This window comes from Streptomyces sp. NPDC005805, from assembly GCF_040630445.1.
GTDB lineage: Bacteria > Actinomycetota > Actinomycetes > Streptomycetales > Streptomycetaceae > Streptomyces.
The window spans coordinates 1-54,386 of the sequence record NZ_JBEXXN010000050.1; the positions used below are offsets into that span (position 1 = coordinate 1).

42 protein-coding genes and 2 pseudogenes are annotated in these 54,386 nt (G+C 75.9%); 14 read left to right on the plus strand and 30 right to left on the minus strand.

Annotated features, from left to right (window positions below; translation table 11 throughout):
- Nucleotides 1-229 precede the first annotated feature (229 nt).
- From ABZ457_RS23560 to ABZ457_RS23570, 3 genes are all read left to right on the plus strand, one after another.
- Entirely contained in the window at nucleotides 230-1,087 is an 858-nt protein-coding gene (locus ABZ457_RS23560; protein ID WP_359160440.1) for a helix-turn-helix transcriptional regulator, read from the plus strand.
- Nucleotides 1,088-1,098: 11 nt separating this feature from the next.
- Nucleotides 1,099-1,647, plus strand: a complete 549-nt coding sequence (locus ABZ457_RS23565) for a GNAT family N-acetyltransferase (RefSeq protein ID WP_359160443.1) — start codon at nucleotides 1,099-1,101, stop codon at nucleotides 1,645-1,647.
- A 123-nt stretch (nucleotides 1,648-1,770) separates the two neighbouring features.
- Entirely contained in the window at nucleotides 1,771-2,325 is a 555-nt protein-coding gene (locus ABZ457_RS23570) for a Uma2 family endonuclease (RefSeq protein ID WP_359160446.1), read from the plus strand.
- A gap of 25 nt (nucleotides 2,326-2,350) precedes the next feature.
- Here ABZ457_RS23570 and ABZ457_RS23575 read toward each other — a convergent pair whose 3' ends face one another.
- The 9 genes from ABZ457_RS23575 to ABZ457_RS23615 form a co-directional block, all read right to left on the minus strand.
- Nucleotides 2,351-3,163 (minus strand): hypothetical protein, encoded by an 813-nt coding sequence (locus tag ABZ457_RS23575; RefSeq protein ID WP_359160449.1) that lies wholly within the window; start codon nucleotides 3,161-3,163, stop codon nucleotides 2,351-2,353.
- Nucleotides 3,164-3,199: 36 nt separating this feature from the next.
- The gene (locus ABZ457_RS23580; protein ID WP_359160452.1) at nucleotides 3,200-4,318 is read right to left on the minus strand and encodes a winged helix DNA-binding domain-containing protein; all 1,119 of its coding nucleotides are present in this window, start codon (nucleotides 4,316-4,318) and stop codon (nucleotides 3,200-3,202) included.
- A 78-nt stretch (nucleotides 4,319-4,396) separates the two neighbouring features.
- The gene (locus tag ABZ457_RS23585) at nucleotides 4,397-5,878 is read right to left on the minus strand and encodes a histidinol-phosphate transaminase (RefSeq protein WP_359160455.1); all 1,482 of its coding nucleotides are present in this window, start codon (nucleotides 5,876-5,878) and stop codon (nucleotides 4,397-4,399) included.
- A 130-nt stretch (nucleotides 5,879-6,008) separates the two neighbouring features.
- Nucleotides 6,009-6,680 (minus strand): TOPRIM nucleotidyl transferase/hydrolase domain-containing protein, encoded by a 672-nt coding sequence (locus ABZ457_RS23590; RefSeq protein WP_359160459.1) that lies wholly within the window; start codon nucleotides 6,678-6,680, stop codon nucleotides 6,009-6,011.
- A 69-nt stretch (nucleotides 6,681-6,749) separates the two neighbouring features.
- Nucleotides 6,750-7,901 carry an XdhC/CoxI family protein gene (locus ABZ457_RS23595; protein WP_359160462.1) on the minus strand — a complete coding sequence of 384 codons (1,152 nt, stop codon included), beginning with the start codon at nucleotides 7,899-7,901 and terminating at the stop codon, nucleotides 6,750-6,752.
- Nucleotides 7,902-7,955: 54 nt separating this feature from the next.
- Nucleotides 7,956-9,437: an NCS2 family permease gene (locus ABZ457_RS23600; protein WP_359160465.1), complete on the minus strand. Its 1,482-nt coding sequence runs from the start codon at nucleotides 9,435-9,437 to the stop codon at nucleotides 7,956-7,958.
- A gap of 261 nt (nucleotides 9,438-9,698) precedes the next feature.
- Nucleotides 9,699-12,104 carry a molybdopterin cofactor-binding domain-containing protein gene (locus tag ABZ457_RS23605; protein WP_359160468.1) on the minus strand — a complete coding sequence of 802 codons (2,406 nt, stop codon included), beginning with the start codon at nucleotides 12,102-12,104 and terminating at the stop codon, nucleotides 9,699-9,701.
- A gap of 5 nt (nucleotides 12,105-12,109) precedes the next feature.
- Nucleotides 12,110-12,736 carry a (2Fe-2S)-binding protein gene (locus tag ABZ457_RS23610; protein ID WP_359160471.1) on the minus strand — a complete coding sequence of 209 codons (627 nt, stop codon included), beginning with the start codon at nucleotides 12,734-12,736 and terminating at the stop codon, nucleotides 12,110-12,112.
- A 2-nt stretch (nucleotides 12,737-12,738) separates the two neighbouring features.
- On the minus strand, nucleotides 12,739-13,629 hold the full coding sequence (locus ABZ457_RS23615) for a xanthine dehydrogenase family protein subunit M (protein ID WP_359160474.1): 891 nt from the start codon (nucleotides 13,627-13,629) through the stop codon (nucleotides 12,739-12,741).
- A 384-nt stretch (nucleotides 13,630-14,013) separates the two neighbouring features.
- Here ABZ457_RS23615 and ABZ457_RS23620 point away from each other — a divergent pair, with 384 nt between their 5' ends.
- A complete protein-coding gene (locus ABZ457_RS23620; RefSeq protein ID WP_359160477.1) occupies nucleotides 14,014-15,750 on the plus strand; it encodes a PucR family transcriptional regulator ligand-binding domain-containing protein in 1,737 nt (578 codons plus the stop codon).
- A 152-nt stretch (nucleotides 15,751-15,902) separates the two neighbouring features.
- Here ABZ457_RS23620 and ABZ457_RS23625 read toward each other — a convergent pair whose 3' ends face one another.
- Entirely contained in the window at nucleotides 15,903-16,214 is a 312-nt protein-coding gene (locus ABZ457_RS23625; RefSeq protein ID WP_359160479.1) for a hypothetical protein, read from the minus strand.
- Between the two features lie 365 nt (nucleotides 16,215-16,579).
- Between ABZ457_RS23625 and ABZ457_RS23630 the strand changes: the two are divergent.
- Nucleotides 16,580-17,472 (plus strand): annotated as a pseudogene (locus tag ABZ457_RS23630) (ATP-binding protein); the annotation flags it as partial.
- Here ABZ457_RS23630 and ABZ457_RS23635 read toward each other — a convergent pair.
- Both ABZ457_RS23635 and ABZ457_RS23640 read right to left on the minus strand, forming a co-directional pair.
- A complete protein-coding gene (locus ABZ457_RS23635) occupies nucleotides 17,432-17,863 on the minus strand; it encodes a response regulator (protein ID WP_359160482.1) in 432 nt (143 codons plus the stop codon). The pseudogene ABZ457_RS23630 and the gene ABZ457_RS23635 sit on opposite strands and share 41 nt — an antisense overlap.
- Nucleotides 17,860-19,779 (minus strand): GAF domain-containing SpoIIE family protein phosphatase, encoded by a 1,920-nt coding sequence (locus ABZ457_RS23640; RefSeq protein WP_359160485.1) that lies wholly within the window; start codon nucleotides 19,777-19,779, stop codon nucleotides 17,860-17,862. Before ABZ457_RS23640 ends, ABZ457_RS23635 begins: the two co-directional genes overlap by 4 nt.
- A gap of 186 nt (nucleotides 19,780-19,965) precedes the next feature.
- Between ABZ457_RS23640 and ABZ457_RS23645 the strand changes: the two genes are divergently transcribed.
- Both ABZ457_RS23645 and ABZ457_RS23650 read left to right on the plus strand, forming a co-directional pair.
- On the plus strand, nucleotides 19,966-20,691 hold the full coding sequence (locus tag ABZ457_RS23645; RefSeq protein ID WP_359160488.1) for a zinc-binding dehydrogenase: 726 nt from the start codon (nucleotides 19,966-19,968) through the stop codon (nucleotides 20,689-20,691).
- A 67-nt stretch (nucleotides 20,692-20,758) separates the two neighbouring features.
- On the plus strand, nucleotides 20,759-21,160 hold the full coding sequence (locus ABZ457_RS23650; protein ID WP_359160491.1) for a zinc-binding dehydrogenase: 402 nt from the start codon (nucleotides 20,759-20,761) through the stop codon (nucleotides 21,158-21,160).
- A 33-nt stretch (nucleotides 21,161-21,193) separates the two neighbouring features.
- Here ABZ457_RS23650 and ABZ457_RS23655 read toward each other — a convergent pair whose 3' ends face one another.
- The 11 genes and pseudogenes from ABZ457_RS23655 to ABZ457_RS23705 all read right to left on the minus strand — a co-directional run bounded on the left by ABZ457_RS23655 (nucleotide 21,194) and on the right by ABZ457_RS23705 (nucleotide 35,262).
- On the minus strand, nucleotides 21,194-22,855 hold the full coding sequence (locus ABZ457_RS23655) for an ABC transporter ATP-binding protein (protein ID WP_359160551.1): 1,662 nt from the start codon (nucleotides 22,853-22,855) through the stop codon (nucleotides 21,194-21,196).
- A gap of 389 nt (nucleotides 22,856-23,244) precedes the next feature.
- Entirely contained in the window at nucleotides 23,245-24,981 is a 1,737-nt protein-coding gene (locus ABZ457_RS23660) for an ATP-binding cassette domain-containing protein (protein ID WP_359160494.1), read from the minus strand.
- Entirely contained in the window at nucleotides 24,978-26,555 is a 1,578-nt protein-coding gene (locus tag ABZ457_RS23665; RefSeq protein WP_359160496.1) for a nitroreductase, read from the minus strand. Before ABZ457_RS23665 ends, ABZ457_RS23660 begins: the two co-directional genes overlap by 4 nt.
- A 17-nt stretch (nucleotides 26,556-26,572) precedes the next feature.
- Nucleotides 26,573-27,967 (minus strand): YcaO-like family protein, encoded by a 1,395-nt coding sequence (locus tag ABZ457_RS23670; protein WP_359160499.1) that lies wholly within the window; start codon nucleotides 27,965-27,967, stop codon nucleotides 26,573-26,575.
- Complete coding sequence (locus ABZ457_RS23675) at nucleotides 27,964-29,589, minus strand: CocE/NonD family hydrolase (protein ID WP_359160502.1); 1,626 nt, start codon at nucleotides 29,587-29,589, stop codon at nucleotides 27,964-27,966. The genes ABZ457_RS23670 and ABZ457_RS23675 overlap by 4 nt, the downstream gene beginning before the upstream one ends.
- A complete protein-coding gene (locus ABZ457_RS23680; RefSeq protein WP_359160505.1) occupies nucleotides 29,586-30,425 on the minus strand; it encodes a hypothetical protein in 840 nt (279 codons plus the stop codon). The genes ABZ457_RS23675 and ABZ457_RS23680 overlap by 4 nt, the downstream gene beginning before the upstream one ends.
- A gap of 114 nt (nucleotides 30,426-30,539) precedes the next feature.
- Nucleotides 30,540-30,674, minus strand: a complete 135-nt coding sequence (gene amiA, locus ABZ457_RS23685; RefSeq protein ID WP_018847811.1) for a streptamidine family RiPP — start codon at nucleotides 30,672-30,674, stop codon at nucleotides 30,540-30,542.
- A 70-nt stretch (nucleotides 30,675-30,744) separates the two neighbouring features.
- A pseudogene (locus ABZ457_RS23690) lies at nucleotides 30,745-31,558 on the minus strand (ABC transporter ATP-binding protein).
- A 221-nt stretch (nucleotides 31,559-31,779) separates the two neighbouring features.
- Nucleotides 31,780-32,778: an iron ABC transporter permease gene (locus tag ABZ457_RS23695; RefSeq protein ID WP_359160554.1), complete on the minus strand. Its 999-nt coding sequence runs from the start codon at nucleotides 32,776-32,778 to the stop codon at nucleotides 31,780-31,782.
- Between the two features lie 346 nt (nucleotides 32,779-33,124).
- Nucleotides 33,125-34,066: an iron ABC transporter permease gene (locus ABZ457_RS23700; RefSeq protein WP_359160557.1), complete on the minus strand. Its 942-nt coding sequence runs from the start codon at nucleotides 34,064-34,066 to the stop codon at nucleotides 33,125-33,127.
- Between the two features lie 206 nt (nucleotides 34,067-34,272).
- Nucleotides 34,273-35,262: an ABC transporter substrate-binding protein gene (locus ABZ457_RS23705; RefSeq protein WP_359160509.1), complete on the minus strand. Its 990-nt coding sequence runs from the start codon at nucleotides 35,260-35,262 to the stop codon at nucleotides 34,273-34,275.
- A 150-nt stretch (nucleotides 35,263-35,412) separates the two neighbouring features.
- Here ABZ457_RS23705 and ABZ457_RS23710 point away from each other — a divergent pair, with 150 nt between their 5' ends.
- The 3 genes from ABZ457_RS23710 (at nucleotide 35,413) to ABZ457_RS23720 (ending at nucleotide 38,317) form a co-directional block, all read left to right on the plus strand.
- Complete coding sequence (locus ABZ457_RS23710) at nucleotides 35,413-36,789, plus strand: hypothetical protein (RefSeq protein ID WP_359160512.1); 1,377 nt, start codon at nucleotides 35,413-35,415, stop codon at nucleotides 36,787-36,789.
- 128 nt (nucleotides 36,790-36,917) lie between these two features.
- Nucleotides 36,918-37,805, plus strand: coding sequence for a hypothetical protein (locus ABZ457_RS23715; protein ID WP_359160515.1), 888 nt, complete (start codon nucleotides 36,918-36,920; stop codon nucleotides 37,803-37,805).
- Entirely contained in the window at nucleotides 37,802-38,317 is a 516-nt protein-coding gene (locus tag ABZ457_RS23720; protein WP_359160518.1) for a protein phosphatase, read from the plus strand. The genes ABZ457_RS23715 and ABZ457_RS23720 overlap by 4 nt, the downstream gene beginning before the upstream one ends.
- A 66-nt stretch (nucleotides 38,318-38,383) precedes the next feature.
- Here ABZ457_RS23720 and ABZ457_RS23725 read toward each other — a convergent pair whose 3' ends face one another.
- The 3 genes from ABZ457_RS23725 to ABZ457_RS23735 all read right to left on the minus strand — a co-directional run bounded on the left by ABZ457_RS23725 (nucleotide 38,384) and on the right by ABZ457_RS23735 (nucleotide 40,939).
- Nucleotides 38,384-38,803: a hypothetical protein gene (locus ABZ457_RS23725; RefSeq protein ID WP_359160521.1), complete on the minus strand. Its 420-nt coding sequence runs from the start codon at nucleotides 38,801-38,803 to the stop codon at nucleotides 38,384-38,386.
- An 81-nt stretch (nucleotides 38,804-38,884) separates the two neighbouring features.
- The gene (locus tag ABZ457_RS23730) at nucleotides 38,885-40,123 is read right to left on the minus strand and encodes a hypothetical protein (protein WP_359160524.1); all 1,239 of its coding nucleotides are present in this window, start codon (nucleotides 40,121-40,123) and stop codon (nucleotides 38,885-38,887) included.
- A 3-nt stretch (nucleotides 40,124-40,126) separates the two neighbouring features.
- A complete protein-coding gene (locus tag ABZ457_RS23735; protein WP_359160560.1) occupies nucleotides 40,127-40,939 on the minus strand; it encodes a GntR family transcriptional regulator in 813 nt (270 codons plus the stop codon).
- Nucleotides 40,940-41,482: 543 nt separating this feature from the next.
- On the opposite strand from ABZ457_RS23735, the gene ABZ457_RS23740 reads away from it, so the two are divergent.
- Together ABZ457_RS23740 and ABZ457_RS23745 are read left to right on the plus strand one after the other, a co-directional pair.
- A complete protein-coding gene (locus ABZ457_RS23740; RefSeq protein ID WP_359160527.1) occupies nucleotides 41,483-42,328 on the plus strand; it encodes a (2Fe-2S)-binding protein in 846 nt (281 codons plus the stop codon).
- A gap of 314 nt (nucleotides 42,329-42,642) precedes the next feature.
- Nucleotides 42,643-43,734 (plus strand): DUF2637 domain-containing protein, encoded by a 1,092-nt coding sequence (locus ABZ457_RS23745; protein ID WP_359160530.1) that lies wholly within the window; start codon nucleotides 42,643-42,645, stop codon nucleotides 43,732-43,734.
- Between the two features lie 43 nt (nucleotides 43,735-43,777).
- Here the strand turns inward: ABZ457_RS23745 and ABZ457_RS23750 are convergent, their stop codons facing one another.
- The 4 genes from ABZ457_RS23750 to ABZ457_RS23765 all read right to left on the minus strand — a co-directional run bounded on the left by ABZ457_RS23750 (nucleotide 43,778) and on the right by ABZ457_RS23765 (nucleotide 52,536).
- Complete coding sequence (locus tag ABZ457_RS23750) at nucleotides 43,778-44,290, minus strand: ATP-binding protein (RefSeq protein WP_359160533.1); 513 nt, start codon at nucleotides 44,288-44,290, stop codon at nucleotides 43,778-43,780.
- A 112-nt stretch (nucleotides 44,291-44,402) separates the two neighbouring features.
- Entirely contained in the window at nucleotides 44,403-46,145 is a 1,743-nt protein-coding gene (locus ABZ457_RS23755; protein ID WP_359160536.1) for a pyruvate dehydrogenase, read from the minus strand.
- Between the two features lie 67 nt (nucleotides 46,146-46,212).
- Nucleotides 46,213-47,568, minus strand: coding sequence for a protein phosphatase 2C domain-containing protein (locus ABZ457_RS23760; protein WP_359160539.1), 1,356 nt, complete (start codon nucleotides 47,566-47,568; stop codon nucleotides 46,213-46,215).
- Between the two features lie 1,224 nt (nucleotides 47,569-48,792).
- Nucleotides 48,793-52,536, minus strand: coding sequence for a S8 family peptidase (locus ABZ457_RS23765; RefSeq protein WP_359160542.1), 3,744 nt, complete (start codon nucleotides 52,534-52,536; stop codon nucleotides 48,793-48,795).
- A gap of 200 nt (nucleotides 52,537-52,736) precedes the next feature.
- Here ABZ457_RS23765 and ABZ457_RS23770 point away from each other — a divergent pair, with 200 nt between their 5' ends.
- Together ABZ457_RS23770 and ABZ457_RS23775 are read left to right on the plus strand one after the other, a co-directional pair.
- On the plus strand, nucleotides 52,737-53,738 hold the full coding sequence (locus ABZ457_RS23770; protein WP_359160545.1) for a helix-turn-helix domain-containing protein: 1,002 nt from the start codon (nucleotides 52,737-52,739) through the stop codon (nucleotides 53,736-53,738).
- Nucleotides 53,739-53,859: 121 nt separating this feature from the next.
- Nucleotides 53,860-54,342, plus strand: a complete 483-nt coding sequence (locus ABZ457_RS23775; RefSeq protein ID WP_359160548.1) for a DUF456 domain-containing protein — start codon at nucleotides 53,860-53,862, stop codon at nucleotides 54,340-54,342.
- The last annotated feature ends 44 nt before the right edge of the window (nucleotides 54,343-54,386 follow it).

The following is a 54,386-nucleotide window of genomic DNA, read 5'->3' on the forward strand; positions in this document are numbered from 1 at the left end:
CTGTGGCTGAGCACGGGGGGGCCCCCCCAAACAACCCGGGCCCGGGGGGGGGGGGGGGGGGGGGGGGGGGGGGGGGGGGGGGGGGGGGCGGGGCGCCCCCCCCCCCCCCACGCTCGTTGCGGAACCGGACGCCGCCATCGTGTAATCGGTGACGCGGGTCTCACCACCCCCGGACGGGGGTGTCGTCCGGAAGGCGGCGGCCGACCCCGGCCGGCAGGAGGTACAACGCGTGAGCGGACCCGGCGAAGCGGTCGCACTGCGGGCGGCGCTGCTGCGGCTGCGGCGGGCGACCGGTCTGCCCGTCGCCTTCGGCGGCCTGCTGCCCGCCGGGGGCATGCCGGCCGGTCCGGTGCGGCTGTCCGCGCTGGCGGGTGCGGAGACGGGCGCGCTGCGCGGGCTGGCGATCCGGGGCGGCAACGGGCTCGGCGGGCGGGCGATGGCGCTGGCCCGGCCGTGCGCGGTGACCGACTACCCCGAGGCGCGCACCATCACCCACGACTACGACGAGCCGGTGGCGGCGGAGGGGCTGCGCTCGGTGGTGGCCGTGCCGGTGGTGGTCCGGCGCACGGTCCGGGGCGTGTTGTACGGGGCTCTGCGCAGCCCGCACGTCCTGGGCGACCGGGTGCTGGACGCGGCGGTGGCGGCGGCGCGGGACGTGGAGCAGGCGCTCGCGGTCGGGGACGAGGCGCGCGCCCTGCTGTCGGCGGCTGCCCCTGCCGAGGGCGTCCCGCCGGGCGCGTGGGAGACCGTCCGCGAGGCCCACGGCGCCCTCCGCGCCCTCGCCCCGCGGATCACGGACCCGGCCCTGCGGGAGGAACTCCTCGCGGTCTGCGGGCGCCTGGCCACGGCCTCCGCGCCGCCCCGCCGCCCCTTGGAACCGGGCCTCGGCGGGGTGGCGCTGACACCGCGTGAGCTGGACGTCCTCGCCTGCGTCGCCACCGGCGCGACCAACGCGAGGGCGGCGGCCCGGCTGGGCCTGCGCCCTGAGACCGTCAAGAGCTACCTCCGCTCCGCGATGCGCAAACTCGGCGCCCGCACCCGCCTGGAGGCGGTGACGGCCGCCCGGCGGGCGGGGGCCCTGCCGTAGGGTTGCCTGCCATGACCGGACTCGGACCCGTCGCCTGGCCACCCGCCCCGATCACGACCGAGCGGCTCCTCCTCCGCGAGTCCGAGGCCCGGGACCGCGCGCGGTTCATCGAGCTGTTCGCCTCCCCGGAGGTACGCGCCTACCTCGGCGGCCCCCGCCCCCGTGCCGAACTCGAACGCGCGGTGCCCACGACACCCGGGCGGCGCCCCGGCGTCTTCGTGGTCGACCTCGACGGCACGATGATCGGCACGGTCACCCTCGACCGCCGCACCCCGGACCGCCCGGGCCACCTCGGCCCGTCCGCCGGGGAGGCCGAACTCGGCTATCTCTTCCTGCCGGAGGCATGGGGCCACGGCTACGCCGCCGAGGCGTGCGCGGCGGCCCTCCACTGGTTCGCGAGCGCCCTACCCGGCGAACCGGTCGTCCTCCGCACCCAGACCGCCAACACCCGCGCGCTGCGCCTCGCGCTGAAGCTGGGCTTCACCGAGCGGGATCGCTTCGAGGAGTTCGGCGCGGAACAGTGGTTCGGCGTGCGTCCGCCGACGCCGCCGGCCGGCTGAGCCCGCCTCGTCGCGGGTCCGGCTAGGCTGGACTCCGCTTCCGGCACGAGGACGATCCGACGGCGAGCCGCCCGCCCCGTTGGCACGGACGGGCGGGACCGGCCCGGGACATCAGGACTGACGATGAGCGCAGCGGCCGACTACGGCAATGTGGACCCCGAACGGGCGCTCAAGTACGCCGTCCAGCACATCAGGGACGACCGCGCCCAGGTCATCGAGGGGATCATCGAGCCCGTCACGCCTACCTGGGACAACGAAGCGGCGGCGGAGTCGATCCGGGACCAGATCCGCCCGCGTGCCCGGGAGCTGGGGTGCGTGACCGGGTCGGGGAATCTCGATCTCCCCGGGTCGTCCAACTGGTACGTGCCCGACATCGCGGTCGTCCCCGCGGCTCGGGCGAAGGGCGCGACCGCCCTGCTTCCCGAGGACACCCTGCTCGTGGTGGAGGTGACCTCGGAGTCCAATCGGGACACCGATTTCGTCGTCAAGCGACGGCGCTACGCCGAGTACCACGCCCCGCTCTACCTTCTGGTCGACCGCCAGGAGCAGAGCGTCACCCTGTTCGCGGAGCCCGGGCGGCTCGGCTACACCAGGGTCGACGGTCCACACCCGTTCGGAGCGGTGATCCGGCTGCCCGAGCCGTTCGGCATCGACCTGGACACGGCGGAGCTGCGCTGACGCGGACAACGGACCGCCACCGGTATCACCTTGCCGACCGATGGCCTGCCCACGCGCGCCCCGCGTCGACGGCACGGGCCCGATACGCCCGCAGATCAGGGGGACCCTGTGCCGCGCGGGCGACCCAGTATTCGGTCAGGGCAGTCGCGAAGGCACTGACCGCGGTGTCGTCGGCCTGTCGGTAGGCGGGAACCCTGCCGGCCCACTCCTCCGCTTCGGCGGCTGTGTGTCCGGCGAGGACGAGTTGCGGCACGAGGAAGGCGGTGTCGATCCAGGCAGGTCCTCGGTGGGGCCAGGCCCAGTCGATAACCCGGATCCCACCGTCCTCGGTGATCAGGAGGTTGTCCGCGCGGAGGTCGCAGTGGAGCAGTGTGTCACCGCTGAAGTGCCGGTGGTCCGCTTCGGCGAGGACCGGGTTCGTGGTGAGGTCCGGGACGCCGGGGAGCCGGCACGGGGTGAGCGGTGCGTGAAGGCGGCTGACGGCGTCGAGGACGGGCTCCAGGTCCGGGGAACCGGGGGTCAGGTCGGGGTGGCGGCCGGTGAGGAAGTCGAAGACCAGCACCACCCACCCGGCGGCCTCGAACGAGCTGAGCAACCGCGGGCCGACCCCCGTCGGCAGTGCTCCGTTGGCGGCGGCTTCCGCCCGGTACATCTCCGCGGCCCCGGACTCGGCCGGAACGGCCTTGATGAACACGGCACCGCCGCCGGTCGGCAGTCGGACCCGTACGCCGGGGGTGAAGCCACCGGGGACGGGCGTGGTGGACCCGGTGGGGTCAAGGTCGGTCTCCAGCCGGGCGAGCACCGCGGCGGGCAGGTCGTCCCAGGTCGGGTTGGTCACGGCGGTCTCCAGGTGATCTCGACTGAGCTCCGCACGTCAGTCGCGCACCACACCCTCCCTCACGTCCCCCGGCAGGTCCGGGTGGAGGAGGGTCAGGGTGCGGTGGGCCTCCTTGGTCAGGGCCGTGCGCTGGGGGCGGGTGAGGGGGGTGAAGGGCTCCAGGGTGAGGAACGCCGCGGACGTGGTGGCCTCGGTGCGCCAAAGGCCCGCGACGAAGCCGTCCAGCAGGAAGGTGCGGAAGGCCTGGTTTCCCTTCCAGGTGCGGGGCTTGTGGTCGGCGGAGACGACGCGGGCGCGGTCCGCGTGGGACAGGAGGAGGTTGTCGAACTCGGGCAGCAGGCGCGGCGGGGCCGGGGTGTCCGGGTCGGGACGCGGGGCGTCGGGGAGGTCGAAGAGTTCGGTGCCCCGGGCGTCGTGGAAGACGAGGAGGTCGGGGCGGAGGCGTTCGAAGACCTCGCGCGTCCGGGTCAGGCCGGCCCAGGTCTGGAAGTCCTTGACCGAGGCGGGGCCGAAGGCGGCGAGGTAGCGCAGGACGGTGCCGTCCGGGTCGGGGGTCTCCTCGGCGGGGCGGCCGAACCAGTGCTCGGCGGTGGTCAGCGCGACCTGGCCGCTCCTCCCCCACAGGCCGCGCGGGGTGACCTGGACCAGCGGGAGGAGGCAGCGCGCGGCGACGGAGAGGGCGGGCGGGTCGGCGTCGGGCCAGTGGACGGTGAGGGCGTCCCGCAACTGGGCCATGGTGTGCGGGTGTTCCTCGACGAGTTCGCGGGTCAGCCGGGCCAGGCGCGGCAGGTCGACCCCGGGGAGCCGCCCCAGGAACTGGTGCAGTTCGCGGTCGCGGGCGGGCTGGACGAGGGGACGCAGGCCCAGGCAGTCGTCGGCGGTGTGGGTGTGGATGGTGGATCGCAGGGTGACCATCCGGGCCACGGTCCGGTCGGCCATGGCCGTGGACAGCGTCTCGGGGTCGAAGCCGTCGAGGCGGGCGGCGAGGGCGAGATAGGGCGGCTTGACGTTCTGCGCCTGGAGCCCGACGAGGTGCGTCACGGCCGCGACCGGGTCCATGTCCGCGCGCTCCAGGAGGAGTTGGCGGGCCAGCGTGGCCCGGTTGAGCGCGCGGGTGCCGAGCACGGGGTGCGGGTGCGGGGTCTTCGTCGCCATGGCCGTACGCTACCGAGGCTCAGGCTCACGGACAGGTGCCGGCCGCGACGGGGTCCGGCCCGCCCCGGCCGGTCCGGCTCAGGTGCCGGTGATCAGGCGGTCGACGGCCGCCGTGCCGGAGGACTTGTAGCCCGCGGTCATGGCCCGGGCCAGGCCGGGCCGGGAGACTCCGGGCTCGGGGGACGGCGGCGGCCCGAGCCGCGCCGGGGCGGCCTGGGGTTCCGCGTCCGGAGTGGGCAGCGGCAGGGGGAGGGGTGGGGGCAGGGGGACGAGGGCGGCGGGGGCAGGGGCCACGGACTCGGGGACGACCGCTCGCGGCACGGGAACGGGCCCGGTCGCGGGGGCGACGGCAGCCACCGGCTCGGCGAGGCCCCCCGCCGGCACCCCCGCCAGCATCGGCCGCGCCGCCTCCGGCACCGGCGGCGTCGGGGCCGTCACCCGCTGCCCGTAGAGGACCTGTTCCATCGCCCCGACGAGCCTCCGCACATCCGGCTCCGGCCGCACCACCAGGCGGACGAAGCGGCTGGAGCTGCCGATCTTGTTGCCGCACTCGCGGATCAGGACGCCGTGCTCGGCGAGCAGCCGGTCGCGCAGGACCGTTCCGTCGACGCCCTCGGGCAGGCGGACGTAGACGAAGTTGCCCTGGGAGGGGTAGACGGTGAGGCCCGGCAGCTGGGCCAGCGTCCGGGTCATGTCGTGGCGGTCCCGGCACACCTGCCGCAGGCTCTGCGCATACTCCCGGCCGTGCTCGCCGAGCATGAACACCACGGCCTCCGCGAAGGAGTTGAGGTTCCACTTGGGCAGCGCGGCCCGCACCCGGCCGGCGAGGGCCGGGTTGGCGACGAGGTAGCCGAAGCGGACGCCGTGCAGGCCGAAGTTCTTGCCCAGGCTCCGCAGCACGATCACATTGGGCCGGAGGACCGCCTCGGCGACCACGCTCACCTCGGGCCCCTCGTCGGCGAACTCCAGGAAGGACTCGTCCACGACCACCAGATCGAGGTCGTGGAGCTGGTCGAGGAGGGAGAGGACCTGGGGTCTGGTGAGCAGCCCGCCGTCGGGGTTGTTCGGGTTGCAGACGACGGCGGCGCGCGAGCCCCGGCTGCGGATGAAGCGGACGAACGCGTCCACGTCGAGGGCGAAGCCGCGCGCCTCGGGCAGCAGGAGCATGTCGACGCGCTTGCCGGTCTCCATGGGCTGGTCGGTCCAGCGGCCGAAGGTCGGCACCGGCACGGCCAGGGACTCGCGGACGAGGAGGTGGTCGATCCAGGTGATCAGCTCGGTGGAACCGTTGCCCATCGCGACGGTCTGCGGGTTGAGCCCGAGGACCCGGCACAGCTCGGCGGTGACGGTGTCGGCGCTGCTCGGGTAGTACGTGAGGATGTCCCGCAGCCGGGCGCCGAGTTCGTCGAACATGGCGGGCGTGGGGAAGTACGGATTGCAGGGGATGCAGAAGTCGGTGATCTCCCCGCCGGCCGCGCCGCCCGCCCGGCTGAGGGTGAAGTACGACGGGCTGTGCGCGGTGCTCGCGCGGAACAGTGCGGTGACGTTGCTGCCGGCCACGACATGCCTCCCGGGGACTGCCTGCTGCTGCCCACTCCTCGCACCGGCGGCGGACCCGCCCCGGCCGACGGGTGATACGGGCGGGGGCGGCCGGGCGTTCAGCGGCAGGCGGAGGCGTTCAGGAGTCTGCTCAGGGGTGTGTGCGGGCGTCCGGCGTCCGGAGGTCCGCGAAGAGGGCGTCGAGCGGGGCCGGGACGCGGTCCGGGGCCAGCGCCTCGACGAGGACCCGGCCGTAGTGGATCTTGCGGCCCTTCTTGGTGCCGAGGAAGCGCCGGAGCTGCTGCTCCGGGGCGCGGCCCTGCTGGGCGGGCTGGCGCAGGAAGGTCTCCAGGGCGCGGACTTCGCCCTCGTTCCGGATCAGTTCGGTCACCCGGGCGGGGCCGAGGACGCGGATGAGTTCGTCCTCCAGGTCCGCCGCGCAGACGTGGAACGAGGCGCCGGTCCCGTCCAGGGCGCGGGCGTAGTAGGGGCGTTCGCGTTCGTCGCAGAGCCCGGTGAGGCGCAGGCCGAGACCGGCCGGGCCGAGCAGGCGGGCGAAGCGGCCGACGCTCATCGCGCCGCCCATCGGCAGGACGCAGACGCCCTCGGCGGCCAGGTCCCGGCCGCGGGCCCCGGCCAGGGCGTCGACCGCGGCGGCGTCGCTCGGGCCTTCGAGGAGGACGACGGTCCGGACGGGCAGCCGGGCGGCCAGCTCGCGGGCGCGCTCGTCGTGTCCGCCGGGGCCGCCGGCCGCCCAGGTGGTGGCCGCGTCCCGGAACGCGTCCATGTCCGTGTCCGTGCCGGTGCTCACGATGTGCGTCATACGACGAGTCTGGTCCGCGTACGCCCGTCGCGGTAGCGGATTACGCGGGGGCGGGACCGGGCGGGGGCCTCAGGCCACCGACCCGATCCGCCCCGCCACCGCGTCCGGCCCGTCGTGGTGGATCGGCGTGTGCGCCCCGGTCAGGGAGACGCCCGACCCCCCGCGCCGGGTCGCGACGATCTCCGCCGCGATGGAGACCGCGGTCTCCTCCGGGGTGCGCGCCCCCAGGTCGAGCCCGATCGGGGAGCGCAGGCGGGTGAGTTCGAGTTCGGTGACGCCGACCTCGCGCAGCCGCCGGTTGCGGTCCTCGTGGGTGCGGCGGGAGCCCATCGCGCCGACGTAGGCGACGGGCAGCCGCAGCGCGCGTTCCAGCAGCGGGACGTCGAACTTGGCGTCGTGGGTGAGGACGCACAGCACGGTGCGTCCGTCGACGGCGGTGGCGTCCAGGTAGCGGTGGGGCCAGTCGACGACGATCTCGTCCGCGTCGGGGAAGCGGGTCCGGGTCGCGAAGACCGGGCGGGCGTCGCAGACGGTGACGTGGTAGCCGAGGAACTTGCCCGCGCGCACCAGCGCGGAGGCGAAGTCGATGGCCCCGAAGACGATCATGCGGGGCGGCGGGACGCTGGACTCGACCAGCAGGGTCAGGGGCTGCCCGCAGCGGGAGCCGTCCGCGCCGATGACGACGGTGCCGGTGCGGCCGGCGTCCAGCAGGGCCGCGGCCTCCCCGGCGGCGGTCCGGTCCAGCTCGGGGTGGCCGCCGAGGGTGCCCTCGTACCCGCCGCCGGGCCGGACGAGCAGGGCCCGGCCGGCCAGGTCGGCGGGGCCGTCGGTGATCCGGGCGACCGCCGCCGCCTCCCCTCGGGCGGCCGCGGCCAGCGCGGCCGCGAACACCTCCCGGGCGGGGGCGTCGGCGGGGACCGGGGTGACCAGGACGTCGATCACGCCGCCGCAGGTCAGGCCCACGGCGAAGGCGTCCTCGTCGCTGTAGCCGAAGCGTTCCAGGACGGTCCGGCCGTCCTGGAGCGCCTGGGTGCACAGCTCGTACACCGCGCCTTCCACGCATCCGCCGGAGACCGAGCCGATCGCGGTGCCCTCGCTGTCGACGGCGAGCGCGGCCCCGGGCTGGCGGGGTGCGCTGCCGCCGACCGCGACGACCGTGGCGACGGCGAAGGCGCGTCCCTGCTCGACCCACCGGTGGAGTTCTTCGGCGATGTCCAGCATCTGGGTTTCTCCTCGGAGTGTCGGAGTGGGGCGGGCAAGGGGGCGCGGGGCCGGCTACCCGACGCCGAGCCAGCCCTCGATCGGGCTGAGCGCGAAGTAGGCGAGGAAGACGGCCGTGAGCACCCACATCAGCCAGCCGATCTCGCGGACCTTGCCCTGGGCCGCCTTGATGACGACATGGGCGATGACACCGGCCGCGATACCGGCGGTGATCGAGTAGGTGAACGGCATCAGCACGGTCGTCAGGAAGACCGGGACGGAGGTCGCCGAGTCGGTCCAGTCGATGTGCCGGGCGTTGGTCAGCATCATCGAGCCGATGACGACCAGCGCGGCCGCCGCGACCTGCGAGGGGATGAGCTGCGCCAGTGGGGTGAAGAACAGGCAGAGGGTGAAGCCGAGGCCGGTGACCACGCTGGCGAGGCCGGTGCGCGCGCCGTCGCCGACGCCCGCGGTGGACTCGATGAACACCGTCTGTCCGGACGCGCCGGCGAAGCCGCCGATCGCGCCGCCCGCGCCGTCCACCGCGAGGGCGCGGTTCAGGCCGGGCATCTTGCCCTTCTCGTCGGCGAGGTTGGCCTGCTGGCCGATGCCGATGATGGTGCCCATGGCGTCGAAGAAGCCGGCGAGGACCAGGGTGAAGACGATGACGCCGACGGTGATGCCGCCGATGTCGCCGATGCCGCTGAAGGAGACGTTGCCGAACAGCCCGAAGTCGGGGGCGCTGACGATGGAGCCGCTCAGCTCGGGGGCGTTGAGCCCGCCCCAGGCGTCCCGGTCCAGCCCGGCGAACTGGTGGACGAGGGCGGCGAAGACGGTGCCGCCGACGATGCCGATGAGGATGGCGCCGGGGACCTTGCGGACCTGGAGGACGAAGATCAGCAGCACGGTCACCGAGAAGCAGAGGACCGGCCAGCCGGTGAGCATGTCATGGGTGCCGAGCTGGATGGGCTTGGCCCCGGCGACACCGCCCGGTCCGGGCATGGAGGTGACGAACCCGGCGGAGACCAGGCCGATGAGGCAGACGAAGAGGCCGATGCCCATCGTGATGGCGTGCTTCAGGGCGAGCGGTATCGCGTTCATGATCAGTTCGCGCAGGCCGGTGACGACCAGGAGCACGATGACCAGACCGTAGATCACGCACATGCCCATCGCGTTCGCCCAGGTCATCTCGGGTGCGACCTGGAAGGCGATGACGGCGGAGACGCTGAGTCCCGCGGCGAGGGCGAGCGGCACATTGCCGACGAGGCCCATGACGATCGTGGTGGCGGCCGCGGCGAACGCGGTCGCGGTGGTGAGCTGGTCGCCGTCGAGGCGCCCGCCGTTGACGTCCGGGACCGAGAGGATCACCGGGTTGAGCAGGATGATGTACGCCATCGCCATGAAGGTGGTGATGCCGCCGCGGACTTCGCGCCCGACGGTGGAACCGCGCCGGGTGATGTGGAAGTACCGGTCGAGCCAGGATCTTCCGGCGGGCTGGCGCGTGCCGGCGCCGGCGTCTTCCGCCGTGGTCCGCGGCTCGGTGGACTGCTGGGTCATGGTGCCTACTCCCAAGGTTCACAGGGGCACCCGCCGTGGAGATTGTGGATGGCGGGATTTGGGAAGGTGCTTCGGCTGCACGACCCGGGGGACGGCCCGAGATGAACGTGCTCTGCGGGGTCTTGCGGTTACTGCGGTCCTGCGGTTACTGCGGGGTCCTGCGGTGGTGCGTTCGTACGGGTTCTGCGGTGCTGCGGTGGTGCGGTCCGGTTCCGTCGCGGGCCCGGGAGCGGCCCGGGGGTCCGCGACGGAACCGGGCGATCAGGTGCCGGTGAGGTGCTCGGGGCGTACCGGCGTCCGGTTGAGTTCCAGCCCGGTCGCGTTCCGGATCGCCGCGAGGACGGCCGGGGTGGACGACAGGGTGGGGGCCTCGCCGATGCCGCGCAGCCCGTAGGGGGCGTGCTCGTCGGCGAGTTCGAGCACGTCGACCGGGATGGTCGGCGTGTCGAGGATGGTGGGGATCAGGTAGTCGGTGAACGACGGGTTCCTGACCTTGGCCGTCTTGGGGTCGACGATGATCTCCTCCATGACCGCCACGCCCAGGCCCTGGGTGGTGCCGCCCTGGATCTGGCCGACGACGGACAGCGGGTTGAGCGCCTTGCCGACGTCCTGGGCGCAGGCCAGTTCGATCACCTTGACCAGGCCGAGTTCGGTGTCGACCTCGACGACGGCCCGGTGCGCGGCGAAGGAGTACTGGACGTGGCCGTTGCCCTGGCCGGTGCGCAGGTCGAACGCCTCGGTGGGGCGGTGGCGCCACTCGGCCTCGATCTCGACGGCCTCGTTCTCCAGCACGTCCGCGAGGTCGGCCAGGACCTCGCCGCCGTCGGTGACGACCTTGCCGCCCTCCAGGAGGAGTTCGGCGGTGGCCCAGGCCGGGTGGTAGGAGCCGAACCTGCGGCGCCCGATCTCCAGGACCTTCTCGCGGACCAGCTCGCAGGAGTTCTTGACCGCGCCGCCGGTGACATAGGTCTGGCGGGAGGCCGAGGTGGAGCCGGCGGAGCCGACCTGGGTGTCGGCGGGGTGGATGGTCACCTGGGTGACGCCGAGTTCGGTGCGGGCGATCTGCGCGTGGACGGTGATGCCGCCCTGGCCGACCTCGGCCATCGCGGTGTGGACGACGGCGACGGGCTCGCCGCCGATGACCTCGATGCGCACCTTGGCGGTGGAGTAGTCGTCGAAGCCCTCGGAGAAGCCGACGTTCTTGATGCCGACCGCGTAGCCGACACCGCGGACGACGCCCTCGCCGTGGGTGGTGTTGGAGAGGCCGCCGGGCAGCGCGCGGACGTCGGCGCCCTCGGTGGTCTCCCACTGGCGCTCGGGCGGCAGCGGGCGGGCCTTGATACGGCGCAGCAGCTCGGCGACGGGCGCGGGTGAGTCCACGGGCTGGCCGGTGGGCAGCAGGGTGCCCTGCTCCATGGCGTTGAGCTGCCGAAGGGCGACCGGGTCCATGCCGAGGGCCTTGGCGAGCTTGTCCATCTGGGCCTCGTAGGCGAAGCACGCCTGGACCGCGCCGAAGCCGCGCATCGCGCCGCAGGGCGGGTTGTTGGTGTAGAGGGCGATCGCCTCGATGTCCACGTCCTCGACCACGTAGGGGCCGACGGAGAGGGAGGAGGCGTTGCCGACGACGGCCGGGGAGGCGGAGGCGTAGGCGCCGCCGTCCAGCACGATCCGGCAGCGCATATGGGTGAGCTTGCCGTCCTTGGTCGCGCCGTGCTCGTACCAGAGCTTCGCCGGGTGGCGGTGGACATGGCCGAAGAAGGACTCGAAGCGGTTGTAGACGATCTTGACGGGCTTGCCGGTGCGCAGCGCCAGCAGGCAGGCGTGGATCTGCATGGACAGGTCCTCGCGGCCGCCGAAGGCGCCGCCGACGCCGGAGAGCGTCATCCGGACCTTCTCCTCGGGCAGGCCGAGGACGGGGGCGATCTGCTTCAGGTCGGAGTGCAGCCACTGGGTGGCCACGTACAGGTCGACGCCGCCGTCCTCGCCGGGCACCGCGAGGCCGGACTCGGGGCCGAGGAAGGCCTGGTCCTGCATGCCGAAGGTGTACTCGCCGGAGACGATCACATCGGCGCGCTTCGCGGCCTCGTCGGCGTCCCCGCGGACGATGGGCTGGCGGTGGACGATGTTGGGGTGCGGGACGTGGCCCGCGTGGTGGTCGTCCCGGCCGGGGTGCAGCAGCGGCGCGCCGGGGGCGGTGGCGGACGCCTCGTCGGTGACGACGGGCAGCTCCCGGTACTCCACCTTGATCTTGGCGGCGGCGCGGCGGGCGGTCTCGGGGTGGTCGGCGGCCACCAGGGCGACCGGCTCACCATGGTGGCGGACCACACCGTTGGCGAGGACGGGGGTGTCCTGGATCTCCAGGCCGTAGTTCTTCACCTCGGTCGGCAGGTCCTCGTAGGTGAGGACCGCGTAGACACCGGCCTGGGCCAGGGCCTCGGAGGTGTCGATGGAGACGATCTCGGCGTGCGCGACGGTGGAGCGCAGGATCTGGCCCCACAGCATGTCCTCGTGCCACATGTCGGAGGAGTACGCGAACTCTCCGGTGACCTTGAGGGTGCCGTCGGGGCGGAGGGTGGACTCGCCGATGCCGCCCCGGGTCTGCGAGCCCTGGGTGACCTCGGTCGGGGTGCCGGCGGGGGCCGCGGCGGCCCGTGGATTCAGCGCCATGGTGGTCAGACCGCCTCTCCCTGGCGTTCCTGGCGGGCGGCCGCGAGGCGGACGGCGTCCAGGATCTTCTCGTAGCCCGTGCAGCGGCAGAGGTTGCCGGACAGGGCCTCGCGGATGTCCTCGTCGGTGGGCGAGGGGTTGTGCTCCAGCATCTCGTCGGCGGCGACCAGCAGGCCGGGGGTGCAGAAGCCGCACTGGACGGCGCCGGCGTCGATGAACGCCTGCTGGATCGGGGAGAGTTCGGTGCCCTCGCCGGTCTGTGAGTCGGTGCCCTTGGCCTGCCACTGCTGGGCGTCCTGGAGGCTGGTGCCCCCGGCCGCGGGCGCTCCGGAGCCGCAGGCGCCGGTGGCGCAGCCGCCGTGCTCCGCGCGCTGCTCGCGCTGCCTGGCGAAGTCGGCGAGGCCCTCGACGGTCACGACCTCGCGGCCCTCGACCTGGCCCGCGGCGACGAGACAGGAGCAGACCGGGACGCCGTCCAGGCGGACGGTGCAGGAGCCGCACTCGCCCTGCTCGCAGGCGTTCTTGGAGCCGGGCAGGCCGAGGCGCTCGCGCAGCACGTAGAGGAGGCTCTCGCCCTCCCAGACGTCGTCCGCCTCCTGGCGGCGTCCGTTGACGGTGAAGTTGACGCGCATGCCTATGCCGCTCCTTCCAGCGTGCGGGCGGTGCCGCGGTACTGCTCCCAGGTCCAGCCGAGGGTGCGGCGGGCCATGATGCCCACCGCGTGGCGGCGGTACTTCGCCGTGCCCCGCACGTCGTCGATCGGGTTGCAGGCGCCGGAGGCCAGCTCCGCGAACTGCTTGGCGATCGAGGGGGTGATGATGGCGCCGCTGTCCCAGAAGCCGCCCTCGTCCAGCGCGGCGTTGAGGAAGTCCTCCGCCTCGCGGGCGCGGACCGGGGTGGGCGCGGCGGAGCCGATGCCGGTGCGCACGGTCCGGGTATCGGGGTGCAGGGCCAGGCCGAACGCGCAGACCGCGATGACCATGGCGTTGCGGGTGCCGACCTTGGAGTACTGCTGCGGGCCGTCCGCCTTCCGGATGTGCACGGCGCGGATCAGCTCGTCCGGGGCGAGGGCGTTGCGCTTCACCCCGGTGTAGAACTCGTCGATCGGGATGAGCCGGGAGCCGCGCACGGACTCGGCCTCGACCTCGGCGCCCGCGGCGAGCAGCGCCGGGTGCGCGTCACCGGCCGGGGAGGCGGTGCCGAGGTTGCCGCCCACGCCGCCGCGGTTGCGGATCTGCGGGGAGGCGACGGTGTGCGAGGCGAGCGCCAGGCCGGGCAGCTCGGCGCGCAGATGCTCCATGATCTTCGTGTACGGGACGGAGGCACCCAGCCGGACGCTCTCGCCGCCGACCTCCCACTCGGTGAGCTCACCGATGCGGTTGAGGTCCAGGAGGTACTCGGGCCGGCGGTGGTCGAAGTTGATCTCGACCATCACATCGGTGCCGCCCGCGATGGGCACTGCTGTGGGGTGCTCCGCCTTCGCGGCGAGCGCCTCCTCCCAGCTTGCGGGACGAAGGAAGTCCATGAATGGCTCTCTTCTGCTTGAGCTGCTGCTTGAGCGCTTCTGCTGAGCGTTCTGATCGGGGTCCGTCGCAACGGGCCCGGGACGGCCGGCCCTCGACTGGATGTTCATGTGCTGTTCACGCGATGTGGTCCAGTACACAAGCGCCGAGGGGCGGGGTGCAGTCACCGAAACCATGAAGGAGTTGGCTGGTCGCCTCCCTCGTCTTGTAGATTCGAACGAAAGACGGAGATCGGCAACCTCGCCGTTTCTTCCCGGAAACCGTGGCCATGCCTTCCGTCCGGTATCAGCCATGGGGCGACCCTTGCCCGTCCGGCCCGGGCGAGCCCCACGGCCACCACGACGACGACCACCACGACTACGACGAGACAGATCGGCGGCGACGACATGCGGCTGCGCGCACTCCTGGACACCGAGGCCCTGGGGCTGCGGCTGCTCGGCGGCGAGGACGAGCTCGACCGCGGGGTGCGCGGGGTGATGACCACCGACCTCAAGGACCCGAGCCGCTATCTCTCCGGCGGCGAGCTGGTGCTCACGGGCCTGGCCTGGCGGCGCGGCCCGGAGGACTCGGAGCCCTTCGTGCGCATCCTGGCGGGCGCGCAGGTGGCCGGGCTCGCGGCGGGCGAGGCGGAGCTGGGCGACATCCCGGACGATCTCGTCGAGGCGTGTTCGCGCCACCGGCTGCCGCTCTTCGCGGTGAACGAATCCGTTGCGTTCGCAACCATCACGGAGTACGTGGTCCGGCAGGTGTCGGGCGAGCGGGCCGGGGACCTGGCCGCCGTCGTCGACAGGCACAGGAGGCTGATGACCTCCGGTCCGGCGGGCGGCGGCCCGGACGCGGTCCTGGACCTCCTCGGCTCCGACCTGGACCTGCGGGCCTGGGTCCTCTCCCCCACCGGCCGGCAGATCGCCGGGGCCGGCGCGGACCTGCCGCCCGCCGCCGGGGCGGCCCTCGCGGGCGAGCACCTGGCCGCGGTCCGCGCCGGCCGCCGCGCCCCGCACCGGGTCTCCCTCGACGGCACCGCGTACTCCCTGTTCCCGGTCCGCAACACCGCGCGGGGCGCGGCGCCCGCCGTCCGGGACGTACGGGAGAGCGTCCTCGCGGACTGGCTGCTCGCCGTGGAGGCGGACGCGGGCGACTGGCCGGCCGCGCGGCTGGACCTGCTCCAGGGCGTCACCCAGCTGATCGCGGTGGAACGCGACCGCCGGGAGGCCGCGCGCACGGTACGGCGGCGGCTGGCGCAGGAGGTGCTGGAGCTGGTCCAGGCGGCCGCCCCGCCGGCCGAGATCGCGGCCCGGCTGCGGGTGGCCGCGCCGGTGCTGCTGCCGGGTCTGGGCGCGGCCCCGCACTGGCAGGTGGTGGTCGCCCGGGTGGACTGGGCGGCCGAGCCGGAGGGCGGGTCCGGGGCCATGGCCCAGGCCCTGCTGGAGGAGGTCCTGGTAGACCCCGCCACGGTTGGGCCCGACCCGGCGGACCGGATCGCCGTCGCGCACACCGGCGAGGAGGCGATCGCGCTGGTGCCGCTGCCGGCCCTGAGCCCGGCGGATGCGGGCGCGGAGGCGGCGGGCGGCGCCGGCGCCGAGGGCAGGGACGGCGCGGAGACCGGCGGGGCGCCGCCGGTGCACGCGGGGCTGCACGCGGACGCGCTGCTGGAGTCGGTGCGCGCCCCGCTGTCCGCGGGTCTCGCGGACGACGGGCGCCTCACCCTGGGCGTCAGCGCGGCCGTGCACTCGGCGGAGGGGCTGCGCGGCGCGCTGGAGGAGGCCCGGCACGCCCGCCGGGTGGCGGCCGCCCGGCCCGGCCGGGTCTGCGCGGCGGGCCACCACGAGCTGGCCTCGCACGTCCTGCTGCTGCCGTTCGTCCCGGACGATGTACGGCGCGCGTTCACGGCCCGGCTGCTGGACCCGCTGCGCGACTACGACCGGCGCCACCGGGCGGAGCTGATCCCCACCCTGGAGGCCTTCCTCGACTGCGACGGCTCCTGGACGCGCTGCGCGGCCCGGCTGCATCTGCACGTCAACACCCTGCGCTACCGGGTGGGCCGGATCGAGCAGCTGACCGGCCGCGATCTGTCCCGGCTGGAGGACAAGCTGGACTTCTTCCTGGCCCTGCGGATGTCCTGACGGGCCCGGGCCCGGGCCGCGCGGCGGCGGGGGTGCGGTGGGGACGGCCCGTGGCGGGCCCTGCTCACCGGGCCGTGGCCGTACGGGCCGTCCCGCCGGTGCCGCGGGCTCAGCGGGGGTGCCGGTCCGGGGCGCGGGCCGTCAGCGGCGCGTCACAACCGCGTCCGGCGGCGGACGGCGGCGACCCGGAGGACGACGGCGACGGCCAGCAGCAGACAGGCCACGGCGGAGTACGCCCAGGCCGAGGTACCGCGCACCGCCGCGACCGCGCTCCACACGGCCCAGAGGGCGAGAAGCAGACACAGCGCCGTCCAGGCGATCGTCTGCCAGCGCGCCTGCAACTGCGCGAGCTGCCGCGTCCCGGGCAGCAGCGGATCGCGCCGCGGGTCCTGCCCGGGGTCCATCTCCGCGCTGCGGGTGGGCCCGGGGGCGGTCCGGTGGTCCGGGCCACGCCCGGCGGGCATGGCGGGGCCGGGGCCAGTGCCTGGCCGATGCTCCGGACCAGGCCCGGTGTCCGGGGCGGATTCGCCGCCCTGGGCGGGGCCGGGGCGGCTCGTGCCGAGCCCGTGGTCCGGCGAGGGGCCGCGCCCGCGATCCGGGCCGCCCCCGGCGGGGCCGGGGTCCGCGCGGAGCCCGGGGGGCCGGGGCCCGGTGGGTGCCGGGCCGCCGCCGTCGTCCGTCGCCCCGGCGGGGCGGGGCGTCGTCCGCCGGTGCGTACCGTGTCGTTCCATCTCGTCGCCTCTCGCCGTTCCTCCGCCGCGTCGGCGCGGCGGAGGAGTCCACCGGGCCGGGCGGCCGGTGCGGCCCGTGTACCCCGGGCCACCGGAGGTACGCGGCCACCCCGGCCCGGCCGGCCCCGAGGTCCGCGCGGCCTGCGAACTCTTCGGCGCGGCCTTCTCGTTGCAGCTCACGGTCATCGAGGAGAAGGAGCACGCCGAGGCCCTGCACACGGCGGTGGAGCGCACCGCGGAGGTCGCCGCCCTGCTGGACGGCGGGCCGTCCGAGTCGCTGGCCGCGCACACGGACGCCGTGCGCGAACTGGCGGGCGCCGACGGCTTGGTGCTGTGGCGGCTGCTCACGGGCCTGGTCCTGCGGCACGCGGAGACCCTGACGCGGCTCAACGAGGAGCTGCGGATGACCAATGCGGACCTGGACTCCTTCGCGCACGCCGCCGCCCACGACCTGAAGGAGCCGCTGCGCGGGATCTCCAACGCGGCCGTCCTCCTGCGCGAAGTGCCGCTGGCGAAGGTGCTGGACGCGGCCCTGGAGGTCGCCGGGCCGCGGCTGGCCGAGGAGCGGGGGACGGTGCTGCGCGGGGAGCTGCCGGTGGTCCGCGCGGACGGCGACCGGCTCTACGAGATCCTGGTCAACCTGCTGGTGAACGCGGCCAAGTACGCGGGCGACCACGACCGGCGCACGGTCGAGGTGGGCACCGGGACGGTGGTGCCGCCCGGCGGGAACGCGGCGGAGACGGCGGTCGTCGTACGGGACAACGGCAACGGCATCGGCATCCCGGCCGACCAGCACGAGGCGGTGTCCGCCCTGTTCCACCGGCTGCACGGACCGGCCGAGCGGGGCGGCGGCACGGGCGTGGGGCCGGCGGTCGTCAAGCGGATCGTGGAACGCCACCGCGGGCGGCTGTGGCTGGAGAGCACACCGGGCGAGGGCACGGCGTTCTGGTTCACTCTCGGGACTGGCGCCAGTAGTCGACCGCGCCCTTGAGGACGGTGCGGAAGAGGGTGAAGTTGACGGGCTTGTAGATGTAGCTGTCGGCCCCCTCCTCGTAGCAGCGCTCGACCTCGGCCGGGGCCGTGGAGGAGGTGAAGACCACCACCCGGATCCCGGCGAGCCTCGGCTCCGCGCGCAGGGCGCGCAGCAGCTTGTGGCCGCCGGTGCCGGGCATGTTGAGGTCCAGCAGGATCAGTCCGGGCAGGGTCGGCGAGGCCAGCAGTGTGCCGACCACCTTCTCGCCCCGGCGCACGAAGTCGAGCCGCAGGTCGGGGTGGGTGTACGCGAGGGCGCGTTCGATGGCCTCCGCGTCCTCGTCGGAGTCCTCGACCACCAGGACGCGGTCGTGGTCGGTCACGGTCTCGCCACCGAACACCGGGCTCACGGTCTCTCCTCCACATGTGCCACCAGCACGGCGGTGTCGTCGTCGCCGCGTGCCCTGAAGTCCGCCGCCATGTCGATCAGCCGCTCGGCGGCCGTCTTCGGTTCCCGGCCGCAGCGGCGGACCGCGTCCGCCAGCCGGTCCTCGAACATGCTCCCGTCGGCTCCCCGGGCCTCGGTCAGGCCGTCGGTGAAGAGCACGAGGGTGTCCCCGCGGGCCAGGCGCGCCACGGTGTGCGGGTGTTCGGCGTCCGGCACGACCCCGAGGAGCATCCCGGGCACCCGGACCGTCTCCACCGTGCCGTCGGCACGCAGCACCAGGGGGTGCGGATGCCCGCCGCCCGCGCTGGTGACGCGGTAGCCGCCGCCGTCCTCCGGTTCGAGGACGCAGACCAGCGCGGTGACGAAGCGGGAGGCCCCGTCGCGCACCAGGGCGGTGTTCAGGCGCTCCATGGCGCGGCCGGGCGGTACGCCGTCCTCCAGGAGGGTGCGCAGGGTGTGCCGGGCGAGGCCGGTCATGGCGGCGGCCTCCGCCCCGCGCCCGCACACGTCGCCGATGAACAGGGCCACCCGGTCCTCGTGGAGGACGGCGTCGTAGAAGTCGCCGCCGACGTCGAGGGAGGCGTCACCGACCGCGTACCCGGAGCTGAGCAGGACCCCGGGGTGGGTGGGGAGGGCGGGTGGCAGCAGATGGCGCTGGAGCTGTTCGACGTGCCGGCGCCGCTGGTCGTGGACGATGCTCGTGTGGATCGCGAGGGCCGCCCGGTGGGCGAGGTCGTCCAGCATCTGCGGGTCGGTCAGGCCGTCGTCGACGCGTTCGTAGAGGAAGGTCAGGGTGCCGAGGGTGCGGCCGCGGGCGCGCAGGGGTCTGACGCTGACGGCGCGGACCGAGGCGCCGGGCCCGTCCCCGCCGGGCCCGAAGGGGCTCTCGGCCAGGGCGTCGCCCCGCAGCAGCAGCCCCTCGCGCCGGGCGGTGACGCGCCGGAGCAGCCCGCCGAGCCAGAGGTCGTCCCGGGCGACACCGGCGAGCCAGTCCTGACCGGTCGCCGCGACATGCGCCCAGGCGACCGGTTCCAGTCCGGCGCCGGGCTCGGCGAGGTGGACCACGCAGCCCTCCGCGACGGCGGGGACGGCGAGCCGGGCGACCCGGCTGAGGGTGTCGGCGACGTCCAGGCTCTCGTCCATCTGGAGCGAGGCCTCGGCGAGGAGGGCGTCCTGGACCTGGCGGCGCTCGTGGGCGCGGGTGGCGAGGATGCGGCTGTTGATCGCCACCAGCACGTCGGCGACCTGGGTCAGCCGCTCGCGCAGCTCGGGCGTGAGGTCGGCGGGGTCGGCGACGCCGACGGAGAGGGCCGCCCAGTCGTCGCCGCCGAGGACGAACCGGGACTCCAGCACCACGCGGGCGCCGGCCTCGGCGCAGAGCCGCGCCTCGGGCTCGAAGGGGCCGGTGGGCTCTGTCCCGCCGGCGGGCGGGGCGAGGTCCGGGCCGGTGCCGGGTCGGGTGCCTGGCCCGGCCGCCGGGCTCGGGGCGTGGTCGGAGAGGACCGGGCCCGTGCGGCCGGCGACCGGGCCCGTGCGGCCGGCGTCCGCGTACAGCTCCCGGGCGCGGGCCGTGCCGTCGGCCGGGCCGGCGGTGGCGGGCGTACCCGTGACCGGGATGCCGTCCGCGGCGCCCTCGGTCAGTCTTCGGTAGTACGTCAGGGACGCGCCGCGCCAGCGGGTGCCGACCACGGCGACGACGCCCGGCTCGTCGATCAGGAGCCCGTAGACGTGGTCGGCCATGGCCGTCACGTCGTCGATGCGTTCCGTGACCATCCACAGGGCGTGCAGGCGCGCACCCCAGGAGCCCGCGGAGGACCGCTCCGCGGCTCCCTCGGCCCGGGCGTCCCCGCGCCCCGGCTCGGAGTGACGACCTGCCACGTGACCTCCCCTTTTTCCGTTCCGGACTCACAGCATGCTGCCCGCACGGTGGGCTGTGTCAATCGTGTGAGGAATCCCCCGGGATTCCGTCCCTGTTCCGACCCTTGATCTCAAGTGCGCTTGAGGTTCTACGTTTCCTTTGACGGGCCCGGCGAGACCGGCCGGCGAGAAGGGGATGTGGTGGCGATGCGGGCGATCCAGGTACGCGAGTTCGGCGGTCCGGAGGTGCTGGTCCTCGGTGAGGTCCCGGCCCCGGTGGCCGGTCCGGGCCAGGCCGTGGTGGGCCTGGAGGCGGCCGACGTGATCTACCTCGACACCCTGCTGCGCGGCGGCTGGGGCGGCGACTGGTTCCCCGTCCGGCCGCCGTACGTCCCCGGCGGGGGCGGCGCGGGGCGGGTGCTGTCCGTGGGCGAGGGGGTGGACCCGGCGTGGGTCGGCCGCCGGGTCGTGGCCCGGGGCGAGGGCGGCTACGCCGAGCGGATGGCCGTCGCCGCGGACGGGATGGTCGCGGTCCCCGAGGGGGTGGGGCCCGCCGAGGCGGCGGCCCTGGTCCACGACGGGGTGACGGCCCTGACGCTGGCCGGGGACGCGGAGATCCGCCCGGGCGAACGGGTCCTGGTGGCGGCGGCCGCGGGCGGGGCGGGTTCGCTGCTGGTGCAGTTGGCGCGGGACGCGGGGGCCCGGGTGGTCGCGGCGGCACGCGGCGAGCGCAAGCTCGCGCTCGCCCGCGAACTGGGCGCGGAGACCGTGGTCGACTACACGCGCGAGGACTGGCCCCGGCTGGTCCGCGAGGAGACTGGGAGGTGTCCGGCGGATCAGGGGCGGACAGGACGCGGCGTCTGGTGCATGGGGCCTCCCCGGGCCCGCAAGGGCCCAGGGGACGCATCGCAAGGCGCCGGGATGCCTTCATAGCGGAGCTATTCAGGCATTGCGGCAACGCGGCGTGGGGGTACCTCCCGGCGAAGCCAGGGGGAGTGCCGTGCCAGGCGTCGTGGCCCCGGCCAAGATCCGCCGGACACCTCCTTGCGACACGGGCTTGGACCTGGCCTTCGACGGCGCGGGCGGGGACCTCGGCCGGGCGGTCTTCGAGACGGTGGCGCCCGGGGGCCGCTTCGTCACCTACGACACCTCGGACGGCGGCTTCACCGAGATCCCCGCCGCGACGGCCGGGGAGCGCGGGGTCCGCGTGACCAACGCGCTGAAGTCCGGTCCGCCGGCCCCGGCCGCCGTCCACGACCTCCTCACCCGGGCTCTGGCCCTGACCGCGCGGGGCCGCCTGCGCCCGGCCATCGGCGCGACGTACCCGCTGGCGCGCGCCGCCGAGGCGCACGGGGCGCTGGCGCGGCGGGCGACGGTGGGGAAGTCGCTGCTCCTGCCGTGACGGGGGCCGCCCCTGACCCCGCCCGGGCCCGGGTCAGGGGGCGCGGCGGGTCACGCGGGTGAACTCGCCGCCCTCCCGCGTCAGTTCGTCCCAGGTGCCCGTCTGCGCCACCCGCCCCGACGCCAGGACGGCGATCCGGTCGGCGCGGCGGATCGTGGCGGGGCGGTGGGCGATGAGGATCGTCGTCCGGGTGCCCGCCCCCGCCCGCAGGGCGGCCGCGACGGCCGCGTCCGCCTCCGCGTCGAGGTTGGCCGTCGTCTCGTCCAGGACCAGCACCCGCGGGTCGGCCAGGAGCGCCCGGGCGAGGGCGACGCGGGCCCGCTGGCCGCCGGACAGAGTGGTGCCGCGTTCCCCGACGGGGGTGGCCCAGCCGTCCGGCAGCTCCGCCGCCAGGCGGTCGACGCCCGCGACCCGGGCCGCCTCCGCGAGCCGTTCGGCCGGTGCGTCGGGTGCGGCGAGGCGCAGGTTCTCCTCCAGCGAGCCGTGGAACAGCGGCGCCTCCTGCCCGACGACGGCGACCAGCCGGCGCAGCTCCGGGTCCGCCAGCTCGCGCAGGTCCACGGCCTCGCCCGCGTCCGGCCCGAGCAGCACGTCCCCCTGGTGCGGGTCCCAGAAGCGGGCGAGCAGATGCGCGCAGGTGGACTTGCCCGCGCCGGACGCCCCGATCAGCGCCAGGGTCTCGCCGGCCCGGACGGCCAGGTCGAGGCCGTCCAGCACGGGCGCGCCGCCGTAGTCGAAGCGGACGCCCCGCATCCGCACTCCGAGGGGCCCCTCGGGCGGCGCGACGGGGGCCGCGGGGGCGGGCGCGACGGCCGGGGCGCGCACCGCCGCCCCGACCCGGGACGCGGCCGCCCGCAGCCCGCCCGCCTGCGCGAGGGCGGCGGCGGAGTCGGCGACGGGCGCGAGGACGCCGAGGGCGAGCGCCATCGCCGCGGGGGCCCACGCCCCGGCGAGGGTGTGCGCGGCGGCCGCGACGACTCCGACGACGGCCACGACGACGAGCAGGTCCCGCACGGCCGCCGCGTCCGCCTCGCGGGACGCCTCGGCGCGCTGGGCCTCGCCGAGACGCGCGCCCAGCGCGCGGAGCCGGGCCCGGCGGCCGTCGACGGCGCCGAAGGCGAGCAGCTCGCGGAGCCCGTCGACGGTCTCGACGGTCTCCGCCGACAGCTCCGCCGCCGCGGCCCTGGTCCTGGCCCCGCGCCGGGCCCGGCCGGGCGCCTCCAGCACCGGGGCGAGCAGCAGCAGCGCGGCGACCGGCAGCACGGCGGCGAGCAGCCACGGGTCGAGGACGGCGAGCACGACGCTCCCCGCGCCGAACGCGGCTCCGGTGGCGAGGAGTTGGGCCACCGCGTGCGCGTAGAAGAACTCCAGCGCCTCGACGTCCCCGAGCGCGGCCGACGCCAGGTCACCGCTCCGGCGGCCGCCGACCCGCGCGGGGGCGCTGCGGGCGAGACCGTCGAAGACGCGCACGCGGAGTTCGGCGAGGACCCGGTAGGCGAGGTCGTGGGAGAGGTCCATCTCCCGCCAGGTCGTCCACGCGCGCAGCAGCACCAGCCCGATGAGCGCGACCACCGTGCCGGGCGCGGGCGGGTCGCCTTCCACGACGGCCGTGCCGACCGTGTGCGCGGCGAGCGTGACGAGCACGACCAGCGCGAGCTGCCCGGCGAACGTGGCGCCGAAGGTCCGCACGGTCATCCCCCGATGCGCCCCGAGCACGGGCAACAGGGCGCGCAGCGCCCCGCGTTCGGGCGCGTCGGCGCGTGAGGGCTCGCCTCCGGGCGGGACGGCGTCCGGACCGCCGGGGGACGGGGGTGGGGGTGCGGCGCAGGCGGTGTCAGGGGCTCCCTCGGTCACGTCAGCACCGGAAGGCGCCGGGGCGATCTCGGGGCCGCGCCCGGGCAGGCCGGTGCCGGGGCGCGCGGGCCCTGCGGACGGCCCGGGCGCGGGGACGGCCGGTCCCGGCGGGGCCACATCGCCCCGGGCACGGCCGGGTGTGTCCGGTACGGCGGGGGCGGGCCCTTCGAAAGACCCGTGCCCGAGGCGCGCCCGGTCCGCGGCGGGGCGACGCGGGGCAGGGGTCGCGTTCATGCCGCCCTCCCCCGCTCCGGCGCGCCCGCGCCGATCAGGCGGGCGTAGACGCCGTCCGCCGCGGCCAGGCGGGTGTGGTCGCCGACCGCGTCCACCCGGCCGTCGTCGAGGACGACGATCCGGTCCGCGTGGCGGACCGAGTCCAGGCGGTGGGCGACCACCAGACAGGTCCGCCCCCGCGCCGCGCGCATCAGTTCGCGGACGATCTCCGCCTCGCGGCGCTCGTCGACCGCGCTCGTCGCCTCGTCGAGGACGAGGACCGGCGCATCCGAGAGCAACGCCCGTGCCAGGGCGAGCCGTTGGCGCTGGCCGCCGGAGAGGTTGGCACCGCGCTCGCCGACGAGCGTCGCATACCCCTCGGGCAGCCGCAGGATCTCGTCGTGCACGCCCGCCGCGCGCGCCGCCGCGTGCAGCGCGGCGTCCTCGGCATCCGGCGCGCCGAGGCGCAGGTTGTCGGCGACGCTGCCGTGGAAGAGGTAGGTCTGCTGGGAGACGACGGCCGTCGAACGGCGCAGCGAGGCGAGGGTGTAGGAGGCCGCGTCGTGGCCACCGACCACCACCCGGCCGGCGTCCGGGTCCGCGTTCCGCAGCAGCAGCCCCAGCAGCGTGGACTTGCCCGCGCCGGACGGCCCGACGACCGCCGTGACGCACCCGGCCGGGGCCGTGAAGTCCACGCCCCGCAGGGCGGGCCGGGCGGCGCCGGGGTGGGTGAACCGGACGTCCTCGAACCGGATCTCGGGCGGGGTGCGCCACTCGGCGGGGCGGGTCCCGTCGTCCGGCACACCGCCGGGCGCCGTGCGCAGCTCCGCGATGCCGTCGGCGGCGGAGACGCCCAGATAGCCCGCGTGCCACTCGCGCGACAGGTCCCGCACGGGCCGGAAGCACTCGGAGGCGAGCATCAGCACCAGGTACGTGCCCGTGGGCGCGGCGCTCCCGGACACGGCGGACCCGCAGGCCACCAGGACCGCGGCGACCGTGCCGCCCTGCACCGCGAGATCGGTGATGCCCGTGTCGACCAGGGAGACGCGCAGTTTGGCGACGGTCGCCCGGTGCAGCGCGGCCGAACGCTCCTCCAGCCGTTCGCGCACCCGGCCCACCGCGCCGGCGGCGCGCAGGGCGGGCATCCCCTGGAGGGCCTCCAGATAGTCGGCGGACAGGGCCTCGTACGCGCCCCAGTGCTGCTGCCCCCGGCGCTCCAGGAGCTTGTCCCACCAGCGCGGGGCGAACAGCGCGAGCAGCAGGGCGGGGCCGAGGGCGAGGGCGGCGAGGGGTTCGACGAGGGCGACGGCGGCGAGCAGCAGCGGCGGCAGGGCGCAGGTGACCAGCAGTTGGGGCAGATAGCGCGAGACGTACGCGTCCACGCCCTCGACGCCGTCGACCAGCGTCGCCCGGACCGCGCCGGCGCGGGTGTGCGCGTCCCGCGGGGGCCCGGTGCGGGCGAGCCGGGCGAGGAGGTCGTCGCGCAGCCGGGTCCGCACGGCCGAACCGGCGCGGACGGCGGTACGCCGCTGGGCGCGGGCGAGGAGCACCCGCACCAGGACGGCGGCGAGCACCCCGCCGAGCAGGGGCGGCAGCGCGGCGGTGTCGCCGCACGCGATCCGGGCCAGGGCCAGGGCGAGCAGTACGGCCTGGGCGAGGTGGGTGAGCGCGACGGCGGCGAGCAGAGCGCTCGCCCCGAGCAGCGGCGCACGGGCCGTGCGCGCGGCGCGCAGCAGTTCGGGGTGCAGCATCATGAGGCGTCGTCTCCAGGGCGCGGTACGGGTGTTGTATGCGGGGCGGACATGGGTGGTGGACAGTTGTGCGGCCCCGATGTGGGTGGTGGGGACATCTGGCGCCCCGACATGTGCGACGGGGACGTGTGCGACACGGCCACGTGTGGCGCGGACGTGTGCGTCGCAGACATGTGTGCCGCCAACATGTGTGGGGCCGACATGTGTGGGGCGGACATGTGCGGCGCGAACGTCCGGCCGAGGGCGAGCCCGTGGAGGACCCGGTTCCGGCCGGGCGCGTCGCCCAACGCCGCCCCCAGGTCCGCGTCCTGCCAGGAGCCGACCGGCCGGGACGGCAACCCCCGCGCCGTGGCCAGGGCCTGGGCGACGCCGACCCCGTACCCGGCGGCCAGGTGCTCGCGTCGCACCCGCTCGGGCGGAGCGTCGTCGGGGCAGCCGTGGGCGAGCAGCACCGCCCCCGCCGCCGCGATCCACCCCTGCCGCGCGCCCCAAAGGGCCAGCGTGGGCAGCACCTCCCCGTGCGCGACCCGGACCAGCCCGCCATCCGGGCCGCCATCCGGCCCGCCATCCGTGCCGCCCGGTGCCAGCGCCAGCAGACCGGGTTCCGGTCCCCCCACGGCAAGGCACCACCCCGGACCCCGCCCCGGGCCCGAACCCGCCGCCGCCAGGAGGCAGGCCAGGGCATCGGCGTCCGGCACCCCCGTGAAGCCCGGCTCGGCACTGCGCCGCCCAAGCAGCACATGCCCCGGCAACGGCGCCGGGGCCGCGCACCACGTCGGCCGCCCGGACCCGCCCGCCGCCGCCAGCACGCCCAGCACGGCCCGCGCGCTCGCCAGGTCACTCCGCTCCCCGGCAGAGGCAACGCCCCCGCCCGGACCCGGGTCCGTCCCGCCCGCGGCCCACTCCAGCAGCGCGCCCGCGTCCGTCCCCGGGGTCAACCGGGCGGCGGCGAGGGCCGGTTCGGCCACCCGGCCACCCAGCGCGGCCGACAGCAGCGCCCCCGGCGCGTCCAGGGACACGGCCGGTGCGCCCGCCAGGGCGAGTGCGGCGGCCGCGTGGCCGAGGTCCAGGAGGACCAGCGGCCAGGCCCGGTGCCCGTAGTGGGAGACGGTCCTGCGCGCCACGGCCGTCAGCACGGCCACCGCTCCGTCCGGCGCGCCCCCGACCGGCACCGCACCACCGCCACGCCGGTGCAGCCGGTGCAGGCGGTGCCGGGCCGGGTCGTACGCGTAGCGCCCCGGCGGCAGACCGCACCCCGACCCCAGCAGCAGATGGGTGTCGACGGGGTGCAGCCCGCCCGCCGAGGCCGCCGGGCGGAACCGGGTCCCGGCCAGCGCGTGCCGCAGCACGCGGTCGACGCGTGCGGGCACTGGCAGCGGCGGGCCCGGCAGTTCGGGGCGCGCGCGTCCGGCCGGGGTGTCCGGGCCGGGGGCGTCACCCGAACGGGCCCGCGCCAGCGCCTCCCGGACCAGCCGCCGCGCGCCGTCCGCGCCCTCCGCCCCGGCGCCCTCCGCCCCGGCGGCGTCGGCCCCGGTCACCGGCCCGGTCGTCCCCGTCATCGCGCTCGTCCCCGTCATGCCCGTCGCCCCCGCCCTCACATGTGCGGCGGCGGCACGAGCGTGAAGTCGCCCGCCGTGGACGGCGTTTCGGTGCGCCAGCCCCGGGCGAGCGCCGCCCGGCCGAAGCGCGGGCACCCCAGGTACGCGAAGGCCGCGGGCGCGTTCGGCACCAGTCCGGAGACGAGGACCCGGGCCACCCGCAGCGGGGTCTCGGCGACGTCCTCCGTCGTCAGGTCGGCCGTCAGGACGCGGTGCCCGCCCTCCGCCAGGCGCCGGTGCAGCAGGTCCCGGCCGCCGTGCGCCACCGCCGTGACCGGCACGGTGCCCAGCGCGGGGCGGGTGAACCGTTCCGCCAGCGGCGCCGTCCGGGGGTCGAGCCACACCTGCACATGCGCGCCCAGATCCCGGACGGCGGCGAAGTCGGGCCCGCAGTCGTCGAGATAGCGGCGGTCGGCCCGGTGGTCGAGGTAGAGGCCCCGGGCCAGCATGCCCGCCTCGATCGCGCGGAAGACCCAGCCGTCGGCGTCCACCGCGCCCTGGGTGAACACCCAGGTGTGCACGGCCTCCAGGACCGCCTTGCGGACCGCGTCCGCCGGGTCGTACCGGCAGGCGAAGCCGGCCGCGTGGATGCCGCGTTCCCGGTCGTGGACGAGCGCGGCCATGCAGGGCGCGAACTCCGAGGGCATCTCGACGACCGAGACCTCCAGGGCGCAGCCGTCCAGGTCGTGGGCGAGGCCGGGGACGGAGTCGACGTCGATGCCCCGGGTGGGGCCGTCGAGATGCCACCACAGTTCCAGGGCGTCCCGCTCGACGATCTCCAGCAGCCCGCGCTCGGTGGCGTCGTCCAGTCCCTGACCGGTGGCGATGCCCGCGTAGTTGAGGTGGTGGGTGCGGGGCAGTTCGCGCAACTCGCCCTGCCGCCAGTTGAGATGGGTGAGTGCGACCGGCGCCCACACCTCCCGGCCCTCCCCCGCCACCCGGACACGGACACCGACCTCCCGGACGGGCGTCCAGAGGGCCGGGGTGTCGGGGGTGAGCGGGCGGTAGGGGAAGCCGGGGCGGGCGTACTGCCAGTCGGCGTAGGCGGGGAGTTCGCCCGGCCCGTACACCTCGTGGCCCTCGGCGGTGAGTTCGGCGGCCGTGGCGCGGCGGGGCGCGCCGGGGGTGCCGGGCGGGGCCAGCCGGTTGCCGCAGTACCGTTCCACCGCCTCGGCGACGGCGGCGACGCGGGCGCCGTCCGGGTCGCCGAAGGTCGTGCCCAGGGACACCCGGTCGGCGGGCCACGCCCCGAACCGGCGGGCGTCCGCCACATCGGCGGTCATCGCCGTGTAGCGCGGCGGCGCGCCGGACGGGTGCGGGACGGGGGCGACGGCGCGGATCAGCCCGCAGACGGGGTCGACGAGCGCGTCGAGTGGGAGCGGGCCGGTCATGTGCAGGTCTCCTGTACGGGGTCGGCCGGGCTGCGCCGGGCGGCGACCGGCAGCACCAGGGCGCTGCCGGTCTCGCGCACGGCGCGCCGGGACGGGTCGAGCCGGGTGGCGCGCACCGGGTCCGCGCCGGTGTGCGGGTTGCGGGCGTGGGCGGGGAAGTGGTGTCCGGCGACCTCGACGCGCAGCCGGGTGCCGGCGGGCAGCCGGCGGGCGGTGAGGCCGAGCGGGACGCGGAACCGGGCCTCGGCGGACGGCGGGTCGTGGCGGCGGACGATCCCGGTGGCGAGGTGGCCGGCGCGGCCGTCCGGGTCGAGGGCGACCAGGCGCACGGCCCAGTCGGCACTCGGCGTGGACGCGGTGGCGCGCAGCCGGACGTACGGGGTGCCGACGACATCGAGCGGGCGGTCCAGCGGGGGCGTGACCAGCACGGTCCGGTCGGGCGCCGGGGCGGGCGGCCCGCCGTCCGTACCGCCGGTGGGCACGTCGAGGGTGTCGCTGCGCACGGGTGCGGCCGGGTCGGCGGTGAACTCCGCGCCGTGCAGCGTCCGGAGACCGGCGGGGCGGCCGGATTCCCAGACACGGTCATGGACGCGCACCTCCGCCGGGCACCAGTGCCCGGCGCCGCCCAGGGCGACGGCACCGCGCCGGCCGGGGCCGAGGGTGCCGCGGAGCGCGGCCCGGGCCCAACGCACGTACAGCTCACCGAGGTTGAGCCGGTGTCCGGCCGTCGCGCCGGGCGCGGGGTCGGCGGTCAGGCCGTGTCCCCAGGGGCCGACGAGCAGCCGCGCCGGGCCGTGCCAGTCCCGCCAGAGGCGCAGGGCGTCGTCGGCGAAGGGGTCGTGGGTGCCGCCGACGACGAGGAGGGGCGGGGCGCTCGCACCCGTCACCGCGGCGGGGCGGGGCGTGTCCCACAGCCGGGGCCAGGAGGGGAGGTCGCGTCCGAGGCGACGGGGGAGGTCGATCAGCGGCAGGTGTTCCAGCAGCCGGGGGTCGGCGGCCAGGGCGCGGGCGAGGGCGTGCTCGTCCGCGTCGGGCCGGTCGCCGTGCGCGGCCCACCAGCCGGCGCGGGCGTAGAGGCGTTCGGGGCCGGTGGGTTCGCGTCCGGTCTCGGCGAGGCCCAGCGCGGGCACGGCGGCGATCACGGCGTCGGGACGGTCGGAGGCCGGAGTCCCGGCTCCGGGCCCGGTCGTCGCGGTGGCGAGGGCGCAGTGGGCGGCGTAGGAGGCGCCGACGGCGACCACGCGGCCGTCCGACCAGGGCTGTTCGCGCACCCGGCGCAGGGTGGCTGCGCTGTCGGCGGCCTCGTCGCGGTAGGGGTGCCAGTCGCCGCCCGAGCCGTACCGGCCGCGGACGTCCTGCACGACGGCCGCGAAGCCGCGCGCGGCCCAGGCGGCCGCCTCGGCACGGTGGTTGCGGCGGTCGTACGGGGTGCGCAGGACGACGGCGGGGAACGGCCCGGGCCCGGCGGGCAGCCGCACCTCGGTGGCGAGCGGCACACCGTCCGCGGTGACGACGCGCAGCGCCTCGGGCGCGGTGACGACGCGCAGCGCCTCGGGCGCGGGGTGCGGCCCCGGGAGCGCGGTGGCCGGGGCCGCCGGCGGCGCCGTCCCGTTCGGGCTCATCGGCGTATGGGCGCGACCTCGGGCACGGGCAGCACGGTGTGCTCCGTGACCGTGAGGTCGCGCAGGTCGATCCGTCGCAGGATGCGTGCGCCGCCACCGGTACCGTCGCCCGCCGCCCACTCCAGGAGCGCGGCGGTCAGCAGCGCGGCGGTGAGGGCGGCGGAGGCGGCCCCGTGGCGCGGCCCGGTGTCCTCGGTGCGCGATCCGGCCCAGTAGGCGTCGAGTTCACGGTGTGCGGGCGTCGCGGCGAGGCGGCGCAGGCGGACATGGTGGGCGGTGACGTCGCCGGGGCGGACGGCCAGGGGCTCGATCCAGGCGGTGGCGCCCTCCCGGTGGCAGCGGAGCCAGGCGACGCCGTGGTCGGGCAGCCGGTCGGCCGCGTCCCACGCGCCGGGCGGGACGGGGGCGTCGAGGCACCACACGACGGCGGTGCCGGGCCCGGCCGCGGCCGCCGCGCCCGCCACATCCGCCTCCCGGGCGAAGCGCGCGTCGCCGCCCTCGTCGCGGAGGAGGTGGAGCAGCGGGGCCGTGAGAACGGGGTCGCCGACGACCAGGACCGTTCGCCCGGCGAGACGGGGCGGACCGGCCACGGGCCCGGGCGCTGACACGGAACCGGACGCGGCACCGGGCTCCGCGAGGTAGCCGGCGTCGGCGAACGCCTCGGTGAGCGCGCCGAGTCCGGGGGCTTCGGCGGTGTCCCAGGTGAGGCCGAGCGCGTCCGCGGGGACGTCCCCGGTGTCGACGCGCAGGAACTCCCCGTCGGGGGTGCGGACGGCGAGGCCCCGGCCGGGGACGGTGACGAGGGCGACGCCGGGGGCGAGCCGGGCGATGGGCACGGTGGTCTCTCCTGGGATTCCGGTGGGACTCCGGCACGGCTGCCGAAGGGACGCGGGATGACGCGGGAACGGGACGGGCCCGCCCGGACGGCTGTCCGGGCGGGCCCTCGGGACTTACTTGTCGCCGTCGGCGGCGGTGTCCGCGGCGTCCTCGAAGGGGTTCTCGACGAGGGCGTTGGAGTGGGTGGCCGACAGGTGGGCGAGCTGGCCCTGCTCGGCGATCGGGCTGAACACCTTGTGCTGCTCCATGAGTTGGACCTCCGTCAGTTCGGATGGATGGTTGCGTCCCGCCGGCGGACCGGCGGCACACACCCAGACTCTAATGAATATGATTTTCATTTCGCAAGTGGCTGAGTGTCCGGCATCGGGTGATCCGGGTAACACACCGGCCAGCCGCCCTCCGGATCCCGGCCCACCCGGCCCGCGACACCGAGGACTTCGGCGAGCAGACGGGGCGTCACCACCTCCTCGGGCGGACCGTCGGCGGCCACGACGCCGTCCCGCAGCGCCACGATCCGGTCGGCGTAGCGGGCCGCGTGCCCGAGGTCGTGCAGCACCATCACGACGGTCAGCCCGCGTTCCTCGCGCAGCCGGGCGACGGTGGCCATGACCTCCAGCTGGTGCCGGAGGTCGAGGTAGGTCGTGGGCTCGTCGAGGAGCAGCAGCCGGGTGTCCTGCGCGAGAGCCATGGCCAGGCGCACCCGCTGCCGTTCACCCCCGGAGAGCGAGTCGACGGGCCGCGACGCCCACTCCGCCACCCCGACGTCCGCCATGGCGCGGGCGCACACGGTGTCGTCGCCGTCGCGCAGCATCCCCAGCGGGCCCCGGGCGGCGTAGCGGCCCTGGCGGACGAGCTGGCGCACCGTCATGCCCGGTACGGGCGGGGCGGACTGGTGGAGCAGCGCGACCCGGCGGGCGGCGGCCCGCCGGGAAAGACGGGCGAGGTCGTCCCCTTCCAGGACCACCCGGCCGGCGGCGGGGCGCAGGAGCCCGGCGCAGAGCCGCAGCAGGGTGCTCTTGCCGCAGCCGTTGAGCCCGACGAGGGCGACGGACTCGCCCGCGTCGATCCCCAGGTCGACGCCGCGCAGCACCTCCCGTCCCGGGTAGCCGAACCGCAGCCCCTGAACGCGCAGGGTGCCGGCGCCGGGGCCGGGACGGGCGTCAGCGCCGGGGCGGGCGTCGGCGCCGGGGCGGGCGTTGACGCACGGGCGGGCACCCGTGCCCGGGCCGGGTGTTTCGGGGTGCTCCGGGGGTGCGGGCGAGGCCGGTGAGGGGGGTGGTGCGGGTACGGCGGTCACGGGTCGTCTCCAGGTCTCGGGGAGCGTGTGGTCGGGGGACGGGTCGGCGCGGCCGGTCATGACAGGGTCCGCCCGCGCCGCGCGACGACGAGCAGCAGCGCCGCGCCGACCAGCGTCGTGAGCGCGCCCGTCGGGACGCTGAGCCGGTCCATCGCGAGGGCGTCCGCCAGCGCGCGGGAGACCCACTGGGCCCCGGCGTCCGCCCCGCAGACCACCAAGGCCCCGATCAGGGCGGCCCCGGGGAGCGCGCGGCGCAGGTCGGCGCCGAACACGGCGAACGCCAGATGCGGCACCAGCAGCCCGACGAAGCCCAGCGCACCCACCGCGGACACGGCCCCGGCGGTCAGCGCGACCGCGCACACCAGCGCGGCGCCGCGGGCCCGGCCGGTCGCGAGCCCGGCGGCGGCCGCCTGTTCGTCGCCGCAGCGCAGCAGGGTGAGCGGCACGGCGAGGGCGCAGGCGGCGAGCCCCCAGACGGCGGCCCAGGGCCAGAGCAGGTTCCAGTGCGCCCACACCCGGCCCTCGGTGGAGCCCACCAACCACTGGACGACGCTGCCCAGTTCACCCGGTGCGACGAGCAGCACCATCGCGGTGAGCCCGGACAGCACGGCGGACACCAGGACGCCGTGGACGGCGGTGCGTTCCGGGTCGGACTGCTCGCGCCCGGCCAGCAGCCACAGCAGCCCGGCGCCCGCGAAACCGCCCGCGCAGGCGGCGGCGACCACGGCGGCCGGGGACTGCCAGCCGGCGACGCCGAGGCCGGTGGCCGCGACCGCGCCGAGCACGGCGCCCGGTGTCACACCGGTGACCTCGGGACCGGCGAGGGGGTTGCGCAGCGCGGACTGGAGGACGATGCCGGCGAGCCCCAGACTCGCGCCGGCCGCGAGCGCGACCAGGGCGCGGGGCAATCGGAGTTGGAAGACGATATGGCGGGAGTCCGCCGGGCCGTCGCCGGTGAGGACCCCCCAGACCTCGGCGGGGCCGAGCGACCGCCCGGCGACGAGGTCGGCGCAGGCGACGGCGAGCACCGCGAGCGCGAGCGGCACCAGGAGCAGGCCACGGCGGTCGGCCGCGCGGGGGCGGGGCGCGGCGGCGGGCTGCGGGGAGGCGGCCTGCGCGGTGGCGCGCGTGGGGGCGGGCACCCCTTGGGGAGAGCAGTGCTCCGGACTGGTATCAGTGCTCACGTAATTGTCCACCTCTCTGCTGCGAGATCACCGCTCGCTCGCCGGATCACCGCTCCCGAACCGAAGCACTGCTCACGCGGCGAATCACCGTTCACTTCCCGGAGCACCGCTCCCGTTCTGGACCGCCGCTCCCGCACCGGATCGCTGCACACTCGCCGGAGCACCGCTCCCGCACGCGAGCACCGCTCGCCCGCCCGAACACCGCTCACGTCCCGGATCACCGCTCCCCCGCCCGGGTCTTCAACAGGGCCACCCCCGCCGGCACGCCCAGCAACGCCGTCCAGGCCCCGACCGGCGTCTCCACCGGCGCCAGGGCCAGCCGCGCCGGCAGGTCCGCGCAGGCCACGACGACCGCGCCCCACACCGCCGCCCACGGCAGCCACCCCACCGCGTCGGAGTCCGGCCGCAGTCGGCGCGCGAGCGCGGGCGCGAGGAAGCCGACCCAGGCGACCGGCCCGCACACCGCCACCACCGGGGCGATCAGCACCACCACGATGGCGAGCGCCGCGAGCCGGGCCCGCCGGACACGGACGCCGAGGGCCCGCGCGTCGTCGTCGCCGAGCCGCAGCACGGAGAGGACCGGCGCGCAGAGCACCAGGGCGGGCACCGCGGCGGCGAGCCACGGCCAGAGGCCGTGCACATCGGGCCAGGTGCGGGCGGACAGACTGCCCAGCAGATAGCGGTAGATGAGCTGGAGGTCGAGTTGGTCGGCCAGGACCATCAGGACCAGCAGCGCCGCCTGCAGGGCGGCCGCCACCGCGGCCCCCGTGAGCAGCACCGCCGCCGGGCTGCGCCCGAACCCCGCCGCCAGCAGCGTCAGTACGCCCCCGATCGCCGCGCCGCCGATGGCGAGCAGCGGCTGGACGGCGAGCGGTACGGACACGGCGAGGACCAGGGGCGCGGCCACGCCGAGGGCCGCGCCGGAGGAGACGCCGAGGAGTTCGGGGACGGCGAGCGGGTTGCGCAGGGCCTCCTGGAGGACGAGCCCCGCCGCGCCCAGACAGGCCCCGGCGACGAGGGCCAGCACCAGCCGGGGCAGGCGCAGTTCGGTGACCACGACCCCGGCGATACCCTCGCCGCCGATCACCCCGGGCAGCTCCCACGGGGGCACGACCGGAGTGCCGAGACAGAGCGCGCCCAGCACCGCGACCACGAGCAGCCCGCCCGCGACGAGGGCCTGCCCCGTACGGCCCGGGCCGGTCCGGGCCGGCCCGGCACCCCGCTCGCGCCCGACCTCCCGGCCGCGCCCACCTGCCCGGCCGCGCCCGCCGACCCGCGCGGCCAGGCCCCCGGCACCGCCGACACCCCCGGGCGGCCGCCCGGCGCCCCGGCCGAGGCCGAGCCGCCCGGCGTCTCCCCGCCCCCTCAACGGAGTTCGGCCGTCGCCTCGTCGAGGACGATGCCGAGCGAGCGCGTCCCCCGCCCCTTGGCCCAGACCTCGGAGTCGACCTCGAAGACCTTCTTGTTCTTCACGGCGGGGATCTGCGCCCAGAGCGGGTTCTTCGCCAGCTTGTCGGAGAGCTTCTCCTCCGCCGGGCCGCCGAACGACAGCGTCTCCACGAACAGGACGTCCACGTCCCGGGCGAGGATCTCCTCCATGCTGTACGAGCCCTCGACCCCGCGGCTCTTCCAGGGATAGTCGGCGATCTTCGGGAACAGACCGGCGGCGACGTCGTTGCCGGGGGTGGCGACGCCGAAGTTCTCGTCGCTGCCGAAGATGACGAGCGCGGTCCGCGGGCTGCGCCGGGACTCCGCGCCGGCGAGCTTGGTGCGGAAGGCGCGTTCCGCCTTCTCGCCCTCCCCGGTGCGACCGGTCAGCGCGGCGAGGTCCCGCAGATAGCCCACGCTGTCCTGCCAGTTGCCGGGCTGCACCGGCCAGAAGACGGTCGCCCCCTTGAGCGCGGGAGCCAGCTTGCCGTGGGTGTCCTCCAGACCGATGACCAGGTCGGGCTTGTGGGACAGGATCGCCTCGGCCTCGGGGCTGAGGAAGCCGCCGGGCACCACGGGGATGCGGGCGGCCTCCTCCTTGCCGAGGAAGCGGGGGTGCGCGAGGAGCGCCGAGTTGGTGGCGACGGGCTTCATGCCGAGTTCCGCCAGCATGTCGTCGCAGAGGGCGACCAGGCAGACGATCCTGGCCGGCGGCCGCTCGGTCGCGACCTCCACGCCCCGGGTGTCGGTGATCGAGCGGGCGGCGGATATGGGGTCCACGGAGACCTCGGTACGGGACTCGGGCCGGTCGCCCTTGCCCGCCTCGCTCCCGGACTCGGTGGCGGTGGCTCCGCAGCCGGTGAGCAGGGTTCCCATGACGGCGGCGGCCGCCCATCGTCGGACGGTGATCAGGGCACGGCGGGACATCGCGTTCTTCTCTCTCTTTCGCAGCTTCTCTTCGCAGCTTCTCTTCACTGCTTCTTCTGGCTGCTTCTTCTGGCTGTGTTTCGTTCGCACAGAGTTCCACATGATAATCATTATCAACAAGCCCGCCGACCCCCTCCCCCGGAGCCCGCCATGCCCGCACCGCAGCCCATCTCCGCCCCGCCCCGGCTCCTCGTCGCCGACCAGGTCGCCGGGAACGTCCGGGTGCTGGACCTCCCCGACGGCCGGGAGCGCGGTCTCGTCGAGGGCCGTCATCTCGCCGAGCACGCGGGCTTCCTGGCCCTGCCCGGGGGCCGGGCCGCGTTCGTGGACGAGGCGGCGGGCGAACTCGTCGTCCTCGACGTCTACGGCCCGGACCACGGCCGCCCGCTGGTGGAGACGACCGTGCCGGTGGCCGTCCCGGCCGAGCACCTGGCCGTCGACCCGACCGGCCGGCTGGTCGCCGTGACCACGGGGCTGGGCCGCAACTGGGAGCCGTGGAGCGACCTGTTGACGGCCGTCGACCTCGCCGCCCCGCCCGGCCACCCCCGCGCGGTCCGGGTCCGCACCCGGACCGGCGAACCGGGCGTCACCATCCTCGGCCCCCACCTCGAAACGGGACCGGGGCCCGGACAGGACACCCCCGCCCCCGACACCCCGGGCACGCCCAACACCCCCAACACCCCCGACATCCCCGGCGCCCTCGTCGTCCTCCGCCACCGCGAACCCGGCTCCTTCGCCGTCTACCGCCACGCCGAGCTGATGGCCTCCGCGCCCTCCTGCCCGCCCGCCGTCCCGGCCGCCGTGCTGCCGCTGCCCGACGACGACGCGCACGGCGACGCCCACGACCCGCGTACCGGACGGCTGTTCGCCGCCGCGGGCTCCGGGGTGCACCGCCTCCGCCGCGACCATCGCGCGGAGGGCGGCCTGACCGCCGAGGCCCCGCTGCCGTGGGGCGGCCCGGGGCGTGGCTACTACCTGCGGCTGGACCCGGTACGCCGGCTGCTGTGGTCCTGCGTACGGGGCGGGCCGGCGGACCCGGGCCGCTGGCCGGAGTGGACCAACGACGCCTGGTGGCACGACCTGGACGCGCCGTCCGGCGTCCCGCCCCGCACCGGCCGCGTCCCGCTCGGCCCCGGGCTCGTCTTCCGGCTCGGGGTCGCCGCGCACCATGTCGCGTACGCACGCGTCCACCCGGACGGCGACGAACTCGTGCTGCTCGCTGCGCATTCCGGCGTACCCCGTGTCTCCGCGCGGGTCGCGCTGCCCCCGATGGACGAGGCACCCCGGGCCGGGGGCACCCCGTGGGACGGTGTGCAGCGCCGGGCGATCGCCGCGTCACCCGGTTCGCCGCTCGTGGCGGTCACCCGTGGGGGTCATGGTGAGATCCACCTGATTGACGCCGTCCGGGCCTCGGCGGGCGGGGTGGGCACGGCCGTCCTGACCGTGCCCACCCCGCTCAACGACGGGGGTCACCTCGCCCTGATCACCCCCGGCGACGGCTCCGAGGCGGATCCGGTCGGCCGCTGAAAGTTTGTGAACGAATTCACTCGACCTCTTGGCCGCGCACGCCGATCCATGCTGAGATGCCGTCCTACTCAACAGCTCACTCAACAGCTCAATGGCGTGCTCGGGGAGGGCAAGTGGCGCATACCGCCATGTCTGGTTCCGGAACCACAGCAGGTGACGATCCCCTCCAGACCGCGGTATGGCGGCTGCGCTCGCGCGGCTGTTGGACCGACGCGGCGGCGCTGCTCACCTCCCGGGCCGCCGAGCCCGCGGTGGCCCTGGAGCGGGCCGGACTCCTCGTCGAGCGCTGCCTGTTCACCTGCGACGGGTGGGCCGAGGCCGAGGACGCGCTGCGCACGGCCGAGGCGGTGGCCGGTGACGACGAGGAGCGCGGCGGGGCCGCGAGCGAACGCGGCAGGCTGGCGTACGCGGCGACCCGGCTGGGTGTGCGGGACCGTGCCGACGAGGCGCGCTCCGCCCTCGGCCGGGCGGCGGCCCTCCTCGCGCCGACCTCGCCCCGGCGGCCGCTGCTCGACTTCCGGCGCGGTCTGGTCGCGGAGCACATCGCGGACTCCCCGCAGGCGGCACGCGCGGCCTACGAGCGGGCGCACGCGGGCGCGAGCGCCCAGGAGGACCCGCTGCTGCTCTCCTTCACCTGGCAGCAGCTCGCCGGGATCGCCCTGCGCGAGGGCGAGGTGGCGGCAGCCCGCAACGGCTTCGCGGAGTGCCTGCGTCTGCGCGAGGAACTCGGCTATCTGATCGGGACCGCGCCGGCGCTCGCCGGGCTCGCCGACTGCGAGGAGGAACCGGAGGCGGGCCGGCTGCGGGCCGAGGCGCGGCGCCTGTTCCGGCTGCTCGGCGGGGTGCCGGTGTGGCTGGGCTCCCAGCTCTCGGCGGGTGTCCCGGCCCAGCCCTCCCCCGTCGGAACGACCGCCCCCGACGCAACGGCGGCCCCCACCGGAACGACCGCCCCCGACGCAACGGCGGCCCCCGCCGGAACGACCGCCCCCGAGCCCACCGCGCCCGCCGCGCCGTGAGGAGCCGCCGCAGGGAGGGCGACGTCCCGGAACCGCGGACCCGGTGGGACGAGGTCACGACCGGTCTGTGGATGGGCGGCCATGTCTGGACGGACGGCGCCCGCAGGCACCAGGACGTCGTGGTGGGGCGGGAGTTCGACCTCGTCGTCAGTCTGTGGACGCGGAACGGGCACGGCCCGGCGCCCGGTGTGGAGCACCATGTCGCGCCGATCCCGGACGACTGGCTGACCGCGGCCGAGATCGACAGCGTGCGGCGGCTGGCGGTGGTCGCCGCGGACGCGGTGCGCGCGGGCCGGAAGGTCCTGGTGCGCTGCTACTCCGGCTACAACCGGTCCGGCCTGGTCGCGGCGCAGGCCCTGATCGAGCTGGGCCACGACAACGAGGGCGCCATCGACCGGGTGCGGCTGAGGCGTTCACCGTGGGCGCTGCACAACCCGGCGTTCGAGCAGTACCTGTTGACCGGGCTGGACGTCGCGTCCCTGCTGTCCGGCCTCGAACCCCCGCCGCCGTGAGCCGCTGTGACCGACCCGCAGGGGTGACCGCGGCCGCCCCGGGGGCGTGACCGCCGGACCGGACCGTCAGAAGAGGAACGGCAGGACGCGGCTCGGGGAGATCAGCGCCAGCAGGAAGCCGACCGCGACCGCGATCCAGATGAACAGCCATACGCCGTTCATCCGCACCCGGGTCCGGCCGGGCGCGCTCCAGGCGCGCCAGGCGTCCGGCTCGGCGCGCTCACGGCGGCCGCGCCGGGTGAGCCGGCGGAGCCGGCCCCGGCGCCGGGCGGCCAGTTCGTCCGCCTGCTTGAACCGTTCGGCGACCATGCGTGCCCGCGCGGACGGCTCCTTGGGGGCGTCGAGCCGGGCGGGGCCCTCGCTCTCGGCCTGGAAGCGCACCCACTCCTCCTCGGAGAACGACGTGCGGGGCTCCTCGCCGGACCGGTCGCCGGTGGTCATATGGGCCCCCTGTGCTGCGGGTGGTGCGGTGGACGACTCGTCCATTCAGGGTAGTCGACCCATGGCCAGGGTGTCGCCGAACGTGATCACTTCGTGCCCCCGCGCGCACGGTTCAGCCCGCTTCGCCTACGAGCCGGCGCATACGGTCCGGTCGGTCCGGTTCGGCCGGAGCCGGACCAGGGTCTCGTCCGTCCCCACGACCAGGCTCCCGTCCGGGGTGACGGCGACGGCGCGGACGGCGGGCCCGGGCCGGAAGCCGAGCGGCACGGCGCCCGGCCGGTGCAGTTCGGCGAGCCCGTCGGCCCAGGCGACGGCGTACGCGGTGCCGGACTGCGGCCCGGATCCCGCGTCGGCCTCCGCCGCGTGCAGCGCCGCGACCGGGAAGGACCGCCGGGTCAGCGGCGCGCCGGAGTCCGTCCGCCCCGGGCGCCAGCGGCGGACGGTGCCGTCCGCTCCCCCGCTGACGACGACGGGCGCGGCGGCGCCCGTCGCGGCCAGGGCGGTGACCCGGCCCGCGTGCAGGGCCGCCTGGTGGAGTCCGGCCGGGCCGAAGGCGTGCACGCTGCCGGTGCGGTCGCCCACCAGGACCGAACCGGCGGCCGCGGCGAGCGCGGTCCCCGGATGCGCGACGAGGGTGGCGGCGACGGCGTCGGTCAGCGCGGTGCCGGGGCCGTGGACGCGCAGCCGCCCGCGTTCGTCGAGCAGCAGGAGCGCGCCGTTCCCGGCCACGGCGAGGGCGCGAATCCGGGCACCGGTGGCGACGGTGACGGGCCGGCGCGCGTCCAGTCCGCGCACCGTGCCGGCCCGGTCCGCGACGAGCAGCCGCCCGGCGAGGACACCGAGCGCGGCGACGGGCACGGGGCCCGCGCCCGCGTCGGCCGGGGTCACGGTCCAGGGGGCGCCCGACGACAGCGTGGTGAGCGCGGCGCGCACGGCCGGGTCGGCGCCGGCGGGGAGGGCGGCGAGCAGCGCGAGGGCGCGCAGGGGCGGCGGCGCGTCCTCGCGGATCAGCGCCTGCCCGGCGCGCAGCCACGCGGTGCGCAGCCCGCCGTGGTCCTCGCCGTCCGCCGTGTGCTCGTACGCGGCGGTGACCGCGTACGCGTCGGCGCGGATCACGGCCGCGGGGTCGGACAGGTCCGCGGGCCCGGGCCGTACAGCGGTGCGGGTGAGGGCGAGCCCGGCGTGACCGAAGTCCCGTAGCAGGCAGTCGAGTTCGGCGATGTCGTCCGGGTCGTACCCGGGCAGGGCGCCCCGGACCGGGCCGGGCGGGGGAGGCGGACCGGCGAGCAGGGCGGCACGCAGCTCGGCGGGTGTTCCGGCGGCCGCCCCGAGCCGGTTGGCCACCGTCCAGACTGCCGCGCGCACCCGTCAGACGTCCGCCCCGGCGAAGTGCTCGCGCACCAGTGACTGGACGACCGTCAGGTCCCGGGCGATCAGCGCCTCCAGCAGGGCCATGTGCTCGGCGGCGTCCGCGACCAGGACGGCCCGGTCGGGAACGGCGCTCGCGGGCCGGGCCCCGGCCACGGCGGACAGCGGCCACTGGGAACGGCGGTGCAGATCGTCGGCGACGGCGAGCAGCTGATCGTTCCCGGCCAGGGCGAGTACGGCGTGGTGGAAGGCCCGGTCGGAGTCGGCGTAACTCGCGCGGTCGCCGCGCGCCGCCGCGACGACGGTCGCCTCCGCGAGGGGGCGCAGGGCGGTCCAGCGGTCGGCGGGGACGGTGCGGGCGAGCCGCAGCATGACGGGCACCTCGATCAGGGCCCGCACCTCGGCGAGCTCGGCCAGCTCGCGGCCGGTGCGCACGCACACACGGAAGCCGCGGTTCGGCACGACCTCGACCGCGCCCTCGACGGCGAGCTGCTGCATCGCCTCGCGCACGGGCGTGGCGGAGACGCCGTAGCGCTCGCCGAGCGCGGGAGCGGAGTAGACGGTGCCGGGCTCCAGCTCCCCGTCGACGAGCGCGGTCCGCAGCGCCTGAAGCACCTGCTCCCGCACGGAATGCCGCCGCACGACCCGCGGCCGGGGCGGCGCACCGGGCGCGGGCACGTCACCCGGTGCGGCGGGCAGGGACCACGCGTCCCCCGCCCCGGCGACGGTCGGCCCCGCCCCGGCGGCCGGGCGAGGCTCGGCAGGGTCGTCCTGCGCCCGACGGGGCGCGGCAACGCCCTCGGCGCCGCGCACGGTGGCCGGGCGCGGTTCGGCGCCGCCGCCGCGCGGCGCACCCGCTGCCGGGGACAGGGCGGCAGCCTCCGTGGAGGCCCACCCCGTGCCCTCGTCATCGCCGACGGCGACACGGCCGCCGTGACCGGCTCCGGCAACGCCGTCCCGGCCAGGCACTCCACGCGTCCCGTCCCGCCCGGCGCCCGTGGCCGGGCGGCCCCCGGCAGGGTCGTCCTGCGCCCGACCGGGCGCGGCAACGCCCTCAGCGCCGCGCGCCGTGGCCGGGCGCGGCTCGGTGACATCCTCGGCCCCGCGCGCGGGCCGTGCCCCACCCACCGTCGACCCCTGCGCGGGCACGCGCAGGGGTGCCGGGGCACCCGGCGCTGACGCGCGGGGGCGGGCCTGCTCCACTCGGGTCTCCTCGGTCTGCCGGGTACGGACCCGGCTGGCGTGTGCGAGGCCCGGTGTGCACGATAGGCGGGCAGGGCCGCAGTTCAAACGCTGCGGGAGATCGGGTAAGGTAAGCCTTACCTGCTAACGATCGTCGATTCGGTGGTCCCCGGCATGACCGTTCCCGCTCTGCTCCCCGCCCTCGCCTCCCCGGTGAGCGGGTCCTACGCGCGCCTGACCGAGGTGTTCTCCGGTCTGCGCGTGACCGAGCTGAGCCCCGGCGAGCCCTTCCCCGAGGGCGCCGGCTGGGTGCGCGCGGACGAGCTCGCGGCCGGCGGCGAGGCCCTCGACACCTTCCTGGCCTGGGACGACGCCCAGGTCCTGCGGGACTACGGTCAGCAGGCCCGCCCCGATGTGACCGCCAGCTTCGGCCTCCACCGCTACGCCTGGCCCGCCTGTCTGCTGGTCACCGTGCCCTGGTTCCTGCACCGCCGGGTGCCCCGCGTCCCCCCGGAGCAGGTCGCCTTCCAGCGCACCCTCGGGCGGATGTCCGTGAGGATCGACACGTTCTCCTGTCTGCCGGGCGACCCGGCGGCCGAACTGCCCGGCGCCCGGGTCGTCCCGGACGAGGAGGCCCTGCGGGCCGAGGTCCGCGCGTCCGTCGCCGAGCACCTCGGCCCGGTGCTGGAAGGATTCGGCCCCCGGATGCGCCGCCGGGGCCGGGCCCTGTGGGGCATGGCGACCGACGAGATCGTCGAAGGGCTCTGGTACGTCGCCCATCTGCTCGGCGAGGAGCGGCGCGCCGTGACCGAGCTGGAGCTGCTGCTCCCGGGCGCCACCAAGCCGTACGTGGGGACGGCCGGCTTCCGCGAGCTGACCGGCCCGGACGGGGAGGCGCTGCCCACCCGCGACCGGGCGAGCTGCTGCCTGTTCTACACACTCCGCCCCGAGGACACCTGCGCGACCTGCCCGCGCACCTGTGACGCCAAGCGCGTCGAACGGCTCCGCCAGAGCGTCTGACACCGACGGCCGCGGCGGCCCGCGCCGGGCAGCGGGCGGACCTCCGGCAGACCCTGCCGGACCGCGCCGGACCACCGGCGAGCCCCCGCCGTCCACAGCGGGACCAATCGGACTCCCACGATTCCACGCCACCCCTTCGGGCGGCACCGAATCGAACACAACTCCCCTCTCCAGCAGTTCAGTTCGACCAGATCACGCCCAACTCCGCCCCCGAGCGCCCCGATGGCGTGGTCTTGCGCGGAAACCCCCTGAGCGGGTCGCACGGTCGGCCACTATGGCCGCCGAAACGCCTCACGCGATGCAAGGGACACCGCATGCGACTGACCGACATATCGCTGGACTGGCTGCTTCCCGGCGGCGTGATGCTCCTGGGGGTCCTGGCGGCGGTTGCGGTGCTCACCCGCGGCAAGCGCGCCGGGAACTCCGATACCAAGAGCGCGGCCGACGACTCCTGGGAACGCAGCGAGGAGCGCCGCCGGCGCAAGGAGGCCGTGTACGGCACGGCTTCGTACGTCCTGCTGTTCTGCTGCGCGGCGGTGGCCGCCGCGCTCTCCTTCCACGGGCTGGTCGGCTTCGGCCGCCAGAACCTGAACCTCTCCGGCGGCTGGGAGTACCTGGTGCCGTTCGGCCTCGACGGGGCGGCCATGTTCTGCTCCGTGCTCGCCGTGCGCGAGGCCAGCCACGGTGACGCGGCCCTCGGGTCCCGGCTCCTGGTGTGGCTGTTCGCCGGGGCGGCGGCCTGGTTCAACTGGGTGCACGCCCCGCGCGGGCTCGGGCACGACGGCGCGCCGCAGTTCTTCGCGGGGATGTCGCTGTCGGCCGCGGTGCTCTTCGACCGCGCCCTGAAGCAGACCCGCCGGGCCGCCCTGCGCGAACAGGGCCTGGTCCCGCGCCCGTTGCCGCAGATCCGGATCGTGCGCTGGCTGCGGGCGCCCCGGGAGACCTTCGCCGCCTGGTCGCTGATGCTGCTGGAGGGCGTGCGGACGCTGGACGAGGCGGTGGACGAGGTCCGCGAGGACCGGCGGGAGAAGCAGGAGAACCGGATGCGCCGCCGGGACCAGGAGAGGCTGGACCGGGCCCGGATCAAGGCGTACAACCGCCAGCACCGTTCCTGGGGGTTGGGGAGAGGCCGCGCGACGCAGCTCCCCGCGCTGGACCCGGCTCCTGGTGGGCAGGGGCAGGCATCGCAGGCTTCCGCGGTGGAGCCGGCGGGGTCCGTCGTGGAGCCCGCCATAGCCGAGCCGGGACAACTGCCCGTGCGCGCCCGGCCCTCGCTCCAGGCGGTGGGCACCAAAGGGGCTGACCCGGTCACCGTCGACCTGACGGCCGAGGACGACACCCAGGCCCTGCCGCGGCTCGACTCCCTGGAGCGCAAGCTCAAGGACCTGGAGCAGCAGTTCGGCTGAGCCGGGTGCCTTCCCGCCCCGGCGGGAAGGCACCCGCGCCGTGCTACGCGGCGGCCTCCGCGTGCAGTTCGAACCAGATCACCTTGCCGGCGCCCTGCGCGGTCCGCACACCCCAGGCGTCGGCGAGGCGGTCCACGAGGAACAGGCCCCGGCCCGAGGTGCCGAGGTCGGCGCCGTCCGCGTCCTCGGAGCCGTCGCCGGACGCCCCGTCCGCACTGGCTTCATCCGCACCGGTCCCGGGCGGCTCGCGGACCGGGAGGACGGCGACGAAGTCCCGTACCTCGACATGGAGTCGGGCGTCCTCGACGGTCGCCGTGACCACCGCGCCCCGGTCGGTGTGGACGAGGGCGTTGGTCACCAGTTCGCTCGCCAGCAGCTCGGCCACGTCCACCGCGTCGCCCGCGCCCTCGCGCGCGGCGCCGGTCTCCGGGTCGGGCCACTTGCCGAGCAGGTCCCGTAAGGCGTGCCGGACTTCGGGCACGGCCGTCAGATCGCCGTGGCCCAGTCTGCGGTGGAGCCGCCCCCGTACGCCGGCTCCCCCGTGACGTGCAGTCATCTTCCCCCCACTCGGAACGAGTTCACTCCTGTCGGGCGCCCACTCCGCGTACGCGTCCACGGGATGCATGCCCCACTCGGGGGACACCACTCATCGGGATTGGCCCGGAGCGTCAGGGCCGGGGCACATTGCGCAGGTTGGACCGGGCCATCTGGGCCATCCGGCCCACCCCGCCCTCCAGGACCATCTTGCTCGCGGAGAGCGCGAAGCCGGTGACCATCTGGGCCTTGATCTTCGGCGGGATGGAGAGCGCGTTGGGGTCGGTGACGACGTCGACGAGGGCCGGGCCCTTGTGCTTGAACGCGTCCTTCAGCGCGCCCGCGAGCTGCTTCGGCTTCTCCACCCGCACCCCGTGGGCGCCGCAGGCGCGGGCCACGGCGGCGAAGTCCGGGTTCTGGTTGGCGGTGCCGAACGAAGGCAGCCCGGCGACCAGCATCTCCAGTTCCACCATCGACAGCGCGGAGTTGTTGAAGAGGACCACCTTCACGGGCAGGTCGTACTGGACGAGGGTGAGGAAGTCGCCCATCAGCATGGTGAACCCGCCGTCCCCGGACATGGACACCACCTGCCGGTCCCGGTCCAGGAACTGCGCGCCGATGGCCTGCGGCAGCGCGTTCGCCATCGAGCCGTGGCTGAAGGAACCGATGATCCGGCGGCGTCCGTTGGGCGAGATGTAACGGGCGGCCCAGACGTTGTTCATCCCGGTGTCGACGGTGAACACGGCGTCGTCGTCGGCGAGTTCGTCGAGGACGGAGGCGACGTACTCGGGGTGGATCGGGGTCCGCTTCTCCACCTTGCGGGTGTAGGCGCGGACCACGCCCTCCAGGGCGTCGGCGTGCTTCTTCAGCATCTTGTCCAGGAAGCGCCGGTCCGACTTGGCGCGCACCCGGGGGATCAGACAGCGCAGGGTCTCGCGCACATCGCCCCAGACCGCGAGGTCCAGCTTGGAGCGCCGCCCCAGGTGCTCGGGCCGGACGTCGACCTGCACGATCTTCACATCGTCCGGGAGGAAGGCGTTGTACGGGAAGTCGGTGCCGAGCAGGATCAGCAGATCGCACTCGTGGGTGGCCTCGTAGGCGGCGCCGTAGCCGAGGAGGCCGCTCATACCGACGTCGTACGGATTGTCGTACTGGATCCACTCCTTGCCGCGGAGCGCATGCCCGACGGGGGACTTGACGCGCTCCGCGAACTGCATGACCTCGGCGTGCGCGCCGGCGGTGCCGCTGCCGCAGAAGAGGGTGATCCGCCCGGCCTTGTCGATCATGTCGACCAGCTTGTCCAGCTCCGCGTCGCCGGGGCGGACGGTGGGGCGGCTGGTGACGAGGGCGTGCTCGGCGGTCTTCGCCGGGGCGGGCCGGTCGGCGATGTCGCCGGGCATGGTCACGACGGAGACCCCGCCGCGGCCGATGGCGTGCTGGATCGCCGTCTGGAGGAGGCGGGGCATCTGCTGCGGGTGGGAGATCATCTCGCAGTAGTGGCTGCACTCGCGGAACAGCAGCTCGGGGTGGGTCTCCTGGAAGTAGCCGAGACCGATCTCGGAGGAGGGGATGTGCGAGGCGAGGGCGAGTACGGGCGCCATGGAGCGGTGGGCGTCGTACAGGCCGTTGATCAGGTGCAGATTGCCGGGGCCGCAGGAGCCGGCGCAGGCCGCGAGCCGGCCGGTGAGCTGCGCCTCGGCGCCCGCGGCGAAGGCGGCGGTCTCCTCGTGCCGCACATGCACCCAGTCGATGCCGGGGGTCCGGCGGACGGCGTCGACGACGGGGTTGAGACTGTCGCCCACCACCCCGTACAGGCGTTCGACGCCGGCGCGGACGAGGATCTCGACGAACTGCTCCGCCACGTTCTGCTTGGCCATGGGAATGCGCGCCCTTCCGGTGTTCTGGACCTCGGCCCCGACGTCCATCAACCCATGGGCACGCCGCTCACGCCTCCCAGACGCCCACCGCCGTACGGTCGTCGGCGTACCCCTTGACCCTGATCTGGGTATCCGCCAGGAACGCGGCCATGCCCGGGGCGGGCGATCCGTTCCAGCGGTCCGCCAGTTCGCCGGCGAGGGCGGGCTCGCCGCGCAGGGGTTCGGCCAGGCCGGCGCCGCAGAGCAGCAGGGTGTCCCCCGGCCGGGCCACGGAGGCCCGGAAGCGGAACGGTTCGGCCGGCGGGGGCACGGGGTCCTCGATGTACGGGGCGCGGGGCGTGACGATGTCGAGGTCCATGGTGAGCCGGTCGCCGTCCGGGCCGGCCTCGGGCGGTGAGGAGCCGTAGCCGACGACGGGCTCGCCGGTGACGTCGGCCGGGGCGGGGCCGGGGGGCTCCAGGTCCTGCCAGTCGCCGTCGCGCAGCCGGAACAGGCCGCCGGGGCCGACGCCGAAGAACACGCGGGTGCGGCAGTCGGGGTCGGCGGGGAGGAGCAGGCAGCGCAGGCCGACGCGGTACTCCTCCGGTTCGACGCCGAGTTCGGCGGCGCGGGCGCGGAGTCTGCCGAAGCTGCGGTCGGTGAGCCGGTGCAGGCCGGACTTGAGGTCGCCGCGGCGGCCCGCCCTTATGTCGTCGCCGAGGCGGGCGTGGCTGCGGCCGACGGCGGAGCCGATCCAGCGGCAGGCGTCGGCGGCGGCGAGGTGGGCGTGCTCGGTGCGGCGGCTGCCGCTGGCGACGGCGACGAGCACGAGGGCGGTGGGGCCGGTGCCGAAGCGGGCGGTGAGCAGCGCGTCGCGGCGGGGCTCGCCGCGGAAGCGCGCGGAGTCGCCGCGCACGGAGGCGGCGCGCAGGGTGTACGTGCCGTACCGGGCGCCGTCGAGCACGGTGTCGGGCACCAGCGCCGCGAGTTCGAGCGCGTCGGCGGCGGGCAGCGCGGTGGGCTCGGGGTCGTACGTGGGCGGCCCGTCCCCCACGACGCCGCCCCGGGGCCGGGGTACGAGGTGGGGCGGGTCCCCGGCCGCGTCCCTGCCGGGCGGGTCCCCGGCCCCGTGGGCGTCGGGCCCTGTCCCGCCGGTGGCGGCGTCGGGGCGGGCGCTCTCCGGCGCGGAGGGTGTGGCGTCCGGCGACGGGACCGCGGCCTCCGGGGCGGGTGCGGGAGGCAGGGTGGGGCCGGTGTAGTGGCGTCGCTGCGGCAACTCGTCGTCGCCGGGCGGGGCGCCCCAGGGGCCGCCGGCCGTCGGCGCGGAGGGTGTGGCGTCCCGCGACGGGACCGCGGCCTCCGGCGCGGCGGGGGCGCCGGTGGGCCTGGGCGGCAGCCACGGCGGCGCCTCCGCCGCCGGAGCGGCGGTTCGCGGGTCGGCCACGGGGGGCGCGACCGGCGGGGCCGGGTCCACCGGAGCCGAGTCGCCGGAGGCCGCCCGGCCCGGGGCGGCCGTGGCGGGGGCCCGCTCGACCCGAGCCGGGCCCACCGGAGCCGCCCCCTCGGAGGCCGCCCGGTCCGGGGCAGAACCGGAATCCGGTTCCGATCCGGCCCGGTCCACCGGCTCCGGTGCTGCGGGGGCCTGTTCAGGCCCAGGAACCCGGACCTCGGAAACCGCCCGGCCCTGCGCGGAACCGGGAACCCCGTCCGCCGGGTCCGCCGGAGCCGAGTCATCGGGGTTCACCCGGTCCGGCGCGGAGCCAGGAGCCCGGTCCGCCGAGGCCCGGTCCGGCGCGGAGCTGGGACCCGGCCCGGCCCGGTCCACCGGGGCCGCACCACCCTGCGCGGAACCAGGAGCCCCGCCCGCCGGGTCCGAGCCAGGGACCCGGTCCACCGGAGCCGAGTCATCGCGGTCCAACCGGCCAGGGGCGGAGCCAGGAGCCCGGTCCACCGGCGCCGGGCCCTCGGGGGCCGCCCGGCCCGGGGCGGAGCCAGGAGCCCCGTCCACCCCGGCCGGGGCCACCGGCGCCGCAGGTTCCGCCCGGGCCGCCCCGCCCGCCGGGTCCGAGCCAGGGACCCGGTCCACCGGAGCCGAGTCATCGCGGTCCAACCGGCCAGGGGCGGAGCCAGGAGCCCGGTCCACCGGAGCCGAGCCGTCGGGGGCCGCCCGGCCCGGGGCGGAGCCAGGAGCCCCGTCCACCCCGGCCGGGGCCACCGGCGCCGCAGGTTCCGCCCGGGCCGCCCCGTCCACCGGGGCCCGGTCCGAGCCGTCCACCGGGCCCGGCCCCGGGGGCGGGTCCCACCAGGCGCGGGGGCGGGTGAGGGCGCCCGACGCCGAGGCGAAGCGGTCGTCGACCGTGTCGCCCGTCGGGGCGGGCGGTGGGCCCGTGTCCGGGGCGGTGTCGTCGTAGAGGCGTTGCCACCAGTCGTCCTCGGACCGCTGTCGTCGGGCCGGCGGCCGCTCCCCCTGCTCGCTCATGCCCCTATTGTCCACCGCGGGACCCCGCGGAAAACGGTGTCGCCCGAAAAATGGCAATGCGACAAATCGCCGCCGCCGCGCCCGAATACACGGGCACACACCCATGCACGGCGGACGAAGCGGCGGACGGAGTGGTCCGCCGGGCGGCCCAACCCCCCACGGGAAAGACGCCCGGCGGACCGGTCGTGATCAGCGCACGGCGTATGCACCGACCACGAGCTGGGTGACGGAGTTGCCGTTGGCGTCCGTCAGTTCGGTGCGCAGCGTGACCTGTTCGCCCGCGGCGCCCGCGTGGTCCACGGTCGCGGTCCAGGTGCCGCCGCGGCGCTCGGTGACGGCCTCGGTCCAGGTCTCGCCGCCGTCGTAGGACCAGGACAGCTTCGCGGCGGTCAGGGCCCCGGGGCGGTAGCCCGCGTGGCCGGTGACGCCCAGCGTGATCCGCCGGCCGTCTCGCGCCGGGACGGTCTTGAGACCGTCCTCCGGAAGACCGTAACCCGGGAACAGCAGGGGGATGCCCTGCGAGGACGCGCTCTCGTCGAGACGGGAGCGGAACTTCCAGGTCGTCCGCAGCTCGGTGGAGCGCTTCCAGACCGCGGCGGGTGAGCCGATCTTGCGCTGTTCCAGCACCAGTTCGTACGCGGCCTCGTCGGCGGGAACCTCGAAGACCCCGAACGGGTATCCAGTCTGCCCTATCTCCGTGCCCTCGCGCAGCAGTCGCAGGTTGCCGATGTCCCCGAAGGACCCGGGCTGGGCCGCGTGCTCGCTGTCGCCCCACATCGCGGGGGCCACGCCGATCAGGTTGCCCTGGCGTTCCCCGGCGAGCAGCCGCGCCCCGGCCGTGTCGCGCGGCGCGGTGGGGGCGACGACGCCGCCGTACCAGGACTCCTCGCGTTCGGCGCCCGCCGTGTAGGTGCGGGAGCGGTCGGTCATGTACTCGCCCCACGGCACGCTGGAGGAGACATAGTGCTCGAAGCGGGTGTCGCCGGGGGTGTGGAACTCGGTGCGGGTGCCGGGCACGCCGACCGGGTCGTAGCCGGAGACGGTCGCGGACAGTCCGCCCGGCCGGTCGGCGAAGACGATGTCGGTGAAGTCGGCGGCGACGCCCATCGCGTGGTAGGTGGCCTCGGTCCGGCCGAGCCGTGCGTCGCGGACCCGGTAGGTGCGGGCGGCGGTGACGGGCCGGTCCTCGGTGAAGGCCAGGTTGTAGACGTACGGGGTGCGGGCCGTCGCCTTCCAGCGCAGGGTCACCGGTCCGGACTCCAGGCGCTTCAGCAGCAGGGCCGCTTCGGCGGAGTCGAGGCCGAGGACGGGGTGGGGCGGGCTGTTGAACCCGGCGCCGGGCAGCCAGCGTCCGGGCTCGGCGCGGTGGACGATCGCGGCGAGGGCGCCCGCGGCCTTCGCGTCGCGGGCGGCGTCCAGGGCGGAGGTGCTGCCCTCGGGGAGACGGATCAGGGCGAACTTCCCCTTGGCGCCCGCCGCTTCGAGTTCGGCGGGGGTGCCCGTGCCCGCGTCGACGAGTCCGGCGCGGCCGGTGCCGTCGAGGTTGACGGAGCCGGTGTACGCGGTCAGGGGGTGCAGCCGGTCGCCCGAGCCCGTGGTCAGGCTCTCGATCATCGGCGCGGCGGCCCGCCAGAAGCTGCCGAACTCGAACTCGCCGTCCCGGGGCCGCCCTTGGACGTCCGCGTAGTAGCCGGTGGCGAGCCGGTTGCCGGTCAGGGTGCCGGCGTGCAGCCAGGTGTCGTCCCAGGTCCGGGCGAAGCCGAGGGTGGCGCTGCGCACCTCGGTGGGCCGGTCGGTCTCGACGCGCAGCCGCTTGGCGCGGCGGGCGTCGAGGACGACGGTGGTGTCCGTGGTGACCTTGGTCTGCGGGCGGCCGAGGTAGGCCAGGCTGCCGTCGGGCGAGACGACGAAGGAGGAGAGGAAGTACGCGCCGGGGCGGACCCGGTAGACCTGGCCGGCGGCGCCCTCGTTGAAGCGGCGTTCGCCGGTGGCGTCGTCGGTGCCGATGACGTCGAGGGAGGAGGGTCCGTCGGCGGGCTTCCCGGCGCGGTCGAGGAGTTTGACGCGCAGGGTGACGGTCTCCGGTTCGACGTACAGGGCGAACGGGGTGGAGACGCTCACCCCGCCGCTCGCGGTGGCGACCACCCGGCCGGTGACATCGCCGTACTGGGCGTGGTCGAGCCGGGCGGCCGGGTCGAGGGTGAGCGGCACGGTGACGGTGGCGCCGGCCGGGGCGGTGACGCGGTCGGCGCCGAGGCGGGCGGTCCCGGCGCGGACGGCGGAGCCGTCGTTGCCGGTCAGGCCGTGGACGGCGAGGCCCAGGGTGACGGGCTCCGTGCCGTGGTTGGTGTACGGGACGGGGACGGTGGTGCGGTCGCTGCTGTGCTGGGGCCAGGCGAAGGTGCCGCCCTGGAGGGCGGGCGCGCCGGTGACCTCGGTGTCGATCGCGGCCTTGACGTCGAGCCGTCCGCCGCCGGTCTCGCGGGCGTCGCCGGGGATCGCGGTCTCCGCGGCGGAGACCAGGGCGGTCTTGATCTGGCGGGCGTTCCAGTCGGGGTGGCGCTGCTTGACGACGGCGGCGGCGCCGGCGACCTGCGGGGTGGCCATGGAGGTGCCGGACATGGCCCGGTAGGCGTGGGCTCCGCGCCCGCCCGCGGAGGCGGCGGAGATCGCGACGCCGGGGGCGGCGATCTCGGGCTTGAGGGTGTGGTTCACGATCGTGGGGCCGCGGCTGGAGAACCGCGCGGTGCTGTCGTCGCGGTCGACGGCGCCGACGGTGAGGACGCCGGGGGCGCAGCCGGGTGAGGAGACGGTGCCCGCGGCGGGGCCGGTGTTTCCGGCGGCGACGACGAAGAGGGTGCCGGTGTGCTCGCGGGCGAGGGTCTCGGCGGCGGCGCTCATGGGGTCGGCGCAGTCCGTGGGCACGGGGCTGCCGAGGCTCATGGAGACGACGTCGGCCTTCTGTCCGACGGCCCACTCCATGCCGGCGATGATCCAGGACGCGGCGCCGGAGCCGGAGTCGTTGAGGACCTTGCCGCTGATCAGCTCGGCGCCGGGGGCGACGCCCTGCATCTTCCCGCCGCTCGCGGCCCCGGTGCCGCCGACGGTGGAGAGGACATGGGTGCCGTGGCCCTGGCGGTCTTCGGTGCCCTCGGAGTCGGTGAAGTTCTCGTTGGCGGTGATCCGGCCCGCGAGGTCGGGGTGTCCGGCGTCGACGCCGGTGTCGAGGACGGCGACCTTGGCGCCCCTGCCGTCGTATCCGGCGGCCCGGGCGAGGTCGGCGCGGGTCTGCTCGGCGGCGCGGTCGAGGGTGGCCTCGACCTTGCGGTCGAGCCACAGCTTCTCCAGGCCGGCGGCCGCGCGGGAGCGGGGTGCGGTGACATCGGCCCAGAAGTCGGCGGCCTTCTTCTTGTCGGCCTTCAGGGCGAGGCCGTCGACGGCTTTCAGGACCGGGCCGCGGGTGGCCGCGCGCGGGGTGGCGGGCAGGGTGCGGGCGAGGTCGGTGCGGTAGGTGGCGATCAGCGGCACGGAGTCGGTGCCGGCGTCGTCGTAGCCCTGGCGGATCAGGCCCGTGACGTTGAACAGCTCCTGGTCGACGCGTCCGGCGGCGAGGGCGGCGGTGGCGCCCTCGGGGTAGACGTAGAGGTCCTCGCCGGCGGTGCGCGTCTGGACGACGGGCACGGTGCCGTCGGGGCGGGGCAGGGCGGCGGCCGCGGGGCGGCCGGCGGCGTCGCGGGTCACCAGGAAGCGGTCGCCGGTGACGAGGGTGACCGTGGCGGACTCCTGCCGCCGGTCCGCCGCCGTCTCGCTGCCGGTCAGCGGCGGCCGGTCGTCGCCGGACCGTGGCCCGGCCGACGCCTGCGGCGCGAGTGCGGTGACGGCGAGGACGGCGGCGGTGGCCGCTCCCAGGGCCGTACGCGATATCGGGCGCATCGCTCTCCAAATCCGAAACCGGCATCGAACGGGCACAAGGGCCCTGCTGCCGGAGGCCGTTGGTGCTGCGGTGGCGCCACATTGGCAGAGGAACGGCTGATGCGGCGATGATGTCCGGCGGCGGGTTTACGCCGTGGCCGTTTTCCGCCACGGCGGTCCCGTCTCAGGGGATGAACCGCACGTCAGGGGAGGTCCGGAGGGTGCTGGGAGCGATAGGACTCGACGAACGGCAGGAGACCGCGTACCGCGTACTGGTCGCGATGGGGGCGGCGGAGATCGGCGATCTCGCGCACCGCCTGTCGCTGACCGAGCCGGAGACCGAGCGGGCGCTGCGCCGGCTGGAACAGCAGGGTCTCGCGGCGCAGTCCTCGGCGCGGACGGGACGCTGGGTCGCGGCCCCGCCGGGGGTGGCGCTGGGGGCGCTGCTGACACAGCAGCGCCACGAGCTGGAGCAGGCGGAGCTGGCGGCGGCGCTGCTGGCGGAGGAGTACCGCGCGGAATCGGCGGAGCCGTCGGTGCACGATCTGGTGGAGGTGGTGACGGGCGCGAGCGCGGTCACGCACCGTTTCGTGCAGTTGCAGCTCGGCGCGGTGGAGGAGGTCTGCGCGCTGGTCACCGGGAAGCCGGTGGCGGTGAGCGGGACGGACAACGAGGCGGAGGAGAAGGCGGCCGTCCGCGGGGTGCGCTACCGGGTCGTCGTGGAGCGGGAGGTGCTGACGATCCCGGACGGGATCACGGAGCTGTCGGCGGCGCTGGGCCGGGACGAGCGGGTCCGGGTGGTGGACCGGGTGCCGACGAAGCTGGTGATCGCGGACCGGGCGCTGGCGATGGTGCCGCTGACCGGCCGGGGCGCCGAGCCCGCGGCCCTGGTGGTGCACGCGAGCGGGCTGCTGGAGTCGCTGATGGGCCTGTTCGAGTCGGTGTGGCGGGACGCGCTGCCGCTGCGCCTGGTCCGGTCCGGGGACACCGTCGTCGAGGAGACGGCCACCGGGCCGGACGCGGTGGACCTCCAGGTGCTGTCGCTGCTGCTGGCGGGGATGACGGACGCGAGTGTGGCCAAGCAGCTCGATCTGGGGTTGCGGACGGTGCAGCGCCGGGTGAAGGGGCTGATGGAGCTGACCGGGGTCACCACCCGGCTCCAGCTCGGCTGGCACGCGTACGCCCGGGGCTGGGTCGCCCGCGATCTGCGCCGGCCGGGCTGACCGACCCCCTGCCGCCCGGGGCGCGCGGCCCCGGGCGGCCCCGGCGGCCCGGCTGACCTGCGCGGACGGTGCCCACGCCGCGCGATCTGCGGGGAGGCGGCCCATCCTGCACTCTGGGCAGATGGGCGTATGGCAGCAGTTGCTGGTGGGCGGGGTGATGCTGCTGGGTCTGCTGGGCGTCCTGGTTCCGGGGGTGCCCGGAACCCTGCTGGTGTGGGCCGCCGTCCTGTGGTGGGCGGTGCAGGAGCTGTCCGGCGCCGCGTGGGGGCTGCTGGTGGGCGCCACCGCCGTGCTGCTGGTCGTCCAGGTGGTGGTGTGGCTGCTGCCGCCCCGCAGACTGCGCGGTCTGGGCATCACCCGCCGGATGGCGGTTTACGCGGGGACGGGGGCGCTGCTCGGCTTCGTGCTGCTGCCGGTGGTGGGCGCGGTGCCCGGGTTCATCGGCGGGATCTATCTGTGCGAGCGCCGGCGGCTCGGCGGGCACGCCCCGGCGAAGGCGTCCACCCGGGCGGTGATGCGGTCGGCGGGCACGAGCGTGCTGGTGGAGCTGTTCGGCTGCCTGCTGGTGGTGGGCGCCTGGGTGGGGGTGACCGTCCGGGGCTGAGCGGCGGGCGCCGCGGGTCCGCACCGGCGGACCGGGCGTACGGC

Coding starts and splice junctions, on each gene's coding strand:
- ABZ457_RS23615 (WP_359160474.1), bottom strand. CDS start 13,629: ATGGACTTCCTTCGTCCCGCAAGCTGGGAGGAGGCGCTCGCCGCGAAG.
- ABZ457_RS23670 (WP_359160499.1), bottom strand. CDS start 27,967: ATGACCGGCCCGCTCCCACTCGACGCGCTCGTCGACCCCGTCTGCGGG.
- ABZ457_RS23755 (WP_359160536.1), bottom strand. CDS start 46,145: ATGGCCAAGCAGAACGTGGCGGAGCAGTTCGTCGAGATCCTCGTCCGC.
- ABZ457_RS23745 (WP_359160530.1), top strand. CDS start 42,643: ATGCGACTGACCGACATATCGCTGGACTGGCTGCTTCCCGGCGGCGTG.
- ABZ457_RS23655 (WP_359160551.1), bottom strand. CDS start 22,855: ATGACCGTGCGGACCTTCGGCGCCACGTTCGCCGGGCAGCTCGCGCTG.
- ABZ457_RS23675 (WP_359160502.1), bottom strand. CDS start 29,589: ATGAGCCCGAACGGGACGGCGCCGCCGGCGGCCCCGGCCACCGCGCTC.
- amiA (WP_018847811.1), bottom strand. CDS start 30,674: ATGGAGCAGCACAAGGTGTTCAGCCCGATCGCCGAGCAGGGCCAGCTC.
- ABZ457_RS23600 (WP_359160465.1), bottom strand. CDS start 9,437: ATGACCCAGCAGTCCACCGAGCCGCGGACCACGGCGGAAGACGCCGGC.
- ABZ457_RS23610 (WP_359160471.1), bottom strand. CDS start 12,736: ATGCGCGTCAACTTCACCGTCAACGGACGCCGCCAGGAGGCGGACGAC.
- ABZ457_RS23570 (WP_359160446.1), top strand. CDS start 1,771: ATGAGCGCAGCGGCCGACTACGGCAATGTGGACCCCGAACGGGCGCTC.
- ABZ457_RS23620 (WP_359160477.1), top strand. CDS start 14,014: ATGCGGCTGCGCGCACTCCTGGACACCGAGGCCCTGGGGCTGCGGCTG.
- ABZ457_RS23565 (WP_359160443.1), top strand. CDS start 1,099: ATGACCGGACTCGGACCCGTCGCCTGGCCACCCGCCCCGATCACGACC.
- ABZ457_RS23595 (WP_359160462.1), bottom strand. CDS start 7,901: ATGCTGGACATCGCCGAAGAACTCCACCGGTGGGTCGAGCAGGGACGC.
- ABZ457_RS23765 (WP_359160542.1), bottom strand. CDS start 52,536: ATGCGCCCGATATCGCGTACGGCCCTGGGAGCGGCCACCGCCGCCGTC.
- ABZ457_RS23725 (WP_359160521.1), bottom strand. CDS start 38,803: ATGGACGAGTCGTCCACCGCACCACCCGCAGCACAGGGGGCCCATATG.
- ABZ457_RS23710 (WP_359160512.1), top strand. CDS start 35,413: ATGCCCGCACCGCAGCCCATCTCCGCCCCGCCCCGGCTCCTCGTCGCC.
- ABZ457_RS23665 (WP_359160496.1), bottom strand. CDS start 26,555: ATGACGGGGACGAGCGCGATGACGGGGACGACCGGGCCGGTGACCGGG.
- ABZ457_RS23660 (WP_359160494.1), bottom strand. CDS start 24,981: ATGATGCTGCACCCCGAACTGCTGCGCGCCGCGCGCACGGCCCGTGCG.
- ABZ457_RS23605 (WP_359160468.1), bottom strand. CDS start 12,104: ATGGCGCTGAATCCACGGGCCGCCGCGGCCCCCGCCGGCACCCCGACC.
- ABZ457_RS23590 (WP_359160459.1), bottom strand. CDS start 6,680: ATGACGCACATCGTGAGCACCGGCACGGACACGGACATGGACGCGTTC.
- ABZ457_RS23715 (WP_359160515.1), top strand. CDS start 36,918: ATGTCTGGTTCCGGAACCACAGCAGGTGACGATCCCCTCCAGACCGCG.
- ABZ457_RS23775 (WP_359160548.1), top strand. CDS start 53,860: ATGGGCGTATGGCAGCAGTTGCTGGTGGGCGGGGTGATGCTGCTGGGT.
- ABZ457_RS23705 (WP_359160509.1), bottom strand. CDS start 35,262: ATGTCCCGCCGTGCCCTGATCACCGTCCGACGATGGGCGGCCGCCGCC.
- ABZ457_RS23750 (WP_359160533.1), bottom strand. CDS start 44,290: ATGACTGCACGTCACGGGGGAGCCGGCGTACGGGGGCGGCTCCACCGC.
- ABZ457_RS23580 (WP_359160452.1), bottom strand. CDS start 4,318: ATGGCGACGAAGACCCCGCACCCGCACCCCGTGCTCGGCACCCGCGCG.
- ABZ457_RS23645 (WP_359160488.1), top strand. CDS start 19,966: ATGCGGGCGATCCAGGTACGCGAGTTCGGCGGTCCGGAGGTGCTGGTC.
- ABZ457_RS23625 (WP_359160479.1), bottom strand. CDS start 16,214: ATGCCCGCCGGGCGTGGCCCGGACCACCGGACCGCCCCCGGGCCCACC.
- ABZ457_RS23740 (WP_359160527.1), top strand. CDS start 41,483: ATGACCGTTCCCGCTCTGCTCCCCGCCCTCGCCTCCCCGGTGAGCGGG.